Source organism: Breoghania sp. (genome assembly GCF_030066895.1).
Taxonomy (GTDB): Bacteria; Pseudomonadota; Alphaproteobacteria; order Rhizobiales; family Stappiaceae; genus Breoghania.
On the sequence record NZ_JASJAV010000007.1, the window covers coordinates 56,485 to 114,155 of the forward strand.

At 62.2% G+C, this 57,671-nt stretch carries 50 protein-coding genes, 1 tRNA gene and 10 pseudogenes (2 of these 61 only partly in view); 23 read left to right on the forward strand and 38 right to left on the reverse strand.

Annotation, left to right across the window (positions count from 1 at the left end):
- A pseudogene (locus tag QNJ43_RS09425) lies at nt 1-402 on the reverse strand (gluconate 2-dehydrogenase subunit 3 family protein) (it extends 332 nt beyond the left edge of the window).
- Nucleotides 403-903: 501 nt separating this feature from the next.
- Between QNJ43_RS09425 and QNJ43_RS09430 the strand changes: the two are divergent.
- Nucleotides 904-1,134 carry a helix-turn-helix domain-containing protein gene (locus tag QNJ43_RS09430; protein ID WP_300469395.1) on the forward strand — a complete coding sequence of 77 codons (231 nt, stop codon included), beginning with the start codon at nt 904-906 and terminating at the stop codon, nt 1,132-1,134.
- A 12-nt stretch (nt 1,135-1,146) separates the two neighbouring features.
- The gene (locus tag QNJ43_RS09435) at nt 1,147-1,860 is read left to right on the forward strand and encodes a substrate-binding domain-containing protein (protein ID WP_300469397.1); all 714 of its coding nucleotides are present in this window, start codon (nt 1,147-1,149) and stop codon (nt 1,858-1,860) included.
- A 317-nt stretch (nt 1,861-2,177) separates the two neighbouring features.
- Here the strand turns inward: QNJ43_RS09435 and QNJ43_RS09440 are convergent.
- Nucleotides 2,178-2,253: transfer RNA gene (locus QNJ43_RS09440), tRNA-Ala, on the reverse strand.
- Nucleotides 2,254-2,471: 218 nt separating this feature from the next.
- Nucleotides 2,472-2,870 (reverse strand): TIGR02300 family protein, encoded by a 399-nt coding sequence (locus tag QNJ43_RS09445; RefSeq protein ID WP_300469399.1) that lies wholly within the window; start codon nt 2,868-2,870, stop codon nt 2,472-2,474.
- Nucleotides 2,871-3,170: 300 nt separating this feature from the next.
- Between QNJ43_RS09445 and aroA the strand changes: the two genes are divergently transcribed.
- The 8 genes and pseudogenes from aroA (at nt 3,171) to QNJ43_RS26945 (ending at nt 10,336) form a co-directional block, all read left to right on the forward strand.
- Nucleotides 3,171-4,520, forward strand: coding sequence for a 3-phosphoshikimate 1-carboxyvinyltransferase (gene aroA, locus QNJ43_RS09450; RefSeq protein ID WP_300469402.1), 1,350 nt, complete (start codon nt 3,171-3,173; stop codon nt 4,518-4,520).
- Entirely contained in the window at nt 4,517-5,134 is a 618-nt protein-coding gene (gene cmk, locus QNJ43_RS09455) for a (d)CMP kinase (RefSeq protein ID WP_300469404.1), read from the forward strand. The genes aroA and cmk overlap by 4 nt, the downstream gene beginning before the upstream one ends.
- 384 nt (nt 5,135-5,518) lie before the next feature.
- Nucleotides 5,519-7,225 (forward strand): 30S ribosomal protein S1, encoded by a 1,707-nt coding sequence (rpsA, locus tag QNJ43_RS09460; RefSeq protein WP_300469406.1) that lies wholly within the window; start codon nt 5,519-5,521, stop codon nt 7,223-7,225.
- A gap of 294 nt (nt 7,226-7,519) precedes the next feature.
- Nucleotides 7,520-8,368, forward strand: a complete 849-nt coding sequence (gene sppA / locus QNJ43_RS09465; RefSeq protein WP_300469602.1) for a signal peptide peptidase SppA — start codon at nt 7,520-7,522, stop codon at nt 8,366-8,368.
- The gene (locus tag QNJ43_RS09470) at nt 8,365-8,664 is read left to right on the forward strand and encodes an integration host factor subunit beta (RefSeq protein ID WP_300469408.1); all 300 of its coding nucleotides are present in this window, start codon (nt 8,365-8,367) and stop codon (nt 8,662-8,664) included. The genes sppA and QNJ43_RS09470 overlap by 4 nt, the downstream gene beginning before the upstream one ends.
- Before the next feature lie 265 nt (nt 8,665-8,929).
- Nucleotides 8,930-9,337: a lipopolysaccharide assembly protein LapA domain-containing protein gene (locus tag QNJ43_RS09475; protein WP_300469410.1), complete on the forward strand. Its 408-nt coding sequence runs from the start codon at nt 8,930-8,932 to the stop codon at nt 9,335-9,337.
- A gap of 35 nt (nt 9,338-9,372) precedes the next feature.
- Nucleotides 9,373-9,702: pseudogene (locus QNJ43_RS26940) on the forward strand (ornithine cyclodeaminase family protein); the annotation flags it as partial.
- Between the two features lie 100 nt (nt 9,703-9,802).
- Entirely contained in the window at nt 9,803-10,336 is a 534-nt protein-coding gene (locus QNJ43_RS26945) for a hypothetical protein (protein WP_346432921.1), read from the forward strand.
- A gap of 506 nt (nt 10,337-10,842) precedes the next feature.
- Here the strand turns inward: QNJ43_RS26945 and QNJ43_RS09485 are convergent.
- From QNJ43_RS09485 to QNJ43_RS09550, 15 genes and pseudogenes are all read right to left on the reverse strand, one after another.
- Complete coding sequence (locus QNJ43_RS09485) at nt 10,843-11,139, reverse strand: TRIC cation channel family protein (RefSeq protein WP_300469412.1); 297 nt, start codon at nt 11,137-11,139, stop codon at nt 10,843-10,845.
- 148 nt (nt 11,140-11,287) lie between these two features.
- Nucleotides 11,288-11,389, reverse strand: a pseudogene (locus QNJ43_RS26950) (TRIC cation channel family protein); the annotation flags it as partial.
- A 154-nt stretch (nt 11,390-11,543) separates the two neighbouring features.
- Entirely contained in the window at nt 11,544-12,203 is a 660-nt protein-coding gene (gene grpE / locus QNJ43_RS09490) for a nucleotide exchange factor GrpE (RefSeq protein WP_300469414.1), read from the reverse strand.
- A 226-nt stretch (nt 12,204-12,429) separates the two neighbouring features.
- Nucleotides 12,430-12,750, reverse strand: a complete 321-nt coding sequence (gene trxA / locus QNJ43_RS09495) for a thioredoxin (protein ID WP_300469416.1) — start codon at nt 12,748-12,750, stop codon at nt 12,430-12,432.
- A gap of 89 nt (nt 12,751-12,839) precedes the next feature.
- The gene (gene addA / locus QNJ43_RS09500; protein WP_300469418.1) at nt 12,840-16,325 is read right to left on the reverse strand and encodes a double-strand break repair helicase AddA; all 3,486 of its coding nucleotides are present in this window, start codon (nt 16,323-16,325) and stop codon (nt 12,840-12,842) included.
- Entirely contained in the window at nt 16,325-19,435 is a 3,111-nt protein-coding gene (addB, locus tag QNJ43_RS09505; protein WP_300469420.1) for a double-strand break repair protein AddB, read from the reverse strand. Before addB ends, addA begins: the two co-directional genes overlap by 1 nt.
- A gap of 87 nt (nt 19,436-19,522) precedes the next feature.
- The gene (locus QNJ43_RS09510) at nt 19,523-20,257 is read right to left on the reverse strand and encodes a nucleotidyltransferase family protein (protein ID WP_300469422.1); all 735 of its coding nucleotides are present in this window, start codon (nt 20,255-20,257) and stop codon (nt 19,523-19,525) included.
- 41 nt (nt 20,258-20,298) lie between these two features.
- Nucleotides 20,299-21,807, reverse strand: a complete 1,509-nt coding sequence (gene tsaE, locus QNJ43_RS09515) for a tRNA (adenosine(37)-N6)-threonylcarbamoyltransferase complex ATPase subunit type 1 TsaE (protein WP_300469424.1) — start codon at nt 21,805-21,807, stop codon at nt 20,299-20,301.
- Nucleotides 21,808-21,961: 154 nt separating this feature from the next.
- The gene (locus QNJ43_RS09520; protein WP_300469426.1) at nt 21,962-24,469 is read right to left on the reverse strand and encodes a PAS domain-containing sensor histidine kinase; all 2,508 of its coding nucleotides are present in this window, start codon (nt 24,467-24,469) and stop codon (nt 21,962-21,964) included.
- A gap of 374 nt (nt 24,470-24,843) precedes the next feature.
- On the reverse strand, nt 24,844-26,241 hold the full coding sequence (gene ahcY / locus QNJ43_RS09525; protein ID WP_300469428.1) for an adenosylhomocysteinase: 1,398 nt from the start codon (nt 26,239-26,241) through the stop codon (nt 24,844-24,846).
- Nucleotides 26,242-26,644: 403 nt separating this feature from the next.
- Nucleotides 26,645-26,911, reverse strand: coding sequence for an HPr family phosphocarrier protein (locus tag QNJ43_RS09530; RefSeq protein WP_300469604.1), 267 nt, complete (start codon nt 26,909-26,911; stop codon nt 26,645-26,647).
- A gap of 127 nt (nt 26,912-27,038) precedes the next feature.
- A complete protein-coding gene (locus QNJ43_RS09535) occupies nt 27,039-27,440 on the reverse strand; it encodes a PTS sugar transporter subunit IIA (RefSeq protein ID WP_300469430.1) in 402 nt (133 codons plus the stop codon).
- 395 nt (nt 27,441-27,835) lie between these two features.
- A complete protein-coding gene (locus tag QNJ43_RS09540; RefSeq protein WP_300469432.1) occupies nt 27,836-28,285 on the reverse strand; it encodes an HPr kinase/phosphatase C-terminal domain-containing protein in 450 nt (149 codons plus the stop codon).
- Nucleotides 28,282-30,090: a stimulus-sensing domain-containing protein gene (locus QNJ43_RS09545; protein ID WP_300469434.1), complete on the reverse strand. Its 1,809-nt coding sequence runs from the start codon at nt 30,088-30,090 to the stop codon at nt 28,282-28,284. Before QNJ43_RS09545 ends, QNJ43_RS09540 begins: the two co-directional genes overlap by 4 nt.
- A gap of 177 nt (nt 30,091-30,267) precedes the next feature.
- Nucleotides 30,268-30,966, reverse strand: coding sequence for a response regulator transcription factor (locus QNJ43_RS09550; RefSeq protein WP_300469436.1), 699 nt, complete (start codon nt 30,964-30,966; stop codon nt 30,268-30,270).
- A 303-nt stretch (nt 30,967-31,269) separates the two neighbouring features.
- Between QNJ43_RS09550 and QNJ43_RS09555 the strand changes: the two genes are divergently transcribed.
- The 4 genes and pseudogenes from QNJ43_RS09555 to QNJ43_RS09570 form a co-directional block, all read left to right on the forward strand.
- Complete coding sequence (locus QNJ43_RS09555) at nt 31,270-32,025, forward strand: DUF2470 domain-containing protein (RefSeq protein ID WP_300469438.1); 756 nt, start codon at nt 31,270-31,272, stop codon at nt 32,023-32,025.
- Nucleotides 32,026-32,425: 400 nt separating this feature from the next.
- Nucleotides 32,426-34,042: a phosphoenolpyruvate carboxykinase gene (locus tag QNJ43_RS09560; RefSeq protein ID WP_300469440.1), complete on the forward strand. Its 1,617-nt coding sequence runs from the start codon at nt 32,426-32,428 to the stop codon at nt 34,040-34,042.
- A gap of 185 nt (nt 34,043-34,227) precedes the next feature.
- Nucleotides 34,228-34,743, forward strand: a complete 516-nt coding sequence (locus QNJ43_RS09565; protein WP_300469442.1) for a hypothetical protein — start codon at nt 34,228-34,230, stop codon at nt 34,741-34,743.
- 396 nt (nt 34,744-35,139) lie between these two features.
- A pseudogene (locus QNJ43_RS09570) lies at nt 35,140-35,409 on the forward strand (XdhC family protein); the annotation flags it as partial.
- A 177-nt stretch (nt 35,410-35,586) separates the two neighbouring features.
- On the opposite strand, the gene QNJ43_RS09575 reads toward QNJ43_RS09570, so the two are convergent.
- Nucleotides 35,587-35,718, reverse strand: coding sequence for a hypothetical protein (locus QNJ43_RS09575; RefSeq protein WP_300469617.1), 132 nt, complete (start codon nt 35,716-35,718; stop codon nt 35,587-35,589).
- Here QNJ43_RS09575 and QNJ43_RS09580 point away from each other — a divergent pair.
- The 3 genes and pseudogenes from QNJ43_RS09580 to QNJ43_RS09590 all read left to right on the forward strand — a co-directional run.
- Nucleotides 35,686-36,183 (forward strand): annotated as a pseudogene (locus QNJ43_RS09580) (XdhC family protein); the annotation flags it as partial. The gene QNJ43_RS09575 and the pseudogene QNJ43_RS09580 sit on opposite strands and share 33 nt — an antisense overlap.
- A pseudogene (locus QNJ43_RS09585) lies at nt 36,180-37,811 on the forward strand (molybdopterin-binding/glycosyltransferase family 2 protein). The pseudogenes QNJ43_RS09580 and QNJ43_RS09585, both read left to right, overlap by 4 nt.
- 666 nt (nt 37,812-38,477) lie before the next feature.
- Nucleotides 38,478-38,681: a hypothetical protein gene (locus QNJ43_RS09590; RefSeq protein ID WP_300469444.1), complete on the forward strand. Its 204-nt coding sequence runs from the start codon at nt 38,478-38,480 to the stop codon at nt 38,679-38,681.
- Nucleotides 38,682-38,735: 54 nt separating this feature from the next.
- Here the strand turns inward: QNJ43_RS09590 and QNJ43_RS09595 are convergent, their stop codons facing one another.
- Nucleotides 38,736-39,215 (reverse strand): NADPH-dependent FMN reductase, encoded by a 480-nt coding sequence (locus QNJ43_RS09595; protein ID WP_300469446.1) that lies wholly within the window; start codon nt 39,213-39,215, stop codon nt 38,736-38,738.
- A 396-nt stretch (nt 39,216-39,611) separates the two neighbouring features.
- Here QNJ43_RS09595 and QNJ43_RS09600 point away from each other — a divergent pair.
- A pseudogene (locus tag QNJ43_RS09600) lies at nt 39,612-40,557 on the forward strand (VOC family protein); the annotation flags it as partial.
- Nucleotides 40,558-40,712: 155 nt separating this feature from the next.
- On the opposite strand, the pseudogene QNJ43_RS09605 reads toward QNJ43_RS09600, so the two are convergent.
- The 5 genes and pseudogenes from QNJ43_RS09605 to QNJ43_RS09625 form a co-directional block, all read right to left on the reverse strand.
- Nucleotides 40,713-41,753, reverse strand: a pseudogene (locus tag QNJ43_RS09605) (CaiB/BaiF CoA-transferase family protein).
- 149 nt (nt 41,754-41,902) lie between these two features.
- A pseudogene (locus tag QNJ43_RS09610) lies at nt 41,903-43,100 on the reverse strand (glycerate kinase).
- A gap of 132 nt (nt 43,101-43,232) precedes the next feature.
- Nucleotides 43,233-44,111, reverse strand: a complete 879-nt coding sequence (locus QNJ43_RS09615) for an NlpC/P60 family protein (protein ID WP_300469448.1) — start codon at nt 44,109-44,111, stop codon at nt 43,233-43,235.
- Complete coding sequence (locus QNJ43_RS09620; RefSeq protein WP_300469450.1) at nt 44,108-44,458, reverse strand: MarR family transcriptional regulator; 351 nt, start codon at nt 44,456-44,458, stop codon at nt 44,108-44,110. Before QNJ43_RS09620 ends, QNJ43_RS09615 begins: the two co-directional genes overlap by 4 nt.
- Before the next feature lie 128 nt (nt 44,459-44,586).
- Nucleotides 44,587-45,921 carry a leucyl aminopeptidase family protein gene (locus QNJ43_RS09625; RefSeq protein ID WP_300469607.1) on the reverse strand — a complete coding sequence of 445 codons (1,335 nt, stop codon included), beginning with the start codon at nt 45,919-45,921 and terminating at the stop codon, nt 44,587-44,589.
- 313 nt (nt 45,922-46,234) lie between these two features.
- Between QNJ43_RS09625 and QNJ43_RS09630 the strand changes: the two genes are divergently transcribed.
- From QNJ43_RS09630 to QNJ43_RS09645, 4 genes are all read left to right on the forward strand, one after another.
- Nucleotides 46,235-46,630, forward strand: coding sequence for a tetratricopeptide repeat protein (locus tag QNJ43_RS09630; protein ID WP_300469451.1), 396 nt, complete (start codon nt 46,235-46,237; stop codon nt 46,628-46,630).
- An 18-nt stretch (nt 46,631-46,648) separates the two neighbouring features.
- A complete protein-coding gene (locus QNJ43_RS09635) occupies nt 46,649-46,933 on the forward strand; it encodes a tetratricopeptide repeat protein (protein ID WP_300469452.1) in 285 nt (94 codons plus the stop codon).
- A 234-nt stretch (nt 46,934-47,167) separates the two neighbouring features.
- On the forward strand, nt 47,168-48,946 hold the full coding sequence (locus QNJ43_RS09640; protein ID WP_300469453.1) for an ABC transporter ATP-binding protein: 1,779 nt from the start codon (nt 47,168-47,170) through the stop codon (nt 48,944-48,946).
- A 91-nt stretch (nt 48,947-49,037) separates the two neighbouring features.
- A complete protein-coding gene (locus tag QNJ43_RS09645; RefSeq protein ID WP_300469455.1) occupies nt 49,038-49,337 on the forward strand; it encodes a hypothetical protein in 300 nt (99 codons plus the stop codon).
- A 114-nt stretch (nt 49,338-49,451) separates the two neighbouring features.
- Here QNJ43_RS09645 and QNJ43_RS09650 read toward each other — a convergent pair.
- Nucleotides 49,452-50,252 (reverse strand): annotated as a pseudogene (locus tag QNJ43_RS09650) (response regulator).
- Nucleotides 50,253-50,385: 133 nt separating this feature from the next.
- On the opposite strand from QNJ43_RS09650, the gene QNJ43_RS09655 reads away from it, so the two are divergent.
- Nucleotides 50,386-50,598: a NepR family anti-sigma factor gene (locus QNJ43_RS09655; protein ID WP_300469457.1), complete on the forward strand. Its 213-nt coding sequence runs from the start codon at nt 50,386-50,388 to the stop codon at nt 50,596-50,598.
- Between the two features lie 150 nt (nt 50,599-50,748).
- On the opposite strand, the gene QNJ43_RS09660 is transcribed toward QNJ43_RS09655, so the two are convergent.
- The 12 genes from QNJ43_RS09660 to QNJ43_RS09715 form a co-directional block, all read right to left on the reverse strand.
- Complete coding sequence (locus QNJ43_RS09660; RefSeq protein WP_300469459.1) at nt 50,749-50,985, reverse strand: hypothetical protein; 237 nt, start codon at nt 50,983-50,985, stop codon at nt 50,749-50,751.
- A 22-nt stretch (nt 50,986-51,007) separates the two neighbouring features.
- Nucleotides 51,008-51,247, reverse strand: a complete 240-nt coding sequence (locus tag QNJ43_RS09665; RefSeq protein ID WP_300469462.1) for a hypothetical protein — start codon at nt 51,245-51,247, stop codon at nt 51,008-51,010.
- A gap of 93 nt (nt 51,248-51,340) precedes the next feature.
- Nucleotides 51,341-51,751 carry a hypothetical protein gene (locus QNJ43_RS09670; protein WP_300469464.1) on the reverse strand — a complete coding sequence of 137 codons (411 nt, stop codon included), beginning with the start codon at nt 51,749-51,751 and terminating at the stop codon, nt 51,341-51,343.
- A gap of 551 nt (nt 51,752-52,302) precedes the next feature.
- Nucleotides 52,303-52,740: a PRC-barrel domain-containing protein gene (locus tag QNJ43_RS09675; RefSeq protein WP_300469466.1), complete on the reverse strand. Its 438-nt coding sequence runs from the start codon at nt 52,738-52,740 to the stop codon at nt 52,303-52,305.
- Nucleotides 52,741-53,015: 275 nt separating this feature from the next.
- Nucleotides 53,016-53,180 carry a hypothetical protein gene (locus QNJ43_RS09680; RefSeq protein WP_300469468.1) on the reverse strand — a complete coding sequence of 55 codons (165 nt, stop codon included), beginning with the start codon at nt 53,178-53,180 and terminating at the stop codon, nt 53,016-53,018.
- A complete protein-coding gene (locus QNJ43_RS09685) occupies nt 53,177-53,536 on the reverse strand; it encodes a hypothetical protein (protein WP_300469470.1) in 360 nt (119 codons plus the stop codon). The genes QNJ43_RS09680 and QNJ43_RS09685 overlap by 4 nt, the downstream gene beginning before the upstream one ends.
- Before the next feature lie 41 nt (nt 53,537-53,577).
- Complete coding sequence (locus QNJ43_RS09690; protein WP_300469472.1) at nt 53,578-54,612, reverse strand: histidine kinase dimerization/phosphoacceptor domain -containing protein; 1,035 nt, start codon at nt 54,610-54,612, stop codon at nt 53,578-53,580.
- A gap of 61 nt (nt 54,613-54,673) precedes the next feature.
- The gene (locus QNJ43_RS09695; protein ID WP_300469474.1) at nt 54,674-55,231 is read right to left on the reverse strand and encodes a sigma-70 family RNA polymerase sigma factor; all 558 of its coding nucleotides are present in this window, start codon (nt 55,229-55,231) and stop codon (nt 54,674-54,676) included.
- A gap of 23 nt (nt 55,232-55,254) precedes the next feature.
- On the reverse strand, nt 55,255-55,368 hold the full coding sequence (locus tag QNJ43_RS09700) for a NepR family anti-sigma factor (RefSeq protein ID WP_300469476.1): 114 nt from the start codon (nt 55,366-55,368) through the stop codon (nt 55,255-55,257).
- Between the two features lie 344 nt (nt 55,369-55,712).
- Nucleotides 55,713-56,147 carry a hypothetical protein gene (locus tag QNJ43_RS09705; protein ID WP_300469478.1) on the reverse strand — a complete coding sequence of 145 codons (435 nt, stop codon included), beginning with the start codon at nt 56,145-56,147 and terminating at the stop codon, nt 55,713-55,715.
- Nucleotides 56,144-56,998 carry an MFS transporter gene (locus tag QNJ43_RS09710; protein WP_300469480.1) on the reverse strand — a complete coding sequence of 285 codons (855 nt, stop codon included), beginning with the start codon at nt 56,996-56,998 and terminating at the stop codon, nt 56,144-56,146. The genes QNJ43_RS09705 and QNJ43_RS09710 overlap by 4 nt, the downstream gene beginning before the upstream one ends.
- A 274-nt stretch (nt 56,999-57,272) precedes the next feature.
- Nucleotides 57,273-57,671 carry the 3' portion of a hypothetical protein gene (locus QNJ43_RS09715; protein WP_300469482.1) on the reverse strand. Its footprint extends 270 nt past the window's final position, so the window shows 399 of its 669 coding nt (coding positions 271-669); its start codon lies beyond the right edge, outside the window — the gene reads right to left on this strand; its stop codon occupies nt 57,273-57,275.

Below are 57,671 nucleotides of genomic sequence, written 5' to 3' on the forward strand. Positions count from 1 at the left end.
CTCGTAACGCTCGCGCGGCGTTGCGATGAACTGCGGCGAGCCCATGATCTCTTCCTCGTTTTCCGGCTTGAGCGGTTCCTTGAGGTAGAGGGCATCGCTGGAACCGTATGCGGTCGCCAGCTGGTCATCGATGAATTCCAGGCAACTGGCTTCGCTTGCCGAGGGGCCGTGGTCATCGGAGGGAATGAGCCGGTCGATGATGGCCGTTAGGGTCTTGCGATCGATCTCGTCCTTGAAGACCCGCAATTCGCCGCCGACGCGAACGTGTCGCGGAACACTGTCTTCGCTCAAGGTTATTTCGACCGGAAATCCGCGGATCTCCTTGGCCTCTACCGACTTGGCGATGGCCGGAACGCCGGCGATGAAAGCGCCCATCGAGAAGAGAGCTTCTCTTCTGTTCATCTCGTATCCTCTCCCTTGGACAAAAGGATTGGATGCCGAAAGACAAGAATGATTCTTGCCTTTGCCGGAACATGGTCGGGCAAAGCATCCATCAATCAGTCGAGAATTTCCGGGTGTGCGGAGGTCAGGACGGCGGATCTCTCTCACAAGGGCGGATCTCTCTCACAAGGGAGAGGACTCAAGTTCAGCCAGTTTCGTCTCTTTCAGGGGCGTTTCGGCTGGTTGAGAAACCATCCGGGGTCAGCCTCAGCAAATTCCTTTTGGTAGAGGCTACGATAATCTGTCGCGCAGACTCAGAAAATATGCCACATCTTCAATAGAAGACGATATATGCATTTGCATTATTTCTGAGAATTCAATATGAAATGAATCCTCTCAAAATGAATTGATAAAACCTATGTATTATATTCAAGTATTTACGAATCATTGACATTTATCGCATGTTGATAGAAATCCTGAAGGATCCAACCCCCGTTCCCGCTACGAAATTTGCATAACGACATGACGAAACGGAAGACCATCACTGATCTGGCGCGGAAAGCACAAGTCAGCATCTCAACCATCGATCGCATCCTGAACGGTCGCAACCCCGTCAAGCAGGCCACCGTCGAGCATGTGCTGGAAGCGGCGGAACGGATCGGTTTTTACGCTGTGAGCACGATCCGCGACCGGCTGGGCTCGGGGATACCTGAAAAGACATTCGGCTTCCTGCTCAACAGCAAGAAACGCTAGCTCTATTCCAGGATGGCCGACCTTCTAGTCGAGCACACGACCCACGTGCCGTCGGTCAAGAGCCGTGCCGTCATCCGTCATCTCGATACGCTCGAACCGGAAGCCGCGGCCGACGAACTGCTGGCGCTGGGGAAAATCTGCGATGCAGTGGCTTGCGTGTGCATAGACCACCCCTTGATCAACTATGCGGTCGATCAGCTTTCCAATCAGGGCATCCCGGTGGTGCCCATGGTTTCCGGGCTCTCTACCACCGATTATTCCGTCTATCTGGGCTCCAACGACTGGCAGCTCGGCCGGGACCGCCGGCTGGTTCATGAAAAAGCTCTGCCCGCAGGGCGACAAGGTCGCCCCATGCTGACCGGATCCGAACACTACGTCTGCCAGCAGGCTCACGAGGCAAGCTTTCGGATGTACTTGCGCTCGAATGCTCCGGACCTTGAGCTTCTGGAAACAGAAATGACCGGTGAAACTGACGAGCTCGCTAAAGAGATGGTTTCACTCATTTTGAAACGTCATCCGGATCTCGTCGGCATCCTTGCGGCCGCGGGCGGGCTGGAAGGGGGCGCCGACCTGCTTCAGCCGCTGGGGGAAAGGCGACCAGCACTCATCGGGACCGAACTCACCGACCGGACACGGGCACACCTGATGCAGGGCAATATCGATGTCGTGCTATCCACCCGGTTTTCCAGATCGCGGAGCAGGCGATACAGACCATGGTCGACCTGACTACCCAGAACACAGAACAGAAGCAGGTCCAGCAGATCATTCCCTTTCGGGTCCTGATCAGTGAAAATTGCTGAGCATTATCCTGGTGCTCTCGCCCGTTTTGAGTGCTCACGCCTGATTTGAGGATTTCTGCCTTGCCGACCGCGGCTCTGAGAGTCGTCCGGCACCCGGAGACTCGCAGCCAGATTATGTTGTCGCGCTATTGCAGATTGTGCGTTCGTCCTGGCACGGGCTTACGAGCCCTTGCGCACCACAAGAGCGAAGAAACCTTCGAAACCAAAGGCTTCTTTGCGATATTGACGCTGTAGGGGGGAAGATGGTGGAGCCAATCGGGATCGAACCGACGACCTCTTGAATGCCATTCAAGCGCTCTCCCAACTGAGCTATGGCCCCACTTATCTACCGGGTGTTGGGAATGGCCTCGGTGCCGTTCTGGGGGCGGAAAATAGCCACGTCCGCAGCGATGTCAAGCGGAAGATAGAGGAGTTTTCAACTTTTTGCCGTTTCCGGCCGTAAAACGTTGATCTTCGCTTGGGGAAAACAACGCGGACCACGTGCCATCGCACGGGTCCGGCGTTCTCAAGACACATACAGCAGGGCTGCAGCGAGTCCTATTCGTCTTCGCCGCGCTCTACCACAATGCCCGGGACGTTGTCGTCGTCGTCGTCATCCGGCAGGAAGGCGTCATCGTCGGCGTCCGTGTCGTCGATATCCTTGATTTCATCGTCATCGAGATCGACTTCGGTCTTGCCCGTTGCAGATGCCTCTTCGTCCGCATCCTCCAGGGACATGACTTCCGCGCCCTTTGCCTTAAGCTTCTCATCGTCGTCCCCGTCGACGGGCGCCGCAGCCTTCGAGGGCTTGTTAGTCTTGGAAGGTCTCGGACGCGTTGCCGCGGGGCTCAGGATGGTGCCGCATTTCGGGCAGGTGATCGGAGACCTGTTGAGATCGAAGAATTTCGTTCCGCAACTGGGGCACAGCTGCTTTGTCCCAAGATCCGGTTTCGCCACGATTTCAAACCCTGTGTAATGTGCAAATTTCATGCTGATCTGGCTCCCCATAACCATCGAAACGCTCGCCTGTCAAAGCGTAAAATGAGCCTTACGCGAATTACCGAATGCCGAGATGACGAAGTCCGGCCGGCATGCTAGGAAATCGGGCCGTCGCGTCGGGGGATTGTTTGCACCGCTTTACAGGCGAAAGAGACACCGCGACGCACGTCGTGTCGCCGGCAGGATCGCGGATTTGCAAGCGCCCGCCCGCCTTTTCACTCTAATAGCTTGCAGATGATGAGGATGATGAACCCGCCCATGAGCCATGCGACGAAGCCGATGATCACGCGCGCGAGCTCCCCGCTTACCGGTACGATTCGCGTGCCGGGCGACAAGTCGATTTCCCACCGGTCCCTAATGTTCGGCACGCTCGCAATCGGTGAAACCCGGATCGAAGGCCTTTTGGAATCAGAAGACGTGCTGGCGACTACTTCGGCCATGAAGGCGCTTGGCGCCAATGTGCGCCAACTCGGTCCCGGCTCCTGGAGCGTGGAAGGCGTCGGCGTCGGCGGTCTGTGCGAGCCGGAAACGGCGCTCGATTTCGGCAATGCCGGAACCGGCGTGCGCCTGACCATGGGCCTGGTGGCAAGCCATGCGGTGACGGCGGCATTCATCGGTGATGCTTCGCTGTCGTGCCGCCCGATGGGGCGTGTGCTCGATCCGTTGCGCGAAATGGGGGCGGAGGTGCTCGCGCGCTCCGGCGATCGTTTGCCGCTGACCGTCCGCGGTCCGGAAACCGCGTTGCCGATCACCTATCGCGTGCCAGTGCCCTCCGCCCAGGTCAAATCGGCGGTGCTGCTGGCCGGATTGAATGCGCCGGGACGAACCACAGTCATCGAACCCATCCCGACACGCGATCATACCGAGCGCATGCTGCTGGGCTTCGGGGCGGAACTCGATATCGAAGAGAATGCGGACGGCGAACGCGTCCTGCGCCTGACAGGCCAGCCGGAACTGAAGCCCCAGGCGATCACGGTGCCGAGCGACCCATCATCCGCCGCCTTCATGATCGTTGCCGCGCTGATCGTGCCGGGTTCCGAGGTGACGGTTCAGGATGTGCTTCTCAACCCGCACCGCACGGGACTTATCAAGACGCTTGAGGAGATGGACGCCGATATCAGCATCGAGAACGTGCGCGAGACCGGCGGAAAGAAGCTCGGCGACATACGCGCCCGCCATTCGCGGTTGACGGGCACCACCGTCCCGGCGGAGCGCGCACCTTCGATGATCGACGAATACCCGATCCTTGCCGTGGCGGCCGCCTTTGCCGAAGGCGAGACGCGAATGCTGGGCCTGCACGAACTCACCGTGAAGGAGAGCAACCGGCTGGCGGCCGTGTCCGCCGGGCTCGCCGTCAACGGCGTGCCGCATGAAAAGGGCGAGGACTGGCTGAGCGTGACGGGCGGCGAAACCGTCAAAGGCGGCGGCACGGTCGTCACCCATCTCGACCACCGCATCGCCATGAGCTTTCTCATGCTGGGCCTTGCCAGCGACGCTCCTGTCGCCGTGGATGACGGGGTACCGATCGCCACCAGCTTCCCCGACTTCGCCGATCTCGTCACCCAGCTCGGCGGCCGGATAGAACTTGCGGCGGGTGAAAAGGCATGATCATCGCGATCGACGGACCGGCAGCCTCCGGCAAGGGAACGCTGGCGCGCAGGCTCGCCTCCCATTTCAGCCTTCGCCACCTCGATACCGGGCTTACCTACCGTGCGGCGGCGGCAGCCATACTGAAGCAGGGCGTCAGTCTCGAAGATGAGGCGGCGGCGACAGACGTTGCCTCGAAGGTTGATTTCGCGGCACTCGATCGCGCGGCCCTGTCTCTGCACGAGATCGGCGAGGCGGCATCGAAAATCGCGGTCATGCCGTCGGTCCGCCGCGTTCTGGTGGAGGGCCAGCGTCGCTTTGCCAAAACGTCGCCGGGCGCGGTTCTCGACGGACGCGACATCGGCACGATCGTCTGCCCCGACGCGGACGTGAAGCTCTATGTCACCGCCTCACCGCAAGTGCGCGCGCGGCGAAGGACGGACGAGTTGAACAGCAGCGGCATCACGGCCGACCGTGATGCCATTCACGCCGATTTGGTCCGCCGCGACGAACGCGATTCGACGCGCAGCGACTCTCCGTTAAGGCCGGCGGACGATGCGCACTTGCTCGACACCTCGAAAATGGATATAGAGACCGCGGTCCGTAAGGCTGTGGGAATCGTCGACAGCCTGTGAGGGCGGAACTGCGAAGGGGACTCCTCGGGGAGTGCCCTCTTTTGGCATGTCGGGCCATGTGCCCGTTCGGCATTCTCGGGTCGCAGACCCGATCGGGAGGTGATCTTCATCCGGCAGCGCCGGCTCGATTCGTCCTTGTTCCCGCCAGAACCAGCGTCAGCCCTCGCGCGATTGCCTTGAGCCGTCGCGCGGCTGTTCACGGCCTCCCCCGCCTTCCGGACACCACTGAAGTCAAATACAGACTGCCGGCAATCCAGGCGCCAGCGCCAGCTGCTTCGCATATCCGCGGAGGGGATGTCTCCAAGACAAGGGGACCGGCTGGATCCTGCGGACAAACACAACACGAACCATCGGCGCATGCCAGTAATGGCTAATGGAGTTTCAATGACCGCTTTGAATCCCTCTACCGAGGATTTTTCTGCCCTGCTCGACGAGACTTACGGCGGCTCGGAAATGCAGGAAGGCACCGTCGTCAAGGGGACGGTTATCGCCTTTGAAAAGGACCTTGCCGTCATCGACGTCGGACTCAAGGTCGAAGGCCGTGTGCCGATGAAAGAATTCGGCGCAAAGGCACGCGACGGCGAGATGAAGATCGGCGACGTGGTCGAGGTCTACCTGGAGCGCGTGGAAAATGCGCTCGGTGAGGCCGTCCTGTCGCGCGACAAGGCTCGCCGCGAAGAAAGCTGGATCCGTCTGGAAGCATCCTTCGAGAAGGGCGAAAAGGTTACGGGCCAGATCTTCAACCAGGTCAAGGGCGGCTTCACCGTCGATCTCGACGGTGCCGTGGCCTTCCTGCCGCGCTCCCAGGTGGACATCCGCCCGGTGCGCGACGTCGGCCCGCTGATGCACACCCCGCAGCCTTTCCAGATCCTGAAGATGGACAAGCGTCGCGGCAACATCGTCGTCTCGCGTCGTGTCGTCCTCGAAGAGACCCGTGCCGAACAGCGCTCCGAGCTCGTGCAGAGCCTGGAAGAGGGTCAGGTCGTGGAAGGCGTGGTCAAGAACATCACCGACTACGGTGCGTTCGTCGACCTCGGCGGCATCGACGGTCTGCTGCACGTCACGGATATTGCGTGGCGCCGCATCAACCATCCGTCCGAGGTTCTGTCCATCGGTCAGACGGTCAAGGTGCAGATCGTCCGCGTCAACCGGGAAACCCATCGTATCTCGCTCGGCATGAAGCAGCTCGAGGCGGATCCGTGGGAAAGCATCGAAGCCAAGTATCCGGTCAACGCGCGCTTCACCGGTCGCGTCACCAACATCACCGACTACGGCGCCTTCGTGGAGCTGGAGCCGGGGATCGAGGGCCTGATCCACGTCTCCGAGATGAGCTGGACCAAGAAGAACATCCATCCGGGCAAGATCGTCGCCACCTCTCAGGAGGTCGAGATCATGGTGCTCGAGGTGGACCCGGTCAAACGCCGCATCTCGCTGGGCCTCAAGCAGACCCTGCAGAACCCCTGGGAAGCCTTCGCCGAGAAGTTCCCGACCGGCACGGCCATGGAAGGCGAGGTCAAGAACAAGACCGAGTTCGGTCTGTTCATCGGTCTCGAGGGCGATGTCGACGGCATGGTGCACCTCTCCGACCTCGACTGGAACCGTCCGGGCGAAGTTGTCATCGAGGAGTTCAAGAAGGGCGACATGGTCAAGGCCGTGGTGCTCGACGTGGACGTCGACAAGGAGCGCATCTCGCTCGGCATCAAGCAGCTTGAAGGCGATCCCTTCGACACCGCCGCTTCCGGCGATGTCCGCAAGGGTGCCGTCGTCACCTGCGAGATCCTCGAGGTGAAGGATACCGGTCTGGAAGTGAAGCTGGCCGATAGCGACCTGACGGCGTTCATCCGCCGTGCCGATCTGTCGCGCGATCGCTTCGAGCAGCGCCCCGAGCGTTTCTCGGTCGGCGAGAAAGTCGATGCCCGCATCACCCAGTTCGAGAAGAAGACCCGTCGCATCTCCCTCTCCATCAAGGCGCTGGAAATCGCCGAGGAGAAGGAAGCCGTGGCGCAGTACGGTTCGACGGATGCCGGCGCCTCACTCGGCGACATCCTCGGTGCCGCGCTGAAGGCACAGCAGGAGCACGACGAGGAGTAAGTCACTCCCCGTTCGGCAGAATTGAGGACTCGCGCGGTTGACGCGCGGGCCCTTTTCTTTTGAACTACGTCAACTCGCGGCCGGAATGCCGCAAGGGGCTGTCCGGTTTTGATGCAACCGGATGCCCGGGATGAGCGATCATCCGGAGAATCGGTTTATGAGGAAACGTGACGGACACTGTCATCAGACCCCTTGCGACGACACGGACGTCGAGGGGTCGGCGTCGCTGCGGCGATCATCGTCGGGGATGCCTATACTTACGGCTTCGGAGGCGGGGCAAAGAGATGGCCTCATATCGCCCGGCTGGAGATTTCCGGCCTGATCACCGATAACCGAGATCGGCTGAAGCTGATCGACAAGCTCACGAAATCCAAGGCGGTGAAGGGCGTCATCCTGGAGGTCAACAGTCCCGGCGGATCGACCACCGGCGGCGAGGGGATCGTGGAGGCGCTTGCAAAACTGCGCGCCAAGAAGCCCGTAGTTGCGCACATCGGCACGGTCGGGGCCTCGGCTGGATACATGATCGCAATTGCCGCCGACCACGTGGTGGCGCGGCGCAACTCGATCACCGGCTCCATCGGCGTGCTGTTTCAGTTAGGCAATGCCAAGAAACGTCTCGATACGATCGGCGTCAAGATGGACGCCGTCAAAAGCGCGCCGCTGAAGGCGGAACCGGATTTCTATTCCGATACGAGCCCGGAAGCGCGGGCCATGCTCGCCTCTGTGGTGCGCGACAGTTACGACTGGTTCGTCGACTTCGTCGCCGAGCATCGGGGCCTGTACGAGGCGACGGCGCGCGGACTTGCCGATGGGCGCATCCTGACAGGTAATCAGGCACTTAGCGCCAAGCTGATCGACGCTGTCGGCAGCGAGGACGATGCCCGGCAATGGCTGGTGAGCGAAAAGAAGCTCGACGCGAACCTGCCGGTGATCGATTGGCGCAAGGAAGACAACGAGCCCGGGCTCAGCTTCATCGGGAAAATTGCCCAGATGTTCGGCAAAGGAGCGGCCGCAGCGGTATTCGGTTATAGCCCGATCCGTAAAATTGTCCTGCCGGAGGCACTTATGCTTGACGGTCTGGTGTCTGTTTGGCAGGTTCCTGCGATCGCCGAGACAGAAAATCCTGGAGGGGCGAAACAATGATAAAGTCGGAACTCGTTCAGCGTATCGCGGAGCAAAACCCGCACCTCTACCAGCGCGACGTCGAAAACATCGTCAACGCCATCCTGGATGAAGTTGTCGATGCCCTGAAAGGAGGCGATCGGGTCGAACTGCGCGGTTTCGGCGCCTTTTCGATCAAGAACCGCCCGGCGCGCGTCGGACGCAATCCTCGCACCGGCCAGAAGGTCGAGGTGATGGAGAAATACGTGCCCTTCTTCAAGACAGGCAAGGAAATGCGCAAACGTCTAAACGGCGGCGACGCTGGCGACGACGACTGAGTTCGACGGATCCACTTCCTGATCAGGCTTCAATCCCGTTCGGCCCTGGGCCAAACCGGCTTGAGTCCTTCAGGATTTGCCCGAGCCCGGTCTTCGTTGCCCACCGTTCCCGGCCCTGTTCGTTGCGTGCGGCGGCATGCAGCATGTCATGAGCATGTCCCCCACTTGCCGATGCCCACCCATTCGCGGCATCATGGGGGTAGTTTGCGTTGCTTCGCATGTCCGGCTCCCGGACCGAAGCCCACCAGCATGAGGTTCCCCCGCCGTGCTTAGACGAATCGCCAAGACCATCCTCCTTCTGCCGGTCATCATTTTCGCCGTTCTGGTCATTCTTCTTGCCGTGGCCAACAGGCATGAGACGATGTTGTCGCTTGATCCGCTGTCGCCGGGTCAGCCTGCATTCTCGATCAGCGTTCCGCTTTTCTGGCTGCTCTTCGGCGCCCTAGGCATCGGTATCGTGCTCGGCGGTATCGGCGCATGGGCCAAGCAGGGCAAATGGCGCAAGCAGGCGCGCTACAAGCGTCGCGAGGCGGACACGCTTCGCCACGAGGCTGACCGCCTGAAGGAAGAAGTGCAGGCCGCCAATCCCCGGCATCCCGGCCTTCCCGCCGCCGGTAACAAGCGCGCCGCCTGCCACGTCTCCCCGGCTCGCCCTTCCGCCGCCGCTCCTTGAGACGGCAGATCGACATTGCAAGCCCTGGATAGATCATGCGCGTCATCACCGCTGCAGAAATCGACGGCGCCCTCACCTTCCGCGATCTTGTGGAGACGCTAAGAAGCGCCTTTCGCGCGGATATAGAGACGCCGGTCCGTCATCACCACACGATCGCACGTCCCGACGGCGCGGATGCGACGCTGCTGCTGATGCCCGCATGGAACGATTTCGCCGCCCAGGGCCATTCCCAGCGCGGCTATATCGGCGTGAAGATCCTTTCTGTCTTTCCCGACAACGGCAGGATCTCCAAACCGTCGATCATGGGCACCTACATGCTCATGTCCGGCCAGAGCGGTGGGCCGCTGGCCGTTCTCGACGGTCCGGCCATCACGCTGTGGCGTACGGCGGCAGCCTCCGCTCTTGCAGCAAGCTATCTGGCACGCGAAGACAGCAAGCGCCACCCTGATGGTGGGAGCGGGCACCATGTCGCCCTATCTCATCCGCGCCCATGCCGCGGTTCGTCCCATTTCGGAAGTGCTGGTTTGGAACCGCACGCAGGCCACAGCCGAACGACTTGCCCGAGCCCTCGATGGCAAAGGCGGACTGAGCGTGCGCGCAACGGATGATCTTGAGGGCGGCATGCGCGGTGCGGACGTCGTTTCCTGCGCGACCGTCTCCGACAAACCGCTGGTTCTGGGCGAATGGCTGACGCCCGGCCCCCATCTCGACCTCGTCGGGGCCTTCCGGCCGGAACTTCGCGAAAGCAACGATGAAGCGGTGCGCAAGGCCCGATTTTTCGTCGACACGCGCGGCGGAACCCTCTCGGAAGCCGGCGACATGGTCCAGCCCATCGAGGCCGGGATCATCAGCGCGGACGACGTCGCCGCAGATCTTTTCGAGCTTTGCCGCGGTGAAAAAGCGGGGCGGCGCTTCTACGATCAGATCACCCTGTTCAAGTCGACAGGCACCGCGATCGAGGATCTGGCGACCGCCATTCACATCTTCCGCAAGACGTAACCGACTGGCGAAACAAATTTTTTCCATCTGCGTCAGAACGTATCGATTGGGTTGCGTAGTATTGCTCTGTCGCGTCGCATCCCCATGTCTGAGTATGGACCTAGCTGGTTCGGCCCAGCCGAACGAAAGAAAAAGATGGAGGTGCAAATGCGTTGCCGTATAGCCCGCACGGATCGACGATACGTTCGACACGGTCCTTCAACGCACGAAAGCCATGCTCAAGGCCGAAGGACTGGACGTCGTGTCCGAGCTCGACCTGCAGAGCGTTCCCTCGGGAGAAACGGAAGGGAAGCAGCTCGCCCGCCGGCCGAGGATGGCGCAGGCGTCTTGTTGCCGTGCAATGTCGTCGTCCGACAGACGGACAAGGGCGTCGAAGTCTCCGCCATTGATCCGGAAGAGGAGATCGACGTCGTCAGGAGCGGACCGGACGGACCGCGGAACTCGCACAACCGGTCCGCGACAAGCTCCAATCCGTCTTCGCGGCTCTCTACTAGCCCATCTCGGGTCTACTTGCTTCCCGGCGGCCCTATAGCCGGGAAGCGACCATCCGTACTGAATGGCGCCTGCGCGCAAGATGAACGCGATGAGACCTGCGACGATTGCCGCGGGCCATGGCGGGATCGCGACCTCCACCATCCCCCGACATAGGTGACGGCACCGGCGAACACCTCCGTCAGATAGATCTCGCGGTTGATGATGACGCTCGTCTGATTGGCAAACGTGTCGCGAATGACCCCGCCGAAAGCGGCGGTCGCAACGTCCATCAGAATCGCCACCACGGGCCTGTCGATGATCGTCAGCACCTTCGCCGCTCCCATCACCGAGAGTATAGCTTGCCATTCCCACCGCATCGGCCCAGCGCAGTGGCTTTCCGAGCGCCTCGCCCAGATGCGCAAGGAACCAGGTGGCGCTACCGGCGGCGAAACAGACGAGCAGATAGGATTGATCGCTCACCCAGAAGACAGGCACGCCGAGCAGGAGATCCCGCAGCGCGCCACCGCCGATGCCGGTAAAGGTCGCTAGCAGGATGAAGGCGAGAATATCGAGCTTCAGGCGCTAGGCGACGATACCGCCGGAAACCGCAAAGATCGCGACACCGATGAAATCGAGTATCTGGAGAAGGAACGTCATGGGTCAGGTCCATCAGGTCAGGAAGGCGACGGACCTCGCCCCGGCGGCCGTGAAGCGCTCCTGAGAGCACTCTTCGCTATGCCGTCTTGTCGATCGTCTGGCCCGCCTCGCCCGTAGTACCTTCCGGCTTGGGCTGAGCTTTCGGCCCACCGCGTGCGACACCGACCATGGCCGGGCGCAGCACGCGCTCGCCGATGACGTAGCCGGTCTGGACGACCTGTACGACCGTGCCGTTCGGCACCTGGTCGTTGGCAACCTCGAACATCGCCTGATGGAAATTCGGATCGAATTTCTCGCCCGCCGGGTCGATCTGCTTCACACCGTTCTTTTCGAGCTGGTTGAGCATCTCGCGCTCGGTCATTTCCACGCCTTCCAGCAGCGACTTCAGACCGTCATCCGCATTGGCGCGCATCTCTTCCGGAACGGCGTTCAAGGCGCGACGCAGATTGTCGCTGACATTGAGCAGATCACGGGCAAAGTTGGCGATCGCATAGACCTTGGCGTCGGAAATTTCGCGCTCGGTCCTGCGGCGCAGGTTTTCCATCTCGGCCAGGGTGCGCAGCGTGCGCTCCTTCAGCTCGGCATTCTCCGCAGCCAGAGCCTCAACGTCCGTCACACCCTCGTCGTTGGCCGGATCCGTCGCTTCCGCTCCCTGAGCCCCGACGTCTACCCGCGCCTTTTCCTCCGCGGGATCCGTTGCGGCTTCGTTTTCCATGTTCTTGGCTTCGTCGCTCATCGTGTCCCCGTCATAGAAACGGCAGAAGTTAAACCGATTGTGGCTCGTATTTGAGGGTTCCGGCCGAGAAAATCAAGCCCGAAGCCCGTGTGACGGCCGTACCAGCCGCAAATGCCTTGCCAAACCAAAAGTCCGGCAAAACTACCAGTCCGATAAAACGAAAACCCCGGCGCATGCGGCGCCGAGGCCTTTCAGGCTCAATTCGCCATTGGTGCGAGCCAAGCGATCAGATGGACTTGCTGATCCAGTTCGCAAGTTGGCTCTTCGGGAGGACGCCGACCTGGCTGGCGGCAAGCTCTCCGTCCTTGAAAATGAGCAGCGTCGGAATGGAGCGCACGCCGTACTTGATCGCCGTATTCTGATTCTCTTCGACGTTCAGCTCGGCAATCTTGACCTTGCCCTGCATCTCCGCCGAAATCTCTTCCAGCGCGGGCGCGATCTGCTTGCACGGACCGCACCATTCCGCCCAGAAATCGACAAGGACGGGTTCGGAGGAATTCAGTACGTCGGTCTCGAAGGACGCATCGGTGACTTTTTCAGTCGCCATGGGGAACCTCTTCGGTTTGAGGGTCGCGCAAATACGACCCGCGTTGGTTCAAAAGTAGGAAGGCGGGCACAGGGCGTCAAGTGACGTACTCAGGAGGTGACAGTCAGTCCGTCGACCGCCCGATCGAGGACGTCCTGCGGGATCTCCATCAGTTGCGGCGTTTCCGTCCACAGAAGGCTCGCGCGCACCCGCTTTGCGAGATAAAGCGCGGACACCAGCAGACGATAGACGCCAAGCTGGGCGATATAGTCCTCCGGCACGGTTTCAAGCGTCTCGGGAGGCTTCGCGTTGGCCTTGTAGTCGGTGATAAGCACCTCGCCGTCGGCCACCGTCAACCGGTCGATCTGGCCCGAAACCGCGTATGCCTCGCCCTGCCCGTTCACTAGCGTCCCAACGATCGGCACTTCCGCACGGCTCGAAGGCGTGAAAACCTCGGCAAAGCCCGGATCATCGAGAACGGCGAAAATCTCCTCGAGAAGGGCCTCGCGACGCGACGCAAACTGCTCATCCAGCGCGGTATCGAGGTAGCTCTGGGCCCGAAACCGACGCTCTGCGGGCTCGATATCGGGCAGGGACTGCAACAATCTGTGGACGATCTGTCCGCGCACCAGTCCCCAGTGGTTCGGATCAAGGGCGGCCTCCAGCGCATGGCGCGGTTCCGGCTCCTCGATGGAATCAGCCATCAGGTCGGCGGCGCGCGACGGAGCCAGTCGCCGGGGCTGCTGGTGCGCCGGAGCGGGGTCTGAAATCCAGCCGGGCAACGGGACACCGTCCTCAGACACCTCTGCCTCTTCGCTCCCCGAAGCCTGCACCTTCTGCTCCTGAGAGGCCCCACCGTCGGGGCGCGGCCTTTGCCAGCATCGTGCGATGACGTCTCCGGCCGGATCCTTGATCTCGCGGGCTTCCGGCGACAGAGCGTGCTCCACGAGGTTGTGCCAGCAGCCTTCGGCGCCGCCCTGCCTGCCCGCAAAGCCACAGACAACCAGACGGTCGCGCGCCCGCGTCATCGCCACATAGAGAAGTCGGCGATATTCCTCCGCCGCCGCCTCGCGCACACCTGCAATCGCGTCCGCGTGCCAAGTCGTCTGATCGGCGGAAGACGGCTTCCAGACCAGTGCGGGCGCGGCAACGAGATCATCGGAAATCGGACGGGCGAGCACATCGGGATCGTGGCCGTGATGGGCGGGCTTGCCGCCGGAATCGACCAGAAACACGATCGGCGCTTCCAGGCCCTTGGCGCCGTGCACGGTCATGATGCGTACTGCGCCTCCGGCCCCTTCCATCTCGCGCTTGATTTCCGTGGGCGCGGCGGTGAGCCAGGCGAGGAAGCCTTCAAGCCCCGGCACGCCGGTCCGCTCGTAGTCGAGCGCAAGGTTCAGGAATTCGTCGAGCACATCGTCGACTTCCTGGCCGAGACGTTCGCGCATGCGCCGCCGTCCGCCGTCGGCACCCAGAATGCGGGCGTAGAATTCGTAAGGCGGCACGAAATCGGCCCGCGCGCGCCAGTCCTCGAGGGTTTCCAACGCGAGTTTCCAGGTGGGCTTTCCATCGGCGCGCACGCGCAGCGCCTGCCACAAGGTGCGCTCTCCGCGCTCATGGGCGAGCCGGAAAAGATCGTCGTCATCGAGCCCAAAAAGCGGGCTCTTGAGCAGGGCGGCGAGCGACAGGTCATCTTCGGCCAACAGCACGAAACGGCCCAAGGCGACGAGATCCTGCACCGCGATGTGCTCGCTCAAGACAAGCCGGTCGGCACCGGCCACCGCCACGCCCGCCATTTTCAGCGCACGGTTGAGCGCGGCGACGAAAGCTCCGCGCTTCCGTACCAGAACGAGCACATCGCCCGCGCGCGCCGTGCCCTCGCGCTGCCAGCCGGCGACGGTCTCCGCGATCCGGTCGGCGACGCGGATCATCGAGCTGCCGGGCCCGGCATGATCGAGCGGCAAACGCCAGTCATCGGGCGGGTCGGTCTTTTCCTCCGCCAGCATCGGCCAGATCTCGACCTCCCCCGGATCATTGCGTCTGACGGCCTCGTGTACCGGAGCTTCTCCGTCGCGCGACAGGCCCTTGCGCACGGCCTCATCGGCGAAAACGAGATCGACAGCGCCAAGCACATCCGAGGTGGAGCGGAAGGAAAGCGTCAACCGCACATCGTGGAAAAGGCCCCCGCCTTCGGTCGCGCGGCGCTGGAAGTAGCGCCGCATTTCCGCGAAATAGGCGGGAACGGCACCCTGGAACGAGTAGATCGACTGCTTTTCATCGCCCACGGCGAAAAGCGTGCGGGTGACGGGCCGCGCACCTTCACCGGCGAAGAATTCTTCCGCCAACGCGCGGATCACCTCCCATTGGCGCGGGCTGGTGTCCTGAGCCTCATCGACCAGAATGTGATCGAGACCCTGATCAAGCTTATATTGGACCCAGGCCGCAGCCTCACGGCTGGAGAGCAGGTTGGCGGTCTTGACCACCAGATCCTCGAAATCGAGCAGTCCGCGCTGGCGCTTGTCGTGCTCGTAGCTCTGGAGAACAGCATCGGCCAGCCGCATGAGCGCCGCGGTTCCCTCCATGGTGACGACGGCGCGGCGGCGTTCAAAAAGCGCGACGAGGCGTTCCGCCTCCTGCTCCATGCGCTCGGCCACATTGGGATAATCGCGCGCCACTCCGGCGGTCACCGTCGAGGCATAGGGAGTGCCCTCCTTGGTGAGGAAAACCGAGATATAGGCGTTTCGGCACTCCTCCGACGAAATCGCACTGAGCGATGCCTCCAGAGCATCCGCCTTCTTGTTGTCGGTCTTGCCGCCTGTCCGCAAAGCCTCCGCGATCACCTTGCGCCGCTCCGACTCGATGGCCTCATTCAGAACCTCAGCATCGCAGTCGGCCACAGTCGCACCGGGCTCAACACCGAAGGTGTGCGAAAGCGCCGTGAGGCCGTCTTCCAGCGTTCCGGCTTCCACGATCCAGCACCGCAGGTCATCGCGTCGTGCGATCACCGCATCGACCACGTCGACGACCTTACCGTCGGACATCAGAGATATCAGGCTCGCGAGCGCCCGGCCCAAGGGACCGTCCTCGTCTTGCGAGGCGTGATGTAGCACTTCTGCCCGAGCATCGAAGAGCAGCTCATTCTGAACGCGCTCATCAAGCACCGTGAAATGCCCGGCGACATTGGCCTCCAGCGGAAACTGGTGCAGCAACGACTCGCAAAAGGCGTGGATGGTCTGGATCTTCAGACCGCCGGGCGTTTCCAGCGCGGTGGCAAAAAGCCTGCGGGCACGGGCGAGCTTAGCCGCATCGGGAACGGCTTCCCCCATGTCGACAATGGCGGCAGCAAGCGCCGCGTCATCGAGCGAAATCCATGTCGCCAGCGTGTCGAAGACACGCGAGGCCATTTCCGCGGCCGCGGCCTTGGTGAAGGTGAGGCAGAGAAGGCGGGAGGGATCGGTGCCGTTCAGCAGCAGGCGCACGACGCGGCGGGCAAGTACGAAAGTCTTGCCCGCCCCCGCATTGGCACTCAACCAGGCGGAGGCCTGCGGTTCAGAGGCGTTTTGCTGATTTTGCAGCGTGAGGGCGGGGATATCCATCAGCTTTCGTCCTCCTCGCCCACCGACCATTCGCGCACGCGCGCCAGATGATCGTAATCGCCGTCCATACGCGCCTCGTATTTCGGCCGCGCCCGCGACAGATACCCCGTCTCAGGACGGTCATAGGCCCCGATCAGACCGCCGAGGCGCTCAAAGGAATCCTCGGCCAGATCGGTGATATCGACATCCTTCGTCCGCACGGATTTGTATTGGCCGGGCTCGGTTCCGCCCGACAACCGGATATAGGCGATCTCGGAGACGGTCTTGCCTTCCGCGATATCCCTGAATCCACCCCGCGTCGCCATGGCGGCTTCGAGCGGCAATTGCGGGGCGAAGAGGCTCGCCACTTCCTTGGTCGAGGGCGGGGTGCCGGTCTTGTAGTCGAGCAGCACGAGCGAGTCGTCGTCGGCGATGTCGATCCGGTCGGCCCGTCCGGTGAGGTGGAAGGGGCCCGCGGGTCTCGTGAGTTCAACCCGACCGCCGACCTCCGCATGACGGGCGGCGATATCCGACCGTCCGGCCTCGAACTCCAGCACGAACCACTGCGCGATACGCTCGAACCGCGGCCACCACAGGGCGTGGATTTCCGGAAATGCAGAAAGCGGGGCGAAGCGCTCACGCCCCATCTCGACAAGTTGGTCCAGCGCGGCCTGATCGAACAGACCTGCCCATTCGCTCAGAAAATCGGCCAGCACGTCGTGGATGAGCGTTCCGCGTTCCGCCGCTCCCGGCACGCCGCCCAAGGGGTCGACAGGATCTAGCTTCAGGATATCGCGGGCAAAGAGCGCGTAAGGATCGCGGATCCAGGTCTCAACGGCCGTGACGGAGATTCGGCGCGGGCGGGCCTCGACGGGCGGTTTGGGATAGGGGCGCACCGCAGGACGGACAGGACCGCTCGGCGCATCGAGCGCGCGGGCCCAGTCGAGAAAGCGTTTTCCGCGCGCCTGCATTTCCCTTGCCGGTTCAGGGCCCGCAAGTGTGAGAACCCGTTGAAGCCAGCGCGAAGCCACGGTCGGGGCGGAACCGGCGCGGGCAGCGCGCGACAGCACCACATGGGCCGCCCCCAGCCCTTGCACGAAGTCGTGCGCGGCAAGGCCGATGCGGCGTTCGGGCGGCTCCAGTTCGACATCGCGTTTCATCAGCCGGTTGAGCCAGGGATCGTTGCGGGTGGTGGCAGGCCACGTCCCCTCGTTCAACCCGGCGAGCACCAGCGTGTCAGGCCAATGAAGGCGCGCTTCCAGCGGCCCCCAAATGTGAATGCGCGGATCGACCGGCCCACGACGGTGAACGGGGATACCGGCGATCAGAGCGTCGAAGACGCCCGGCCAGCCGGCAGCGGGAATGGCGAGGCCCACAGATCCGGCTTCCACGATACCGGTGAGCGCACCGGCCAAGGCCTCACCCGCATCGCCGGAGAAAAGGGCAAGGTCCGATCCCGTCTCATCCGCAGCAAGGGCCTTCAGACAGGCGATGCTGCGCTCGGCCAGATCTTCGACCGGCACCACCGGCCCACGCCATTCGAAAAGCTCCTCCAGCGGCGCGAGAGCGGCACTCAGGCGCGTGCAGAGATCGCGCGCGGCCGTCCATTCCGCTTCAGACAAACGGCGCCAGCGCGGCAGGCGCGTATCGACGGCCGCTTCCGCCTCAGCCGCATCGAGCGCCTTCAGCAGCCCTTGCGAGCCGCGACGGGCACGCGGTCCGCGCAGGATGGCACGCTCCAAGGCACGGGTGACATCGCGGATGACCGCTGCAGGAAGGCCCAGTCGGCACAACGGGTGTTTCAGCAAGGCGAGCAGGGTGACGGGTTCCAGCCCGTCGAGCGCGGCTTCGGCGGCAAGCCTTGCAAGGGTTGCCGGCGGAGACTGATCGAACGGCTGGCCAGCGCTGTCATCGACGGGGAGATCCCAGCGCCGCAACTCCCCGGCGACCCGGCGCGCGAGCATCCGATCGGGGGTGACGAGTGCCGCCTGACGGCCATCCGCCACAGCCTCGCGAAGCGCGAGCGCCAGCGCCAGCGCCTCTTCCGCCTCGTTGCGCGCGACAACCAGCGAGACATCCGCGAAGGCCTCCGAGGCCCGCTCCAGAACGGGTTCAGAGAGAAAGGCGCGCCAGGCATCCGTGGTCTCCGCCGGACGTAGTGCCTCGCCGACGATCACACCGCGATCGGCCAATACAGGCGATGCAGGCTCCGCAAGATTGACGACCTGATCGCGATCGGCCCCCAGATGCATCAGCAGTTTTTTCAGGCCGTATTGCGGGTGAGAAGGCACGGTGTCAGGCCCCTCCGACAAGGCGCGCCACACCGTCTCGTCCATGCCCCGGTCAAGACCGGGCAGAACCACGGCTCCCTTTTCCAGATGCACCACCACCTTGATCAGATCGGCGGTGGCGGGCACCGAACCGGTGGACCCTGCGACGATCACCGGCCCCTTGGGCGGGTTTTGCGCAAGCCTTTCCGCTTCGCGCCGGATCAGGGCGGAACGGCGGGCATTTGGATCGAGCAGGCCGTTTTCCTTCAAAAGAGCGGGCCAGGCCTGCGTTGCGATCTTCAGGAATTCCAGCGTGATCTGCCAATACTCGGCATAGTTGTCGGGAACGAGCACCGCGATCGTCTGCCAGTCGGCCTCTTCCGTCTCGATCTGATCCATCAGCGAGAGGAGATCGGAGGCAAGCCAGGCGGCATCGGCGGGGGAGGCCGGAATGGTGATTGCCTCGCCCGGCTTCAGCTTCAGGATTTCGGGACGGACCTTGGTCGCCCAGGCGAGGATCAGCCGCGTCATGACGATACGCCGCTCCATGTCGCTCATGGCGGGCGGCAACGGTTCGAGATCGGGGGAGGTGTGCAGTACCAGTTCGCTCTCGTCGACACCGCCGAGCGGCCGGATCGTCGGCAGGAACGCCACGTGTCCGCCGAACGCGCGCTGGAAAGCCTCGCGGATCGTGCGGGCCGCATGCTGGGTCGGCAGGTAGATCGTAGCATCGGCCAGGGCGAGAGGATCGCGACCGGGCGCGAAACCGGGCACCAGCGAGCCGTCGATCAGCCGGTCGACCAACGTGTCCAGAAACGGTGCGCTCGGCGGGATCGTGTAAAGGCGCGGCTCGGCCGACATCAAAGCCCCCAGGATGGAATCAACCCGGCAAGCTTAGGCCAATTCGCATGTCGACCGAAACGATCGGATGAGCGAAACCGAGTGATCTCAGGCCGCGCTTTCACGCACCTTCGCTTCCGCCTTGGCGATGGCATCAGGCGTGCCCACATGGATCCACAGCCCTTCCATGCGCACGCCGTAAAGCCGCCCCTGCTCGATCGCCTTGTCGAAAAGTTCGTTCAGGGAAAAGGGCTCTTCCGGGGCGCCGTCGAAGAGACGGGGATGAAGCAGTGCCGTGCCCGCATAGGCGAAAGGCGCCACCTTGCGTTCCTCGCGCCGCGACAGCAGGCCGTCGCGATCCATGACGAAATCGCCCAGTCCCGGATAGCCGACCGTCTCCACGGTGGAGGCGAGCATCAGCAGCGCATCCATGCAGCTGTCGTCCCAGGCCTCGAACATAACGTTCAGGTTGGGGCGGGCGCCCTCGATCCAGAAGCTGTCGGAATTGAACAGCAGGAACGGGTCGGGGCCCAGCGTGTCGAGCGCGTGGACGATACCGCCGCCCGTCTCCAAAAGCGCGTCGCGCTCGTCGGAAATCTCGATCTTCGGGGCGGAGCGACGGGCAAGATGAACTTCCACCAGATCGGCGAGCCAATGGACATTGACCACGGCGGTTTCGACACCGGCCTCGACCATTCGATCAAGGCTGCGATCGATCAGCGCCTTGCCAGCGACCTCCACGAGGGGCTTGGGGGTCGTCGCGGTCAGGGGCCGCATGCGCTTGCCGAGACCGGCGGCCAGGATCATCGCCTTGTGCGGGCGGAACGTCTTCTTGTCTGTCATTTCTTCAATCTCGAGGGCCGTTCATCGGCCTCATCCGTCTTCTATCGTGGCGCGAATCGATCGTACCAGAGCTTTATGTCGGAAAGCTCAGGATGCGAAAGAGAGCGTTCCAGGTAGGTAAAGAGCCGCGGCATGTGTGCAAGATAGCCGGGCTTGCCGTCGCGCCGGGCAAGGCGCGTGAAAATGCCGATGATCTTCGTCACCCGATGGGCTGCAAGGATGGCATAATCGCGGCGCAATGCCTCTTCGTCGAAATCCGGATCGCGCGCGCGGCGGATATCGACATAAGCCGCAACGAGCGCCTCTTCCAGTTCTGCGGGAACGGTGACGCGGGCGTCCTGTGCAAGGGATGCCAGGTCATAGGCCTCCGGCCCCAGCACCGCATCCTGAAAATCGATCAGTCCCAGCCGGTCATTGCCCGTCTCGCCATCGCGCCAGATCAGGTTCGGCGAATGGAAGTCGCGCAGGATCCAGGTCTTGCGCGAACTCTCCAGCATGGTGATGAGCCGGTCCCAGATCCGGTGGAATGCGACCGACGCCTCCTCGGAAGCCGGCGCGCCCGTCACATCAGGGACGTACCAGTCGAGATAGAGATCGGCCTCGATCATCAAAGCGTCGCGATCATAGGCCGGCAGCCGATAGGCGGTGCCATGTTCAAGCGCCACCTCGGCGGGCCAGTCACGGGCATGGAAATCGGCCAGAAGCTCCACCGCGGCCTCATAGCGCTCGGCAATCGGCGCCCCGTCGGCAACGATCGCCCCGCGGCCCAGATCCTCGATCAGCAGAAAGCCAACCTCGAGATCGGCGGCATAGATCTCAGGTGCGCAGAAGCCCGCCTCTCGCAACGCGCTGTCCACGGCCACGAACGGACGGACATCTTCCGCCAGATGGGCGATGCGGCTGTAGGGCTTGCCGAGACACACGGGCGGGCCATCGGGGCGCGCAGGCGCGTTCATAGCGATGGCGTGGCGCTCGGTAGTGTCGACGGTCTCGTAGCGACGTGCGAAGGCATCGCCCTGCAGGAAACGCCGGGCGGCGCCGTTCCAGCCGGAGCGCTCCAGAAACGCGCGCAGCATAAGGCTGCGGGGAAGCCGTTCCGCCCAGTCGCCCGTATCCGCCGCAAAGGTCGCGACGCGGGCATCAGGGGTCTCGCCCTGCTCCAGAAGCAGCCACAGCGTGTCGGCGGGGAGCAACCCTTCCACCCTCCCCGGCCATTCGATCAGCGCCACACCGTCGGTCAGCATGTCGTCGAGCCCCAGTTCCTCGACTTCCTCGGGATCCTCTGTGCGATAGAGATCGAGGTGAGCAACGGAAAAGCGGGGAAAATCGTAAGGCTGGACGAGCGTGAAGGTGGGGCTTGGAACCTCAAGCTCCGCGTCGTCGGCCAGCGCACGCAGAAGAGCGCGGACGAGCGTCGTCTTTCCCGCGCCGAGATCGCCCTGCAGCGCCACCGTATCGCCGATGCACAGGATCATGGCGAGATCCTCCGCCAGAGATCGCGCGGCGGCTTCGTCGGCGAGATCGATGCGCAAGGGTCGTAAGGCGGACACGGGCGTGCTTCTCGAACGTTGTTGCAAGCGTGCGGCTTATAGCGCATGTCGGGGCCTGTGGTGAAGGAAAAGCGGCGACATAGCCCCGTGTCTTTTAAGCCGTCCCCGACGCACGCCTCTGCATCGAAATAAACTCAAATGCCTAGGATCGGGCCTACTCCGCCGCGTCGCACTCGCGCACCTTCGGCTTTTGCGGGAACTTGGCGATCACCGTGGTGCCGACATTTTCCTCGGACTGGATCTCCACCGAACCGCCGTGCAGTTCCACGAAGCTTCTGACGATCGCCAGTCCCAGCCCGGCTCCGCGACGGCGCGACCCGGAGGTGTGGCCGACGAAACGCGAAAACACCGTATCGATGTTTTCCTTGGCGATGCCGCAGCCGTGATCGCGCACGACGAAACGAATCTCGCTGCCGGTGCGCGTGCAGGCCAGTTCCACCACGCCGCCCTCGTCGGAATAGCGGATCGCATTGGAAATCAGATTGAACAGCACCTGGCGAAGCCGCCGCTCGTCGGCAACGAAGGTTCCGATATCCTTCGGCACGTCGACGCGCAGATCGATATGGGTGTCGACCAGCCGGTCCTTGAGCCCTTCGATCGCGCCGGTGACCACATCCGCGATCTCCACCTCGCCGAGATCCAGCTCCATGATGCCCGCATCGATGGTCGCAAGATCGAGAATGTCGTTAATGATCGCAAGAAGCGCGGAAGACGACGACATGATGTAGTCGGTGTATTCCGACTGCTTTTCCGTCAGCGTGCCGAACTTGGGATCGGAGAGGAGCTGGGCAAAGCCGATGATGTTGGTCAGCGGCGAGCGCAACTCGTAGGACACGTGCTGGACGAAGGTGTTCTTGAGCTGATCGGCCTCGCGCAAGGCTTCGTTTTTGTCCATCAGCGCGCGCTCGACATTGACCGAGTCCGTCACGTTGACGAAGCCGACCAGCGTGCCGCCATCCGGCAGAGGCACGGTGGTGTAGTCGAGCACGTTGCCGTCGGGGCGCTGCATGCGGCCGGAAGCGCGCGCGCGGTTGTCGGCAAGGCCGGTGATGGTCGTCGTCAGCCCCTTCCAGGCTTGCGGGTCGGAGAAGAGACGCGCGCAGGTGCCGAAGATCGTGGAGACGTGCGGGCTTTCGCTGAGATCCTCCTCCTGGAGCTGCCAGAAGGAGGTGAAGGCCGGATTCCACAGACGCAGGCGTCCGTCGGAGCCGAACACGGCAACGGCCTCGGTCAGGTGATCCAGCGTCTCGCCCTGAACGCGGATCAGCGCGTTGTAGCGGCTCTCCAGCTCGATGCGCTCGGTGACGTTCTCGTAGATGTAGGTCACGCCGCCCTTGGCGTGCGGATTGGCGATGACACGCAGCGTCTGGCCGTCGGGAAGATGCCACCACACCTCGCGTGGCTCCAGCGACTGATAGCTTTCCAGGTGCTTTCTCTGCCACTGCCGGTAGTCGGCCTGCTCGGGCAGCTTGCGCGCCGCGCGCATGGCATCGAGCACCGCGCCATCCTCCGGCCCGCCTTCCAGGAAGGCCGTGTCGAGACCGAACAGGGTCTGGAAGGCCGCGTTGTGGAACTGCAGGCGACGGTCAGGACCGAAGATCGCAACGGCCGTGGCGAGCTGATCGAGCGTGCGGGCGTGGAACTCCAAGGTGCGCTTCAGCTCTGCGCGCATCTGCTCAAGTTCGCTGGTATCGAGCGCCAACCCGGCGCTGCCGGACGACTGCGTGACGTCGATGACGTCGAACACATGCCGACGACCGGCCGCGACCACGGGTAGACGCGCCTTGAACTGGCCGTCGTCGTCACGCTCCTCGGTCATGGCGCGGCGCCCGGCGGCATCGAGCAATTCGATATCCTGCTCCACCGCGCTTTCGGCATCGGCCTCCACGGCGGCGGCATAGGCGCGGTTGACCCAAGATATGTGCCCTTCCGAATCGCGCAGCCAGACGGGACCGTCGAGCGTATCGAGCAGGGCCTTGAGCGTCGTCATGTCGGAATTGAGACGCGCGTGATCGTGCGTCAGATCGGCATGACGGGCGCGCTCGCCGGTCAGGTCGCGCAGACGCAACACCGCCCAGCCTCCGGCGGTGCGTCCCGAGGCTTCGATGAAGCCGCCTTCGCGGGCCTGAAGCGTCAAGGTGAAGGCGGCGCCGTTTTCGCGCAGCATCTCCAGCAGGCCTTCAAGCCGCACGGCGCTGTCGGGCTGCAACCACGTTCCGAAGGCCAGCAGGGCATTGGGACTGCGCGGCGCACCACTCGCCCCGTTGAGACCGCCGAGAACAATCGGCTCGGCCGAGCGCGACGGCCACACGACCAGACGCTGATCATCGGTATCGAGCACGCCTTCCAACCGGTCGAGACGCAGCTTGAGATCGCCGTTTTCAGTAATCAGCCTTTCCAGACGGGCCTGAGTCCGGCGGCGAATGCGTACTATGCCGATCGCACTGGCCACACCGAAGGCGACGGCGCCGACGAATGCGGCGAACCAGATCACTTCCAGGGAATTGAGGGGACCGGCAAGAAGCGACATGTCAGGCAGAGCTGCCTCGGCGGGCGAAAGAGCGGCGCCAAGAAAGGGAAGAACGGCAACAAGGCTCGTCGTGCCCAGCAGCGAGAATGCAATGGAACGGCGTCGCTTGCGGGCCCGGGATTTCGGCTCCACGTATTGGAAGCCCGGATCGGCGCCCCGCGCATCGCTCTCAGAACCGTCACATGGAATCCACCCGTGTCGCGCCGCGTTGACACGGGCACGGAGTCTGCCGCAGTCCGGCATGAAAACCGTCCCCTCTGCCGCTGGAGGCGTGAATGAAACCCCGAATCCCGTCGCCGTCTGCCTCATGCGGCGTGCGATTCGCTTTACCATAACGTGTTTGGGAATCAGGCAGAAGAGTACCAACCCCTAAAACAGAAAACGAAGCGCGCCTATGACGCACTCCGCGAGTCAATCCCGGGGTTTGGTTCGGGCCGGAGCGGTGGAAAACCTTTGGACATCGACGCCAGATGACGTCGATGCCGTTCCGCCCGGCCCGATCCGGATCAGTACTTGTAGTGCTCACTCTTGTAAGGACCGGCCTTGTCGATGTCGAGATAGGCGGCCTGTTCGTCGGAAAGCACCGTCAGCTTCGCGCCGAGTTTGTCGAGATGCAGGCGAGCAACCTTTTCGTCGAGGTGCTTGGGCAGCACGTAGACTTGGTTCTTGTACTGGTCGCCCTTGGTGAAGAGCTCGATCTGAGCCAGCACCTGGTTGGTGAAGGAGGCGGACATCACGTAGCTCGGGTGACCCGTGGCGTTGCCGAGGTTCACCAGACGGCCCTCGGAGAGCAGGATCATGCGCTTGCCTTCGGGGAACTCGATGAGATCCACCTGCGGCTTCACATTGGTCCACTTGTAGTTCTTCAGGCTGGCGACCTGAATCTCGTTGTCGAAGTGGCCGATGTTGCACACGATCGCCATGTCCTTCATGGCGCGCATGTGGTCGAGCGTGATGGTGTCCTTGTTGCCCGTGGCGGTGACGAAGATGTCAGCCGTCGGAGCAACCTCTTCCAGCGTACGAACCTCGTAGCCGTCCATAGCCGCCTGCAGGGCGCAGATCGGGTCGATCTCGGTGACGACGACGCGCGCGCCGGCACCCGACAGGGAGTGGGCCGAGCCCTTGCCGACATCGCCGTAGCCACATACGACGGCGACCTTGCCAGCCATCATCACGTCGGTACCGCGGCGGATGCCGTCGACGAGCGATTCACGGCAACCGTAGCGGTTGTCGAACTTCGACTTGGTGACGCTGTCGTTGACGTTGATCGCCGGGAAGGGCAGCTCGCCGCGATGCTCCATCTGGTAGAGCCGCATGACGCCCGTGGTCGTCTCTTCCGACACACCCTTGATGCTGTCGCGAATAGCGGAATACCAACCCGGGTTCTTGGCGAGGCGCTTCTTGATGGTGGTGAAAAGCGCTTCCTCTTCCTCGTTCGACGGATTGTCGAGGACGCTCGGGTCCTTCTCCGCCTTGGCACCGAGCAGCACCAGCATGGTGGCGTCGCCGCCGTCGTCGAGGATCATGTTGGCGGTCTGGCCGTCGCCGAACTCGAAGATCTTGTCAGCGTATTCCCAGTACTCTTCCAGCGTCTCGCCCTTGACGGCGAAGATCGGAACGCCCGTCTTGGCGATTGCCGCAGCGGCCTGGTCCTGGGTAGAGAAGATGTTGCACGAGGCCCAGCGGACACCGGCGCCCAGCCCAACCAGCGTCTCGATGAGAACGGCGGTCTGGATCGTCATGTGAAGCGAGCCGGCGATGCGTGCGCCCTTCAGCGGTTTGGAGGAACCGAATTCCTCACGGGCTGCCATCAAACCCGGCATCTCGGTCTCGGCGATGTCGATCTCGGTGCGCCCCCAATCGGCAAGGGCAATGTCTTTGACGATATAGTCAGTCGCGGTCATGAGAATTCCTGTGGCTGCGTGAACCGTAAATGCGATGATTCGGGGTGGAGCCCCTCAACGTCCCGCGGCCGTAAGCCGGCCGAAACGATCGGCCGCGTTATAACGCCGATAGGGAAATGCGGCAATAAGGATATAAAGATTTCTTTATATTGAAGATCAAGACGTTAATCGACCGTCGGCAGAATCGCGCCAAGCGGCTTTGCCGGAAAGATGCACATTCGGCCGATGCAATCGCACTGCACCCGCACAGCCAACGCGCGACGAAGCCTACCGGATACCGGCGAAGAAACTGATCGGGTTCACAATTTCGGAGCGGCCGTCTATCGGTTCATTCTTCGAACGGAAACGGGAAATGCGGAGGCCGGGGCCCAATGCCGCCGGGACCAAGGATCGAGACTGACACTCAATCCATCTCACCGAAGCTCTGCTCGACGAGATCGACGATGGCATTCATCGCCGCTTCGGCTTCGCGCCCCGCGGTTGCGACGCGGATACAGCAGCCGGGGCTGGCGGCCAGCATCATCAGCCCCATGATCGAGGTACCGCCGACGGTCTGACCGTCACGCGAGACTTCCACCTGGGCGTCGAACTGCTCGACCAGCTTGACGAGGCGGGCGGACGCGCGCGCATGCAATCCGCGCCGATTGACGATCTTGAGATCCCGTTCCATGGCGGGCGTCTCGATCCGCTCATATCGATGAGCGTCGTCCGCGTCCACCTCTTCGGCGAGCGCGGCCTGTTGTTTTTCGGGACTGTGCGGACGATCGTTCTGGATCACGATGCGCTCTCCTTACTGCTTACTGCCCCGACAAAACCTGACTGGCGACGGAGATGTACTTCCGTCCCGCCTTGCGCGCCTGCTCGACCGCGTCGGCGAGCGAGCCGTCGGCCCGCACACTTGCCAACTTGATCAGCATCGGCAGGTTCACGCCGGCGACCACTTCCACGTTCTTGCCTTCCATCACGGAGATGGCGAGGTTCGAGGGAGTGCCGCCGAACATGTCGGTCAAGAGCACGACACCGGCTCCCTCATTCACCCGCTCCACGGCCGCCAGGATGTCCTGACGACGTTGTTCCATATCATCGTCGGGACCGATGGAGATGGTGGCTACCCGCTCTTGCGGACCGACCACATGCTCCAGCGCCAACTTGAATTCCTCTGCCAAACGTCCATGCGTGACGAGGACGAGACCTATCATCTCTGACCCGCTAATATGCTTGTCACCTGCGTGCCAGTTTGTTCGGGACAACAGTCCCTCCCGACACATCCATCAGCTTTGCCGCGCACCCGATGTCTCGAACACCTTGCCCGGTTCAACACCAGATCCCCCAACGCCCTGCCTCTTAACGCCCCGCGCGTCGGTGCCGTTTCCGAGAGGGAACCAACCTGTCCCGACACCCGCCGGCTTATTTTCAGAACGCTCATCTTGGCGCTGCTTCGCCGCAGTGCAAGAAAAATCGCCAGATGACCGGTTAAATTTCGCGCGAATGCGACTCTTCCGCCAACACCATGGCCGAAAATGCCTATAGGGAAACACGGTGTCGCGAAATACCCGCATCTTTCATCAGTTGCGAACGCAACCATGCCTCAATCTCAGGCAAGATGCTGCAATGCAGCCAGGCTCAGCGCCAGGGCCTGTCCGACATCGCATTCGGGCACCGGCTGGCGCGGTAGACGAATGCCGTTGACCTCGATGCTCAGCGCATCTTCCTCCGGCATGCGGGGCAGCACCTTGGTCGGCACGAGATCGACGACAAGCCGCACGACCGCGGACGGCAGATAGGGCATCGCGCGAACGCCGCGCCCGCGCTGTTCGATCAAACCGGCGATCGACGGCGGCACGCGCGCAAGCAATCGTCCGCTCGCAACCTCCAGCGCCACGCGGTCATCCCCGACCAGCGCCGCGAAATGCCCGGCCCCTTGCGCGTGTTCGACCAGTGCAAGGCCCAGGGCCGACTTGCCCGAGCCGGACGGGCCGCGGATCATCACGCCGTTCGTCGCAATGACGACGCATGTGGCGTAGGTGGTTGCCGAGATGCTCATGCCGTCCCAGCTCCTTTGGATACACGGTGAGCGGGAAGCCGCACTGTGAAGCGGGCCCCGCGGATCCTGTCGGTTCCCTCCTCATCCGTCTCCACCCGGTTCCCGGCTGAAATGGTGCCGCGATGGGCCTCCACAATCTGCCGCGAGATCGACAGGCCGAGGCCGGAGTTGTTGCCGAACTCCTCGCCTTCCGGCCGATCCGTATAAAAGCGCTCGAAGATGCGCTCGGCGACATCGGGGCGGATACCGGGACCGTCGTCATCCACCGTGATGACGATGTCATGGCCCTCGCGCTCGACGCGCAACACGACACGCCCGTCAGCGGGCGAGAAGGAGCGCGCATTGTCGAGCAGGTTGTTGAACACCTGCCCCAGTCGCGAGCCGTTGCCCTGTACCTTGAAGGCATGCGCCTCGCGCGGCTTGACGAGATCGAGCAGCACTTCCGGGTCGCCGTCGCGCCGCACCTGCTGCGCCGCATGGACGACCCCTTTCAGAAGTTCCGCGATATCGAGCGGCTCGGAATTGGAGCGCGCCAGCTCCGCATCGAGCCGCGAGGCATCGGAAATGTCGGAGATCAGGCGATCGAGCCTGCGCACGTCATGCAGGATCACATGGAGCAGCCGCTCGCGCGATTCCTCGTTGCGCGCCAAAGGCAGGGTCTCCACCGCGCTTCGCAGCGAGGTCAGCAGATTCTTCAACTCATGCGCCACATCGGCGGCGAACCGTTCGATCGCGTCGATACGATTGTAGAGCGCATTGGTCATGTCGCGCAGATTCCGCGCCAGATTGCCGATCTCATCCTGGCGACCGGCGAATTCTGGGATTTCCTGACGCGAATCGACGCCGCGCCGCACCCGTTCGGCCGCAGCCGCCAAGCGGCGCACGGGGCCTGCGATGGTGCCCGCCACCATCACGGCCAGAACCGTGGTGACGATGGCCGCAACAAGAAAGACGCGCAGGATCGCCCAGCGTTCGGCGGCGACGATATCGTCGATGTCGCCGCCTTGCGTCGACAACAGCAGAGCGCCCAGCACCGCACGGAACCGCTGAACAGGCACAGCGACGGAGACGATCAGTTCGCCCTTTGCCGACACCCGCACGATGGAAACCGGAAAGCCGCCCATCGCAGCGACGATTTCCGGATATTTCTTGCCGTTGCCGCCAACGGCTTCCTCATAGAGCGGCAGATCTCCGCGGCGCATCCAGAGCTTGATCTTCTGCCAGATCTTTTCCAGCCAGCCGGTCGTGTCTTCTTTTGCAGACGGCAGGTCGTAGCGCAGGATCTGACCGCGGGCATAAAGGTGCCGGCTGTCGAGGATCAGCGTTCCGTCGGGATCGTAGATGCGCGCGCGCGTCTTGGTCGGCGAGATCAGCCGTCGCAGCACCGGAGCAACGCGCTCGGGATTGATCGGGAAATCGAGTGCCCGGGACTGGTCCTCATTGGGCGAGATGCTCTCACCCGCCTGCAGCTCCAGCAGTTTTTCCGGACCGACGGTGATGGCGTCGGTATCGACGGTGGCGGAAGCCGCGATCGCGCCGGCAATGATCTGGCCCTGGATCAGAAGGCTCTGGACGCGCGCATCGATCAGTCCGGCACGGAACTGGTTGAGATAGAGAATGCCGGAGGCCAGGGCCAGAAGGGCAACGAGATTGAGGACGACGATGCGTCGAGTGAGGCTGGAAAAGACATAGGTCGAGAGCAGGGCGCCCGCGCGCACCAACAGCCGCCGCCGCACCCTGCGGCGTCCAACGCGACGCTTGTCGCCGGCATTCGCGGCTTCCGTGCGCGTATCGATGATCGTCACTCCGGATCTACACCGTCACCCCGCGCGGCACTTTCATCTGTCGGGCGGATGACCTGGCCGGTTTTGCAGCCTCGACGTCGGACAAGTCAATCGCGCGGCACTACCATGCACACGATATCATGTACGCCGAGGCCACGTCCGCTCCCGGCGGCGCGGCGCCGAAGGGGGGCTCCTGCGCTAGCCTTCGCGGAAACGATAGCCGACGCCGTAAAGCGTCTCGATCATGTCGAATTCCTTGTCGACCACCTTGAACTTCTTGCGAAGCCGCTTGATGTGGCTATCGATGGTGCGATCGTCGACATAGACCTGATCCTCATAGGCCGCGTCCATCAGGGCGTTGCGGCTCTTGACCACTCCGGGACGCTGGGCGAGCGAATAGAGGATCAGGAATTCGGTCACGGTCAGCGTCACCTGACGTCCCTGCCAGGTGCAGGTGTGACGCTCCTGATCCATAACGAGCTGACCGCGCTCCAGAGTGCGCGCATCCTCGCCCTTGGGCGCGGAGGCATCGCGCGGCTGCGACCGGCGCAGGACCGAGCGCACGCGCTCCACCAGCAGACGCTGGGAGAAAGGTTTGCGGATGAAGTCGTCGGCGCCCATCTTCAGGCCGAACAACTCATCGATCTCATCGTCCTTGGAGGTGAGAAAGATGACCGGCATGTCGGAGCGCTGACGCAGGCGGCGCAGCAGCTCCATGCCGTCCATACGCGGCATTTTGATGTCGAGGATGGCGAGATCGACCGGATCACCGCTCAATCCGTCCAGCGCGGAGGCGCCGTCCGTATAGGTCTGCACCCTGTAGCCCTCGGACTCCAAAGCGATAGAGACGGACGTGAGAATGTTGCGGTCATCGTCCACAAGAGCAATCGTGGGCATGAGGCGAGCCTGTTTTCCTGTTCTTTCAAGAATACCGTCATCCGGTTGCGTTTGGCGACTAAAATACGAACAAATTAAGGTAACCGCGAAGTCAACCGTCCAAGCGCTTTCTGCACTTATGTTATAAGATACTGGAATTAATACAAAAATCCAATTTGAAGCGAAATAGCCGCACAGACAGTTCGCTCAAAGCCCGAAGCCCTGGCGTCAACTCACGAACGCCGTCCCTGTGGACACGGAACCGGCACTTGGCAATCCTGACGCTCCACCTGTCTCCCGCAAGAAGAAGCCCCCGGTATTGCCATGAACGAGACCGACGACTTCCACCCGCTCACCGCCACCCGCAAGATCCTGCGAAGCGTCGCCACGGGGGCGCTCGCCACACTCGAGCCGGAAGGCGGGGCACCGTATGGCTCGCTCGTCACGGTGGCGACCGATTTCGACGGGGCGCCGATCCTGCTTCTGTCCGACCTCGCGCTTCATACGCGCAATCTGAAGGTGGACGGGCGCGTAGGGCTTTTGCTGGAGGAGCACAATCCGTTCGAACCGCTTCAGGGGGCTCGGCTGTCGCTGAACGGCACGATCGAGCGCACAGAAAACGCGGATGCGCGCCGCCGTTTTCTCGCGCGCCACGACGATGCCCGCGGCTTTGCGGATTTCGCGGACTTTTCGTTATACAGGCTGACACCCGGACGCGGACATCTGGTCGCCGACTTCGGCCGGATCAACGACCTCTCAGGTTCCGACCTGCTCATCGACACAAGCGCGGCCGCCTCACTGACGGACAGCGAAGAGGGCATTGTCGCCCACATGAACGAGGATCACCGCGATGCTCTTGCCCTTTACGCCACGCGCCTCGTCGCGATGCCGGGGATCTGCGATCAGACCGCTCCCTTGCCGGACGGCTGGACGATGACCGGGTGCGATCCGCTTGGGATCGACCTGCGCAGCGATGACGGGCGGCACACAGCGCGACTTGATTTCGAGGAGGCGGTCACGGACGCCATGGAGATGTGCGCGACACTGGTTGCGCTGGCGAAGAAGGCGCGCCTGAAATGAAAAACGAAGCCGGCAATAGACTTTCGTAGCGGCACACCTTACCGCCTGTGATAATTTAATCGATTTAGGCATCTGATAATGTTGGGCATGAACCTTGTCCCGGAACAATCGATCAACTAACGTCGCGCAACTTGCCGAGCCCCTACGGCCGGCAAGCAGGTTCCGGGCCCGATCACAAGAAAAATACGCCGGATCCTTTTTGTAACGCAGTCGGCTTGCGTTTCATGACGCGACTTGCCCTGCGGCACACAGGACGGAACGTCCCAACGGGAAGCGGCATCAAGCCGACAACAACAAGAAAAACGGCCATTGGCCGCATCAGTGGTCTTAGGTGCGTCAGAACCGGAACAAAAGACTCATCCGGGCAGGAAAGCACGATCCAATCAGGGTGTCTTCGAAGATGAGAGAAACAGGACTTCGCAACCCAGCCAAGGGCGCTTACCTCGTCGGTCTGACCAGAGCCGCCGGAGTGCACTGGAACCTGCTGGAACCGAAGCTCTACGAGGAAGCCATCCGGCGTGGCGAAGGCGAAATGGTCGCGGGAGGGGCCTTCGTCGCCGATACCGGACAGCACACGGGCCGCTCACCGAAAGACAAGTTCATCGTCGAGGATGATCTCACCCGCAACACCGTGTGGTGGGACAACAACCGGCGCATGTCGGGCGAGCATTTCGACCGGCTGTTCGACGATTTCCGCGCCCATGTGGCCGGACGCGATCTGTTTGCGCAGGATCTCTACGGCGGCGCCGACCCGGCGCACCGCATCGCCACGCGCGTCTATTCTGAATATGCCTGGCACAACATCTTCATCCGCAACCTGCTGCGCCGTCCCGAGCGCAGCGAGCTTGCCGATTTCGATCCCGAATTCACGCTGATCGACCTACCGAGCTTCCGCGCAGATCCCGAGCGTCACGGCTGCCGTTCGGAAACGATCATCGCGTGCAACTTCTCAAAGAAGGTGATCCTGATCGGCGGCACGGAATACGCGGGCGAGATCAAGAAATCTGTCTTCACCATTCTCAACTTCCTGCTGCCGTCCAAGGGCGTGATGCCGATGCACTGCTCGGCCAATGTGGGCAACAAGGAAGACACCGCCGTCTTCTTCGGCCTGTCCGGCACGGGCAAGACGACGCTTTCCGCCGATCCCAAACGCACGTTGGTCGGCGATGACGAGCACGGCTGGTCGGAAACGGGCGTCTTCAATTTCGAAGGCGGCTGCTACGCCAAGACGATCAATCTCTCGGCCGAAGCAGAGCCGGAGATTTTTGCGACGACGGGGCGTTTCGGTACGATCCTGGAAAACGTGGTCATCGATCCCGATACGCGGCAGCCGGACTTCGACGACAGCTCGAAGACCGAGAACACCCGCTGCGCCTATCCGATCCACTACATTCCCAATGCGAGCCTCTCCGGCCAGGCTCCGCAGCCCAAGAACATCATCATGCTGACGGCGGACGCCTTCGGGGTGATGTCGCCCATCGCGAAGCTGACGCCCGCACAGGCCATGTACACGTTCCTGTCCGGCTACACCGCCAAGGTGGCCGGGACCGAGCGCGACGTGACCGAACCGCAGGCGACGTTCTCGACCTGCTTCGGCGCGCCCTTCCTGCCGCGTCACCCCTCAGAATACGGCAACCTGCTGCGCGATCTCATCGCGAAATACGGTGTCGATTGCTGGCTGGTGAACACGGGCTGGACCGGCGGGGCCTACGGCGTGGGCGCGCGCATGCCGATCAAGGCGACCCGCGCGCTCCTCTCCGCGGCGCTTGACGGTTCGCTGAAGGACGTCGAATTCCGCATCGATCCGAATTTCGGTTTCCAGGTGCCGGTGGAAGTGCCAGGCGTGGACGGGTCCATTCTCGATCCGCGCTCCACGTGGTCCGACAAGGTGGCCTTCGACACCCAGGCACGCAAACTGGTGCAGATGTTCATCGACAACTTCACCCAGTTCGAAGCCCATGTGGATGCCGATGTACGCAACGCCGCACCGACGGGCCGCAAGGCGGCTGCCGGATAGGATCGATAGATCTGCAATTCGACAAAAGGCGTCCGGAGCGATCCGGGCACTTTGTTCGTTGCGGAAGGGCCGCCACGAAAGTCCGGCCGGGGGCTCCCACCTAAACCGGACATTTAAGTTTCACTGCTAAAACAACAGATCAGAGCCGTTCGATCCGAGCTCGAAACCTTGTTTGGCAGGACCTGATGTTCTGGACACTTCTTCGCCGTTCCATGGGCACGCTTCAAGATCACGCAGGCCCCATCATGTTCAGGTCCGTGTCCAAAGGCTACTGGCTCGCCCTTTTCTTCGTCACCTTCGGCGCGTGGATCAATCCGGGGCTCGGCCTTCTCACTGGTCTCGCGGCGCCCTTGATCATCATGGCGATCGGGGCCCCGCTCTGGCACCGAATGGCCCTCACGAACTGGTCGTCAGAGACGCCCCCCGATGCATCCCTCGGTCTTGCCTACGGGTTCACGATGCTGGTTCTGGGGATTTGCACGTTCGGGAGCTGGTTTCTCGCCTCGTTCATCCTGTTCCTCTTCATCGGCACCGCAGCGTTTCCTCTGACCTTCATGCTTGTCGTTGCAACAGCGCCGTTCTTCTTCCGCCTGTCGCTCGTGCTGCCCGCGACCGCGCTGGACGAGAAATTCAGCTTTCCGGATGCGCGACCGTCAGCAAGAAGATGGGGCGCCCCATGTTTCTCACCCAACTCGTGCTGACCTCTCCTCGTCGCAGGCATATTCGGTCTGATCGCCGCTTCCATGATCAGCAGGTCGCTCGGCGACGTCACCTTCCATGCCCTGACGTGACCGCTTCTCATAACCCTCTGCGTCTTTACCGCCCTGATCAACGTCACGATCACATCGACTGCCTATCAGGTCGCGAAAGAGCGCTGGTTCGCAGGCCCTGCGGAGAGCTCGGATCAATTGGGATAAGGTTCTCCGAACCTCCCTTTTCCTCCCGTAACGTGCGTTCCTGTATGCCTTGATCCAATGCCAAGGACACAAGTGCCGGGAGAACACCAGAATGATCCGTTTCGCCAATCATCAAGCACTGGAAGCCGTTCCGGACACGCTCGACGTGCTGGCCGTTGCCGAGAAGGCTGGCGAAACTCCGGGCGCGACGTGGCGCTCGCCACGATCGTGGAAACCTGCGGCTCGGCGCCGCGCCCCGTCGGCAGTCATCTGATCATCGACAGCGACGGCAATTTCGAGGGCTCGGTATCCGGCGGATGCGTTGAAGGCGCCGTCGTCGGCGAGGCGCAGGACGTCTTGGAAAACGGCAAGCCGCGCATGCTGGAATTCGGCGTCGCCGATGAGACCGCCTGGCACGTCGGCCTGTCCTGCGGCGGCCGCATCCGCGTCTATGTGGAGAAGGTCGCATGACCGTACCGACCGTCACCGCCCGCGCCGTTCGCATGGCAAGGAGCTGATCCCATGGACCTCTCCCTTCTGAAGGCTCTCAACCGCGAACGGCGCCGCCCGGCGCGGCTGCATTCTCGTGACCGAGATCGAGACCGGCGCCCAGCGGCTCGTGCTCGAAGCCGACGGTTTTTCCGCCGATCAACTCGCTCCCGAATTCATCTCCCAGCTGCGGTCGGGCAAATCCGGCATGGTGAGCGATGCCGCGGGCGCACAGCTCTTTCTCAATGTCAGCGTGCGCCGCCGCGCCTCGTCGTCATCGGCACGGTTCATATCGCGCAGGCGCTTGCCCCGATTGCCACGATCGCCTGTTTCGACATGGAAATCATCGACCCGCGCACGGCCTTTGCCAGCCCGGAACGTTTTCCCGACGTGCCGCTTCATGCGGAATGGCCGGAAGACGTGATCCCGGCCAAGGTCGCGCTCGATCGCTACACGGCCCTTGCCGCCGTTACCCACGATCCCAAGATCGACGACTATCCGCTCGCGAAGGCTCTGGAGGTCGGTTGCTTCTATGTCGGCGCACTCGGCAGCCGGAAGACGCATGCCGCCCGCGTCGAGCGCTTGACCAAGATCGGGGCGAGCGCTGCCGACATTGCCCGCATCCAGGCGCCCATCGGGCTCGATATCGGGGCGGCAAGCCCGGCGAAAATCGCCGTCGCCATCATGGCGGAAATCATCGAGAGCCTGCGCAAGGGCGAACGCGTGACCTCTGCAGCCAACGAGGCGGCGGCGTGATCTTCGCCACGCTGCCTCTGGAGGACTGCGAGGGGGCAGTTCTAGCCCATTCGCTGAAGGTGCCGGATTTCGTCCTCAAAAAGGGCACGGACCTCACCGCCGGTCACATCGCACGACTTCGCGCCGCCGGGGTCAAGGAGTCACGGTTGCGCGGCTCGAAGACACGGACGTCAGGGAGGATCGGGCGACCGCGCTCATTGCCGAAGGCGTCGCCGGACCGGGCGTGCGGATGGAGCGGGCTTTTACCGGGCGCGCCAATATCTTTGCCGAGGCGCCGGGCGTTCTCGTCGTGGAACGCGAGGCCGTCGACCGACTGAACCGTATCGATCCCGCCATCACGCTCGCCACGCTCGACGAATATGCGCCGGTGGAGGCGGGGCGCATGGTGGCGACCGTCAAGATCATTCCCTACGCGGTAGCCGGAGATCTGGTGGCGCGCGCATATCCGCCCACGGGCCGGAAGGTATCCTGCGGCTTGCGCCCTACCGGGCAATGAAGGTCGCGCTCATCTCCACGCGACTGCCCGCGATCAAGGAACGGACCATCGACAAGACGGTGGCCGTGACGCGCACGCGGCTTGTGAACCGGCGGGCGTGGAACTCGTTGCCGATATCCGCATCCCGCACGATGCAGCGGCCCTTGAAACGGCGCTTGGCGAGGCGCGCGGGGCGGGGGCAGACCTCATCATCGTCTTTGCGGCTTCCGCCAATGTCGATCGCGGCGACGTGGTGCCTCAAGCAATCGAGATTGCCGGCGGACGGATCGAGCATTTTGGCATGCCGATCGATCCGGGCAATCTGCTGGTGCTTGCGAAGCTCGGCGAAATTCTGGTCATCGGGGCGCCCGGCTGTGCGCGCAGCTCCAGCGAAAACGGCTTCGACTGGGTGCTGAGGCGTATCCTGGTGGGTCTCGAGGTGGCCGCACATGACCTCACAGGGCTGGGCGTCGGCGGGCTCCTGATGGAAATCGTCTCGCGCCCGCAACCGCGCGAGGCGGAACCGCAGGACATGCATCCCGCATACGCCCCGCGGATCGGCATTCTCGTTCTCGCCGCCGGTCGCGCCACCCGCATGGGCGGCCCCAACAAGCTGCTGGCAATGCTCGATGACGAGTCGCTGGCGCGCATTGCCGCGCGTCATGCACTCGATGCGGAGCCCGCGTCCGTTACCGTTGTCACCGGACATATGGCGCAGGAGGTCGGCGCCGCGCTGTCCGGGCTCGACGTTTCCATCGTGCACAATCCGGATTATGCGGAGGGGCTTTCCACCTCGCTCAAGGCAGGGATCGTGGCTCTTCCGGCCGATACCGACGCCGCGCTCGTCATGCTCGCGGACATGCCGCATGTCACGCCAGAGATCCTCCAGCGCCTGATCGAGGCCTATGACCCCGCCTCGGGACATCTCATCATCGTGCCCACCGTCGACGGCAAGCAGGGCAATCCCGTTCTCTGGTCAAAGAGCTATTTCCCCGATCTGACGGCAATCCGGGGTGATGTCGGAGCGCGCCACCTGATCGACTCCAACGGGGAAAGCGTCGTGGAAGTGGAGATCGGCGCGGCGGCCCGGCTCAACGTGGATACGCCGGAGGCACTGGCAGCGGCAAGGGGCCGAATCTCGCCTTCGAAATAAAACCCGCGCCTTTTCTTCGCCACATCGTCAGCTGTCCCGGCATAGGCATTTCACGCGACTCATGAGGACGGCTAAGACCTATGCCCGATGTGTCGTTACGTAGGAACGACACAAGTGGAATGGAATCGCTCCCGATTGAAACGATTCATTCAACTCTCGTTTACCTCTGCGGCAACTGCATGGCGCGTATGCGAACCATGCGATTGTGCAGAGGTTCGCCGGCACATACTCTTATGGTCGGTGAACCGGATTTGTAGCACATGTCGATCCGCAATCGATCGATGCATGTAACCCTACTCCGGAATGCGCATCTTATGCGCCGACGCTGTCGCCCCCGGCGCATCCACGGGACGATGGCGAGGTCGGGCTTTCCACGAAAGCTCTGCTGGCTGGTTCAGAAGTCATGACAGCACCACGACGTAAACGGAGTGCCTCCAGGGTGCGCCGTTTTCCTTGGGCTCGAAGCAAACCGCAGGTCCGATGCACTGTGCACGGTCCTTGGAGAAAGCGACGACCGGGCGGGATCTCCTCGGCAGGACTGCCGGAGCCCGCCCGAACCGAACGCAGGGCACACTTGGCCCGCGTTGGTAAAACGTCAAACGGCTGAGTTTACGATGGAAGGCACCGGGACTGATGGTCCCGGAAAACAAAAAGAAGGCAAGAAAAATGGACGATCTCAGACTTCCCCGCACCGGTCAGTGCAAATGGGCCGAAGGTACCGGTGGCGACTATATCTTTCCCTGCAAGAACCGCGCGGAGCCGGGCGTCTCCTACTGTGCGGAGCATCACGCGCTTGTTTACATTTCAGCGGAAGAGCGCCGTCGCAACCGCGAGTCCCGTCAGCAGATCGGCTCGCACGCCGCAGCCTGAGTCAGGAACGCCGCTGCGCTTTCCGGTTGGTCCGGTGCAGCGGCTTCTCGAAAATCATGCGGAGACGCGGCCGATATAGTCCACAAAGACCGCAAGCTGCTTGCCCACGACTTCGCGCGTCGGACCGTCGGTCAGCGCCAGCGTATCGGCATCGAACTTCTGGTGCCCCGCACCGATGAAGACTTCGGGCACGGTGAAGACATCGGCGCCCAGGAACACCATCACCTGACCCAGGTGATACTGCATCCGCGCCCCGCCGAGCTGCCCCATGGAAACCGACTGCAGGCAGACAGGCTTGTTCTTGAAGGGCTGATCCTCGGTGCGCGACACCCAATCCAGTGCGTTCTTCAAAACACCCAGCATGGAGCAATTGTATTCCGGCGAGGCGATGATGACCACATCGGCGGCATGGATCGCCTCCGCAAGCGCTGTCACGTCCGCGGGAACCCCATCGCTGCCCTGCACATCCGAATTGTAAGGCGGGATCGAGCCGATGCCCGGAGCTTCGGTGATGGTCCATGCGCTCGGGCGCAAGCTCGGGCAGGACCCGCAACAAGGCATGGTTGTAGGACCCTTTGCGTAGGCTGCCGCAAAGGCCGACTACGTTCAATGTGTCTTTCCTCGCCATTTAAAAACAGGCACTCCGTTTTGAAAATCGGTGCCGACACTTAAGTCCCAGCGACCTCACCCTAATAGCGTATGGCTGACCGGAAGATTCTCCCACTGGTTGAAATTTGAACCGGCTGAACATTCGCAGGTTGCGGACCGTTTATTTCCGACCTTTTCCATACCTCTTCATCCATAGCGAAAATCAATCGCACACGGCACCATTTTCCGTTGCCTAACGATACGGAATAGGGCGAGAAACGCCGAAAGGGCTCGGCCAGAGCCGATCGACCCGGAAACAACAAAGGGAGGCGCCCCATGTCCATGCCGGAACCCTGTTACGACATCGCCCATCTCGGCCACGTGGAAATGTTCACCAACAAGCCTGAGGCGAGCCTCGATTTCTTCGTCAACATCCTCGGCCTCACCGCCTCCGGCACCGAGGGCGACAGCGTCTATCTGAGAGCCTGGGACGATCACAAGTTCCATACGCTGAAGCTGACGGCCTCGAACACGACGGGCGTCGGCCATTGGGCTATCGCGCGTCCAGCGCTCAGGCACTGGAGCACTGGGTCAAGGCCATCGAGGCGATGGGTGCGGGCCTCGGCTGGAGCGAGGGAGATCTCGGCCACGGCGCCGCCTACCGCTTCCGGGATCCGGACGGGCACATTTTCGAGATCTATTACGACACCACTCGCTAAGTGCCGCCGGAATCGGAAAAGCCGGCCCTGAAGAACCAGGCGTAGCGCTATCACGGGCGCGGGGTCTGCGTGCGTCGGATCGACCATCAGAACCTTCTGGCGAGCGATGTCGATGCGATTGCCGATTTCATGCCGCGCGCGCTCGGCAGCCGCATCACCGAACGCATCATGCTGGACACTGGCCATCTCGGCGGTTGCTGGTTCACGGTCAACAACAAGAGCTACGACATCGCCTATACGGGCGATCACACCGGCTCGCATGGGCGCTTCCACCATGTCACCTATGCGCTCGACCAGCGGGAGTACATTTTGCAGGCGGCCGACATCTTTCTGGAAAACGGCGTCTATATCGAGACCTGCCCGCACAAGCACGCGGTGCAGCAGACCTTCTTCCTCTATGTTTACGAGCCCGCCGGAAACCGGGTCGAGGTCGCCAATGCGGGCGCCCGGCTGATCCTTGCGCCCGACTGGGAAAGTCGTCACCTGGACGGAAGGGGAGCGCAAGAAGGGGCAGGCCTGGGGCCTGAAGACAATCGAGTCCTTCCACACCCAACGGCACGCCGCCGGTCGGAGGCAGCAAGAGCGGGTGCGCCTGCCGCGCCCGCACCTTGCCTTGTCACACTCCTCGCACTTTCCTCCGTCATCCCCGGCTTGACCGGGGATGACGGAGGAAAGATCTCGCCAATCCGCCCCCACCGAGGTCGGAAGGCCCCTCCCATCCCGCTCAATCCCTGCCGACGAGAGCCTCCGCGACCTCTCCATCCAGCCCCCAGCCTGACAGCACGGTTCCACGCTCGCCCGGCGCATGCTTGATCGCTCCCGGCATACGTCCAAAGCGCGGGGCGGCGGTGGGCTGGACCACACCGGAAATTTCGGCAAACGTGCCGCGCGCGGCATTGTGAGGGTGATCGCCCACCTCCTCCATCGCCAAAACCGGTGCAATGCAGTGATTGAAACCCTCAAAGGCAGCGACCCAGTCGTCTCGATCCCGCGTGAGGAAAATCTCCTGCAAGGCTTCTCGACGCTGAGGCCACAGGGTCGGATCGTATTGATCCGGTCCGAACGCCTCCACGCCCATTACCCTGGCGAAAGCCTCGTGGAACTGCGGTCCGATCGGCCGGACGGCCAGATGGCGGCCATCGCGACACCGGTAGGTGGTGTAGAAATGGGCCGCCCCGTCGAGCATGTTCGTCTCGCGCGCATCCTGCCATTGCCCCATCGCCTTCAGGCTGTAGACGAAGGCCATGAGCAGAGACGATCCGTCGGTCATGGCGGCATCAACCACCTGACCACGACCCGATTGCGCACGTTCGAACAGCGCCGAAAGCAGTCCGACCAGCGCCAGCATGCCACCACCGCCATAGTCACCCACGAGATTGAGCGGCGGCACACAGGCCGGTCGGCGGGGCCGATGGCGTGCAGCGCCCCGGAGAGCTCGATATTAAGTGAGATCGTGCCCGGCGCGCGGCACAAGCGGTCCCTCCTGGCCCCACCCAGTCACCCGGGTGACGATCAGGCCGGGATTGTCCGCCATCAGATCGTCCGGAGCGAGACCGAGCCGTTCCAGCACGCCCGGCCGAAAACCTTCCAGCACCACATCTGCCTTGGCAACGAGCGCGCGGGCCAGAGCCGCGTCGTCCGCATTCTTCAGATCGAGCCCCACGCGCGCGGAGCGCCCGCGGCACGTGATGTCACGCGGATCAGTTTGCGTCGCACCGGGCCGGTCGATGCGCACGATTTCGGCCTCCAGATCCGACAGAACCATCGTGGCAAACGGGACAGGCCCAATCGCTGCGAACTCAACCACCTTGAGACCGGCCAGCGGTCCTCCCCCGTTTACGCCGCTCACGCCGTTCCTTTCCCGATTGTCACTGTGTTTTCCTCCCCTCGTCGGTTTTTCCGCCGACGCCCTCCTCAAACCTCGCTATCGATCAGGATCGCTCTGAAATCATTGACGTTCGTGCCCGTCGGCCCTGGCGAGAAAAGATCGTCCAGAGCCGAGAATGCCGACCATGCGTCGTTGTCGGCCAACAGGGCGGTGACATCGAGCCCGGCAGCCGCCAGCCGGGCAGCCATTTCGCTGTCGGCAAAGGTTCCGGCATTCTCCTCGGTGCCATCGATGCCGTCCGTGTCGACCGCAAGAGCGGTGATGGTATGCGCACTGGCAATGCGCGAGGCAAAGGAAAGCAGGCATTTGGTATTCCTCCCGCCCTTGCCGTTGCCGCGCACCGTCACGGTCATCTCGCCGCCGGACAGGAGAAGGACGGGCGTGAAGAAGGGATGATCGTTGCGCGCCACTTCGAGCGCGAGCGCTGCGTGGAACAGCCCCGCCTCGCGCGCGTCTCCCTCGATCGCATCGGACAGGACTGCCGTATCGATCCCGACTTCGTAAGCCGCGGAAGCAATGATGTGGGTCTCGTTGCAAGCAAAGCGCGGATCATTCGCCGTGGGCGCGCCGGATGCAGTTTCCAGATGACGACGGATCGCATCGGGCAGCGCGATGGCGTAGTTCCGCGCGGCCTCGATGGCATCGGCGGGCGTGGCCATGTCGGACGCGATCAGGCTCACCATACGGGCCGGATTATGCGGCGACAGCCAAACGTCCGCCCTTGATGCGCGAGAACTGCTTGCGGATGGTGTTCATCGCCGAAATCGGCGCGCCGGAGGCAAGCAGAATCTCGTTGAGCGCGATCTCGTCGGCAAGCGAGAACCCGTCCAGCGGGGCAGGCAGCAAGGCCGATCCGCCACCGCATATGAGCGCGACGACGAGATCGTCCTCGCTCAAGCCTTCAACCCGCTCCAGCAACCGCTTCGAGCCTGCAAGCCCGGCCTCGTCGGGCACCGGATGGGCGGCCTCCAGAACCTCGATCCGCTCGCAGGGCACGGCATAGCCGTATCGGATGACGACCGTTCCCTTCTAGAGCGGGGCCCGTCCACAGCCGTTCCGCGCACGGACCATTTGAGCAGCGCCCTTACCGGCGCCGACGACAATGGTGCGGCCCTTTGGGACGGGCGGAAGGTGATCGGCAATGGATCCTTCGGGCTGCGCGGCCACCACCGCGGCCGTAAACAGATGCTCAAGGAAACGCCGCGCTTCTGCCGCCGACTTCACCTGCAAACTCCCTTTCATCGATTCCTGAAAGGTAGCATTGTCGAGTTCGTCTGCGATGCCAAGGGGTCTAAGGGCGAAGAAAACGAACGGCAGATCCAAACGACTCGCATAGCTCTGCGGACGCGCTGCGCGTCAGGCTGCGCCGTCCAGTCGCCGAACCGCGGTGACAGCTCCGTATTCAGCCGCAGCGATGCGGGCGACGGCCCCAGCGAGCGGTTCGCTTGACGTCGTCATGGTGTAACCGTTGGCATGCAGCAGCGTCTCACCATCCCGCATGATCCCGACATGGCCCTTCGAGAAGACAAGATCGCCGCGCCACAAGGGCGGCAGGCCTTCGGAAATATCGAGGGCATGGCCCAGATCACGCGCCTGCATGTCACTGTCACGCGGGCAGGCGATGCCCGCCGCATCGAGCGCCAGTTGCACGAGCGCGGAACAATCGAGCCCGATGCTTGAGCGCCCTCCCCACAGATAGGGGGTGCCGAGAAAACGCTCGGCCACTGCAACCCAATCCTCAGCGTGGGTTCCGATCGGCACCAGGTGGCGTGCGATCACGGCAGATCCGTCCGGCAGAAGCGCATAACGCGTGCCGCGGGTTTCCGCCTCGCCGACAACGGTGAGATGAGAGCCGATGGAGAGGCATTCGAGCGCGGGAGCGCGCAGTTCCGGGCCCGGATAGCGGAAGCTGCGAAGCTCCGCCAGTCGGTGGGTGGGACGAGGGTCGATCGGTGCAAGAGCACTTTCGGCAATCCAGCCAACATAGTCGTCGGCCGCATTCTGCACCCAGGCCCAACCCTCGTGCCGCTCGTAGACCGTCACCGCCTCGCCGAAGAGAAGTTCGGTATCGAGCGACCTGTCGTCCGGCGACGGTTCCGGCCTCATCGGCGCGATGGCAACCGCGATGCGGGCCGGGGTGCCGTTCGTATAGCGCTCCGCCTCATGGACACCCTTCAGATACGCGGATGCAAGATCCGGGCGCCACGGCGTCGTGCGGCGGTCGGGCGTCGTCATGAGCGGATCTCCGCGGCCTTCTCGACGACCACGTCGGCCAGCCGCTCCAGATAGAGTGCACCGTCGACCGTGCGCAGGATGACCACGTTGCGCCGGTCGGTCTCGTCGCGCTTGCGATCGACGAGCTTCATCCGGCCCATCGTATCAAGCGCACGGGTAATGGCGGGCTTGGTGACGCCAAGCTTCTGGGCGAGCCCACGCACCGTGTGCGGGGGCAGCTCCAGATAGACCGTCAGCAGGATCGCCATCTGGCGGGCGGTCAGGTCCTGCTCGCCGAAATGCACCAGGTCCAGCGTGACATTATGCCAGAGTTTCAGAGCCTGGCTTGCGCGGATCTCGATCGCCATGGTGCGGATGCTCGCCTTCGAAGCACCGGAACATCGTGTGATGTGCCGACCCGGCGCATCTTGTGGCGCCGGGCATAAATCATTTCGGTTCCGGTATAGAATCCGATGCCGATCGCATTAAGCGCGCGTCATGCCGTATAGCGCTTCTTCAGCGCGGCAAAGAACGCGCGGATGGCCTGCGCCTCACCGCCTTCCGGATGACCGGGGCGGGTCGAAGGGTTCCAGCCGAAGATATCGAAATGCGCCCAGGTCTCGGCGTTTTCCACGAAACGGGACAGGAACAGCGCGGTCGTGATCGAGCCCGCGAAGCCGCCGGTCGAGATGTGGTTTATATCGGCGACCTTGGAATCGGGCATCTTGGAATATGGCTTCCAGAGCGGCATGCGCCACAGCGGATCGGCCACCGTTTCGGCCTCCTCCGCCAGCGCTCCGGCGAATGCGTCGCTGTCGGTGTAGAACCGCATGACCTCGGGGCCGAGGGCGATGCGGGCGGCTCCCGTCAGCGTCGCCATGTCGACGATGAGATCCGGGCTCTGCTCGTCGGCTAAAGCCAACGCATCGGCCAGCACCAAACGTCCCTCGGCATCCGTGTTGCCGATCTCCACCGAAATGCCCCTTCGACTGGGCAGGATGTCGCCGGGCCGGAAGGCATTGCCGGAGATGGAATTTTCCACCGCCGGGATCAGAACACGCAGGTTCACCGGCAGGTTGGACGCCATGATCATGAAGGCAAGGCCCAGCACGTTGGCCGCGCCGCCCATGTCCTTCTTCATCAGCAGCATGGAGCTGGGCGGCTTTATGTCGAGGCCGCCGGTATCGAAGCACACGCCCTTGCCGACCAGCGTGACACGCGGATTGGAGAGATCGCCCCAGGAGAAATCGATGAGCCGCAGCGCGCGGGTGCTCGCCTTGCCGACGGCGTGGATCATCGGAAAATTGCGCTCCAGAAGGTCCTCTCCGACGATCACGGAAAATTCCGCGCCGAAGCGCTCCGCGATCCGGCAAGCGGCATCCGCGAGTTCTTCGGGTCCGAAATCGTTGGCGGGCGTGTTGATCAGATCGCGAACAAGCGCGACCGCCTCCAGCTCGATCCGGGCTGAGGAGAGGGCGAACCCGGCGGGCACGACGAGGCGCGGATGGGCTTCATCCGCTCCCTTGTTCGACTTGTAGGTGCGGTACGTGTAGGAGCCGAGCGCAAAGGCAAGGCAGGCCATATGCGGCTCGGAGAAACCTTCCAGACGGTAGGTGCCGGCTGGCAGCGCACCGGGCAGGCCGCCTGCCCCGTGCGGGGCGCTTTCCGCGGCCTCACCGAACAGAATTCTCACCACACCGCCCTCGCTGTCGGGCACGATCAGCACCGATCCGAGCGATCCCTCGTAACCGTTGGCCTTGGCCCAGCGCCCGGCCTCGGGCGGCAAATGGGCGAGGACGCTTTCCAGCGTGTCGGCATTGACGGCATGGATCGCAACGGAGGTTTCGGCGGAAGCCACAAGGGAATCGAACACGGCAACAAGGCTCCGAAAAGGGGGAAGGACGAATGGCCGGAAGAGTACGGAGCGGGCATATACAAAGCAACGGCGCCAATCGGTTTAACCAACCATTAGGGTGAATGAATTATTACCGGATTGGATTTGCGATCCCCCGCGTCGGCAACCGGAGTACCCTCATGCCAGCCCGCACAAGCTCGAAAGCGCCCTCGCACATGCCCCGTATTCGCCTGAGCCTTGCTCTTGTCGCAGCCCTCTCACGCTGGCGGGTTGCGTGACGGACGGCTCCATGTCAGCGCATACGCGCGGACAATCGAGCGCTCCGGCGCCGGGCACTGCCGATACGATCAAGGCCGTGGGCTACTGGGAAAAGCGCTACGAGACCGAGCCGGAGGAAAAGGCGAACATTCTCGGCTATGCGGGAGCCTTGCGGCGCAACGACCAGCTCGATCAGGCGCTCGAGGTTCTGCGCCGGGGGCTGATCAAGCACCGTGAAGATCGCGAGATCGCCGCCGCCTACGGCAAAATCCTGGCGCAGAAGGGACGCTTCAAGGAGGCGCTCAACGTCATCCAGGAAGCCCAGCCCCCGACCCAGCCCGACTGTAAGCTGATGTCGGCAGAAGCGGCCATTCACGACCAGCTCGGCGATCACCCCGCGCGCGCCACCTCTACAAGGAAGCGTTGAAGATTCTACAAGGAAGCGTTGAAGATCGTTCCGGGAGAGCCGTCCGTCCTCAACAATCTGGCGATGAGCCACGTTCTGGAAAATGATCTGACGAGCGCGGAGAAGATCCTGCGCAGCGCCATGGCGAGCAGCACCAAGGACACGCGCATCCGCCAGAACCTGGCACTGGTGCTCAGCCTTCAGGGGCGCTTTGCGGAAGCCGAGCAGGTTGCCAGTACCGACTTGCCGCCGGAACAGGTGAAGGCCAACATGGCCTATCTGAAGCGCATGCTCGCACGCAGCGGCAAGAACCGGGCAAGCTGAAACGGCGCCTCTTTCCCTTCAACGCAAACGTTTTTCCGCATCCCTCGTCAGGGATACCGACACTATTCCTCGGATTGATTGTAGTGTCGAAATGTGCTCTTAAGCATCGCGTGTTCGCGCTCAAAAATGCGGCGCGTCGCGACAACTGACGGGCCCGCGATATCTGCCTTCCCGCCAATGGCGGCAGTAACCGGGCATTGCCAGCCTCATATTGACAAAGCCCGCGAGGCCTTGGTGCCCCTTCTTCGCCTTCTCACCCAGTGGTTATTAAAAGACCCTGAAAGCTCGATGTCGCTGATCCGGCGCCTGCTTGCGGAAAACGCGCGCCGCTATGTCTGGCAATACGTCATAGCCTTTTCGCTGATGGGTCTCGTCGCCGCCGCCACCGCGGGCAGCGCGTGGATCATGCGCGACATCATAAACGAGATCTTCATCGAGAAGCGCGAGAACATGGTCTATGTGATCGCGGCATTCGTCGTGACGCTCTATATCGTGAAGGGCGCCGCGACCTACGGCCAGAACGTGATCATGGCGCGCATCGGCAACAATATCGTTGCCACCAACCAGCGCCGCCTGTTCGAGCACGTGCTGGTGCAGGGGATGGATTTCATTGACCGCCACGCGCTCGGCGACCTGTCCACCCGCATGTCTCACAACGCCTCCGCCGCACGGAACGTGATCGACCTGATCGTGGTCTCGCTCGGGCGGGATCTGCTCTCGCTGATCAGCCTTCTCTTCGTCGTGATCTACATGGATCAGGCCATGGCGAGCCTCGCCCTGCTCGTGAGCGGACCGGCGATCATCGGCGTGTCCGCGCTTATCCGAAAGACGCGCAAAGTCGCCAAGGCACAGTTCATCTCGATCACGCAGATCGTCTCCACCATGCAGGAGACCGTTCTGGGTGCGCGCGTCGTCAAGGCGTTCACTGCCGAAAATCTCATGCGCAAGCGCATGCACAAGACTATCAAGGATGTCGAACGGCAGTCCAACCGGATGGGCCTGCTGCGGGCACGCACGAGCCCCTTGATGGAAACGCTGGGCGGTCTCGCCGTCGGTCTCGTCATTCTCTGGGGCGGATATTCGGTTATTGAGCGCGGGTCCGATCCCGGCGCCTTCTTCGCCTTTCTCACCGCCCTGTTGATGGCCTATGAACCGGCCAAGCGGCTGGCGCGCATGAACGTGCAGCTCGAAAAGGGCATGGTCGGCGTCAAGATCATGTACGACCTGCTCGACATGGATCTGACGATCCGGGAGAAGGAAGACGCAAAGCCGCTGGACGCATCGAAGGGTGAAGTGCGCTTCGACCACGTCTTCTTCGGCTATGGGGACGATCAGAAGGCGCTCGACGATCTGGATTTCGTCGCCGAAGCCGGTGAAACCACGGCGCTGGTCGGCGCTTCGGGAACAGGCAAATCCACCGTTCTCGCGCTGCTCGAACGGTTCTACGACGTCAATGACGGCGCCATTCTGATCGACGGCCAGGACATTCGCGACGTCACGATCGAATCCCTACGCAAGAACATTGCGCTCGTCACCCAGGACACGTTCCTTTTCGACGGCACGGTGCGCGAGAACATCCGGCACGGACGTCCGGATGCCAGCGACGAGGAAATCATTCAGGCCGCCCGTGACGCCAATGCGGAAAAGTTCATTCTGGACCTCGCCAAGGGCTACGACGAGCCGATCGGAGAAAATGGCGGGCGGTTGTCGGGCGGACAGCGCCAGCGCATCGCCATCGCGCGCGCCATGGTGCGCAACTCCCCGATCCTCCTGCTCGACGAGGCGACCAGCGCCCTCGATGCGGAATCGGAAGCCAAGATCCAGGCGGCCCTGGAACGCCTGATGAAAAACCGCACAACCATCGTGATCGCCCATCGCCTCTCCACCGTGCGCAACGCCGACAAGATCATCGTGATGGATCACGGCCGCTGTGCGGAAGAAGGCAGCCACAAAGAACTGATGGAAAAGGGTGCCCTTTACCACCGCCTTCACGACCTTCAGTTCAAAGTATAATTCCAACCTCAACGCTACTGTCGGAATTGTTCCTGGTTAATTTCGGAACCATCGAGATCGCTCATGCATTGATTGGGTGGAGGTACTCGTTATGGAACGCTTCTCGACACATATCGGCATTGCCGTCGTTTTTTGCGCGGTGGTCATTACCCTTGCGCTAACCGCCTCGCGATTGGGCGGAGGATTTTCCGACGGAGCCCATGCCGAACCGGTTCTGAGCACCAACCAGGCCCCTGTCGTCACGAACATCGCGGAGAAAGGCGATCTTGCCGCACTGAACATGCTCGCGGCCAGATTGAGCGGCTTCAGCGAGAGCAACTGCATGACCCAGGGCACAACTACCGTGTGCAAGGCGACCTCTGCGGCGCAGCACATGACGCGGATCGACTGAGGACGCCTCTTCAGCCGGTCCTGATTGCAGGCCAACGAGATTCAAAAAGCCGGTGTGCGTGAAACGCGGCACCGGCTTTTTTTCATCATCGTTCGAATGGAAACGGACAATCCGTTAGTTCGCACTCGCCTCGACATTTTCATTGAAGAACAGCGCCTGATTGATCAGCGCCTTCACCATGTCCGGGTTGAACGGCTTGGTGATGAGGAAGGTCGGCTCCGGACGTTCGCCGGTCAGCAGACGCTCCGGGAAGGCGGTGATGAAGATCAACGGCAGCGAGTTATCCTTCAAGATGTCGTTGACCGCATCGATGCCGGACGACCCGTCAGCGAGCTGGATGTCGGCCAGGATCAGCTTGGGCGAGGTCTTGCCGAAAGTTCCACGGCCTGGGTGCGGGTACGCGCCACGCCGACGACCTTGTGACCCAGTTCCTCCACGACGTACTCCAGGTTCATCGCGATCAACGGCTCGTCCTCGATGATCATGATATCGGTGGCGATGCGCTGCGACAGTTCGCGCCCGGCCTCGGTCAGAAGGTCGCCGATACGCGCCTCCTCCACACCGAGAATCTCGGCGGCTTCCGCAGAGGTGAAACCTTCGACGGAAATCAGCAGGAACGCCTGGCAGGCGAGCGGAGAAATGGCCTGCAGATTGGACGAGGCCTTGCGCTCCCAGGCGAAGGGCGAATCGACTTCAGGCACATCGATCCGCGTGGAACCGAAAATGCCAGTGAAGAAGTCTGTACAGGGAAACGCGATCGCTGGAGGTTTCCGGAAAAGCCGAGACATCGGCGATCAACGCTTCGAGAACGATGGCGACATACGCATCGCCAGAGCTTTGAGAACCGGTGATAGCCCGCGCATAATAGCGCCGCAGGTACGGCAGGTGAGAGGCCACCCGGGTGGACAGCGACATGAGAAACTCCCCGATTGCAGGCAAGTGTGATCTTTGACAGCATGCCAACACACGTACGCGGAAAATTTCCGCGGTTCGATTCATTTTCGATATCGCACAGCGGTGTAAAGGTTAAGGTCACGGACTATCTCACATGAGCAGCAAGAAGAAAAACCCTCTTCCTTCCAAAGGTTCAAATACCCCTAAGGCACATGCGGATGACGGCAAGGATGCCACACAGACGCAGATCTCGCAGCAATTGCGTTCGCTTTACCAGTCCGTTCAGGACGAAGGCATTCCAGAGCGTTTTCTCGACCTTCTGCAAAAACTTGACGAGGCCGAGAAGAACCAAATCGGGGGACGCTGAGGCCGGCGAAATACCGGGCGCGCTTGCGCCTAACGCGAACGGATCACCCGCCCGCACCAGAGTCCTTTTTCCGAACCCGATACGAATCGATCCGCACGGATGCTCTCCGCACGGGTCATCGATTCATCTCAGACTTTCAGCGCTTCGCGCTTACTCAGTGATGATGGCACGTAGCATCCACAATGCCTTTTCGTGGAACGTCAGGCGGGCTGTCAGCATGTCGCCGGTTACCAGATCACCGGCCTCGCGCATGGTCTTCACGACCGTTTCGTGATCGCTGATCAGATCCTTCACCATTTCGATCGCGGAACCATGATCCACGTCCGAGCCCTTGGGCGAGAAACCGGAAGTCTCGCCGACCGTGGCGGGTGCCAGGTGACCCAGCACGCGGATGCGCCCACCGATGACGTCAACAGCCTCGAACAGGTCGGTGTAGTGCTATTCGTTCGGTGAGCAAGTGCAGGGATCGGAACAGCGGGCCGACCACATTCCAGTGATAGATCTGGCTCTTGATCATCAACTGGTAGCTGGAAACCAGGATCTGCGACAGAAGCTCGGCCATTTCCCCGCGATACTTAGCATCAAGACCGGTATCGACTTCGACGTCATGGGCGACAGGCTTGAGAACAGAAGCAGCAGCATTTGCCATTTCATTACTCCTTTAGACTTCCGGAGACGGGCGGCGCCTCCAAACGGACCTTCAGGCGGCGAGACGCCGTCTCTTCGGTATGGACATCCCGGATCACTCTTGCGCAGGATCGGCACCGTCGCCCTCACCTGACAGCAGGCTTGAGACGGCGAAGGCGAGCCCTCCGGCGACGGCTGTCGCCATCAACAGCCGGGAGCGGACCACAACTGGCAGCAGGGAAAGCGCCAGGGTCACGGTTGTCGTTCGGGTTCGGTCGCTGGCAGCGGCACGGCGCCGGTCGATCCGGTTCGCGATCATTGCCACGGCAATCGTGAGAGCGGCCTCGAGCGCACCGTACGCCTCGGAAATCCAAATTCCCAGAGCAATCACGGCGGCCACATAGGCGGTCAGGGCGAAGAGCGCGCACAGGACGTATAGCGCCGCATTGCGCCGTGCGCGGCGCAATGCGGGAACGATATGAGCGAATACGCTCGACGCGACAATTGAGCCCAATTCCTGAGTCACCGGATCAACGCCACATCATCAGCGCCGCAAGGAAGCCGACCCCGATGGCGATGCCGAGCGTCTGAAGGAGATGACGGCGCACCTGCCCCTGCAGGCGATCTCCAACATCTCCCAACTCGCTCCGCACCCGATCGAGCGCCTACTGCGAGGCTGTCGCGATCTCGTCTCCCGCCTTGTGGAGGCGCGGGATTTGGCTTCATTCGTCTTGGAGCTTCCGAAGGACTGAAGCGACCGAGCCAGGGCAGCGATATCCTCGCGCACACGGGCCAGCTCCGCCTCGATGTCCTCCGTATTGGCTTCGGCAGAATTCACCGCAGCGGCTTCCTTTGCTGTAGCAGCAGACTTGGCAGCGGTTGCCATACCTCTCTCCTTGTGAACTGTCAGAATAACGCTCGGACACGCCAAACGTTCCTGATTCTTACAATAATTGTCGTGTGAAAGGCCTTTCGGCCAACGGCTTCGAACCGTTGGGGAGGCGCCTTCGAAAAGACCGCATCTCCCCCGGGACGAGGGGTGTCTTCGAAACGAAGACACCCTCCCGGATCAGCGCGTCAGCGCACCACGACCGCGTCGGAATTGGCCTCCAGGGCGGCCTGCGAATAGGCGGGGTAAGATTTCAGTTTGTCCTCGCTCAGCGAGGTCTTGATCTGCATCTCGCCGTCGGCGTTCTCGGTCAGCTTCAGCTTCGAGGCATCGAGAGCGACCGGCTTCTCGCCGATCCCCAGGAAACCGCCGACGTCGATGACATAGGCAACCAGATTGCCACGGGTGGAGAGAATCACGTCGTTGACCTCACTCAGCTCGGCGTCGTTCATGCCCAGCATCGGGGTTCCGATCACGTCGTCGGCACTCACGATGGTCGGCTTGCTGTTCGTCCCGGCGAGTTCACCGCCAGCCACCGACTCGGTCACTTTCAGGGAAGAAGATGCTTTGTCCTGAGCGGGGTCGGACGTCTTGGTCGCATCTCCGGCAAGAGCACCGCTCGTCACCAGAGCCGTCAGGGCAGTCGCCGCAATCAATGTACGGAAAATGATACATTCTCCCGGTATGTCTTATTGGCATACAGGTTGATTGAGAAATCATATTTCCTATTCGTTTTCCCGATACAACAAATGTAAAAAAATATAACGAGAGAGACATCCAGGTTCAAATTATTTTTTACGAAAAAAATTACACGATAGCCCAATGCAGGCATTGGATTTTGTGGAAAACTGATGGAAAATAGAATTCTAACTACTTTCCGAACGGAGTCGTTTTCAGTTTCTCAATTTCTGAAAGAGCTTGCGATCCAACTGCCGGGATCGACATACACTGCGCAGGTGGGCGGGGTCTCGTCGGAGACCGGAATGTGGAGGCGCGTCACAGTTCCCTCCACCTCGCAATAGGCAGAGAGCTGACCGAGATAGGCGCACATCAGGTGCGTGCTCACCGGGCCTTCGGGGCACTCGCCCATAACTTCCTCGTAGCCCGCCGGACCGGAGATCTCCAGTTGCGCCTGCTGCCGCCGGTGATGGCGATGGAAACGGCTTCGCCGGGCAACAGAACGTCAAAACGAGGCGGCAGCAGGTCGGCCAGGATGAAGGCCAGCGGTATCGCCTTGTCGAGCACGAGGGTCGTGCGGTCGGGATCGTTGACGGAGAAGCGGATGCGGCTCGAGGTCAGCTTGACGGGCTCGCGCAAGGCGTCCACCACCTCACGCACCAGATCCTCCAGCCCGACATCCGTTCCCTCGTTGGCCGCATAGGAAACGCGGAAGGCGGCAGAGATGCCCAGAACGCGCTCCAACGGCGCCGCGCAGGGCCGCCTTGTCGCTATCGAGCGTCGCCTCACGCCGGCTGCATGCCGAGAAGGCTGGCGATCATCTGCAGCGTGTTCTTGATGCGGTGGTGCAGCTCACGCGTTAGGCGCTGCTGCTCGGCCAGGGAGTTCTCCAGATCGCGCGTACGATAGGCGATACGGTCGGCCATCATGTCGAAGGTCATGCCGAGAAGCTGGATCTCGGCCGGGGCGCGCTCGAGGCGGCCGACGCGCGCGTCGGTGTCGCCGGCGCCGTATCGGCGGAAGGTCGCGTAGATGTGGCGCAAATACTGCAGCAGGAAGCGCTGCATGCCGAAACGCAGAACCACGAAAATGACGGCAAGCAGCAATGCGGGAATGAGTAGGGACTTGGCGATACCGAACCACGGTTCCCAGATGGTCTGTGATCGCAACAGGCCGATGACGATCCGGAAATTCGTCCCGGTGATCGGCACGACCGCCACAATCCATCCCTTTTCGGGACTTTGAACCGATGACGTCGTATCGCCGGAAAAATCGCGTTTCTTTACGAGCCTGAGGAAGCTGGCCTTCTCTTCCTTGCGGTCCGAATAGTCGGCCAGAATCTGCCCCTCCGGCGTCAGTAGCGCGAAGCTCGCGTGGCTCGACGTGGTCGCGGCAATGGGAGCGGTCAGCACCGCACGGGGCCGCAATCCGATGGAGACGATCACGTGATCGTCGACGGATTTGCGGGTGACGAGAATGGCCTCGGGCTCGCTAGCCTGAATATCCTCGAAAGCAGAAGAAACCTCATCGCCTTCGCGATGGCGCGTGCGCGCGCAGACCGGCAGTCCATCGACCGAGATCCGCAGGCTCATCGCCGGGCGCAGTTCGTCCTGCAAGGACTGGAAGACCGCATCACACGTGGCCGCGCCCGTGTTGACACGCGCCGTCAGTCCGGCCGCGAAGCCTTCCGCGCGCGCGATGATCTTCGCACTCGACTGCCCGATAAGCCGTGCGTAATCGATAAAATCGACCCGCGCCATATCCACCCGACGCACATGAGCCGCGTAGAAGAACGCGAAAGAGAGTACGGCAAGCGGCACCAGCGCACCCGCGACGTAACCGAACAGGTGACGGTCGATTTTTGGACTTGAGACGGGGAGCTTAGCCCATGGCACAACTTTTGGACGCCGCTACAGAGGTTACGGAAAGAACTGCCTGGGCGGAGCCGTCAGGTTCGAATTCGTCTGCCGAGGTAACACTCAGCATTTCCGCCAATTTTGCCCGGGCGCGATTGACGCGGCTTTTTACCGTACTGATCGCGCATCCGCAAATTTCCGCAGTCTCCTCATACGAAAAGCCGGATGCCCCCACGAGGATGAGCGCTTCGCGCTGGTCCTCGGGCAGCTTGTCGAGAGCGGCACGGAAATCGACGAAGTCGAGATGCCCCGGTTGCTCGGGATGCTCGGCCAGGTTGGCGGCGTAGGTTCCGTCGGAATCCTGTACCTCGCGCTTAACCTTGCGGCAGTTGGAATAAAAGGTGTTGCGGAGAATGGTGAAGAGCCAGGCGCGCATGTTCGTGCCCGCCGTGAAGGAGTGGAGATTGCCCCACGCCTTCATCAGCGCTTCCTGAACAAGATCGTCGGCACGGTCGCCCGCTCCAGTCAGCGACGCGGCGAAGGCACGCATGCTGGGAATGCAGGCGACGAACTCGTTGCGCAATTCGGGGGGTTACGTCCGCCATATCACTTGTGCCCCCAACCTTGGTCCGCGGAATCAGCTTCTTCGAGTTGCTCCAGCAACCGGGCTATGCGGTCGGGAACGGGCTCATCGAGAACATTGTCATAGATCGACTTCAACTAGCTGCCGATCTTGGCCTGGATGTCATCGTTGAAGCCGGCATGCGTATGCCGACCGTCACCCTCATCCGCCACGATGTCTCTTTTCATGGTTTACTCCCCTCGCCGGCCCTGGCACGGCTCGCCAGGACTGGCGCTACTCAACGGCCCCGATACGCTGGGCCGCCCACTGCCGCAGCACCTTGGCGGCAAGCGGTGTGTTGTCCGCATTTCATTGTGCGACCAGACGGTTAACTGATCTTCGTCATGCGGATTGTTCGACATACGTTACGAAAACAACGCCGAACCCGGCTACCGGTTCCATTGGGAGAGCAAAATTTCGAGCTTTCCTGAAGCCGCATCACTCAGCTCCGCTTTCGGACCCTCGATGAGCGGCCATGCCGTGTCAGCGGATCATTCCGCGGTGTCCGTCGCGGCATCGGTGTCGGCATCAACATCATCGCCGATCCCGATCCAGCGTGAGAGTATCCAGCACAGCGAGGCCGCCAGACCGGGCAGGAGATCCCAAGCCCCAGAGGTGCTGCCGTGTCGCCGACGATCGTACTGCAGGTAAAGGCGATCGCGAACTGAAGTGCGCCCAGCAGTGCGGAGCCCGCACCTCGGCGTTCGGGGTAGGCGCGCATGGCAAGCGACATGAGGTTTGCGCTGAGCGATCCCACCATCGCGATGGAGATCCACAAGGACGCGATCAAAAGCCAGAGATGGGGCGTGGAAGAGACAAGGAGAATTCCGACCGCGCCCGCCAGGAACAGCGGCAGCCCCCAGTTGACGAGCGTCACGACGCGGATCTTTTCGAGAAGGATCCCGTTGAGGCGCGACGCGATGATGAGACGACTGCCACCAGACCGAAGCAGAGCCCGTACTGAATGTTGGTCAGGCCGTAATGCCCGATGAAAATGGAGGAAGAGGAGATGATGTAGGAGAACACGGCCGCCTGAACAAAGGCGGCGCCGCCAGGCTCGGCAGAAGATAGGTTTTCTGCCCCAACAAACAACCCGGCATAGTCGCGAAAGGCGGCAGTAATGGGCGTGCGCGTGCGCCGGGAGACGGGCAACGTCTCGGGAATGATCCACCAGCTCAGCCCGAAGGCGGCCAGGTCGACGACCAGCATCATGACGAAGACCGACTGCCAGCCGACGAAGGTAACGAGAAGGCTGCCGAGAAAGGGCGCCGTTATCGAACTAAGGCTCATCAGGGTGACGAGCAAGGTCAGCATCTGGATGGCGCGGCGACCCGTGTACATGTCAGATATCACCGCGCGCCCGACGACCATGCCTCCGCATGCCCAGACCGCATGAACAAGGCGCAAGGCGATGAACGGGCCGACACTGTCGACGCAAAGCAGCAGGACGGTGGCGATGCAGAAGACCGCGATACCGAACAGAAGCGGCCCGCGCCGCCCCATGCGGTCGATCAGCGGCCCAACCATCAATTGTCCAATGCCCAGGCCCAGGAAGAACACGGACAGCGAAATTTCAAGCGAACCGTCGGGGACGTTGAAAGCGGCCTGGATATCGTTGAAGGCCGACAGATACATGTCGGTGGAGAGCGGCGGAAAGATCGCCAGCAGAGCCAACACGACCGCGACAAATCCTTCGGACTTGCGGCGCGACACCGACGCCTGAACCATAAAGCCACACCCTTTCGCTATCCCGTTAATCGACGGGCCCGACCCGAAGTATCCTCCGGCACCGAGCCCCTTACGGCTCCATAGAATGGACGTATTTCAGCTTTAAGTGAATTTATTATTCATTTCCAAATGTTTTTCGGAATAGTGCGGCAATTTCATTCTGGCTTTTTCAGGCGATAGATTTTTGAAGCTTCGCATCTGGATAGGATTTTTACGTATACGGAACTTCAAGTTTGTTTCCTCTGGAGCAGAAAACTCTTATCGACGACGGTCGTCAACGTCCCTGGGCCAGGGTCCAGTTCAGAAGTCGCCACCAGTCGGTCATGCGGATCGGGGTGCCGTGGGACCCGGTGGCGAAGACGGTCAGCCGGGTGGGGTAGCCCGCCGAATGGAGGCTTCTGAAAAAGGCGATCTGCTTTTCCGCCGGATAGACGGGATCATCGCCACCGTGGGTGAAATAGATCGGAAGGCGGCGACGGTAGGCGATGATGCGGGAAAAGTCCGGATTAGGAGCGCCGCCGAGAATGGCAAGGCCGGTCAATTGCGAGACCGCGTGCACATCCTTGGCCACGCCCCAGCAGATGAAGCTTCCCATGGAGGCACAGGCCAGAATGACCGGACGACCGTCGTTGCGCTTCGAGACCTCGCCGATCAACCGGAAGACGGCATCGAC

Excerpts from the sequence above, each read along its gene's own strand:
- QNJ43_RS09430 (WP_300469395.1), top strand. The coding sequence starts at position 904 with ATGACGAAACGGAAGACCATCACTGATCTGGCGCGGAAAGCACAAGTC.
- QNJ43_RS09435 (WP_300469397.1), top strand. The coding sequence starts at position 1,147 with ATGGCCGACCTTCTAGTCGAGCACACGACCCACGTGCCGTCGGTCAAG.
- aroA (WP_300469402.1), top strand. The coding sequence starts at position 3,171 with ATGAGCCATGCGACGAAGCCGATGATCACGCGCGCGAGCTCCCCGCTT.
- cmk (WP_300469404.1), top strand. The coding sequence starts at position 4,517 with ATGATCATCGCGATCGACGGACCGGCAGCCTCCGGCAAGGGAACGCTG.
- rpsA (WP_300469406.1), top strand. The coding sequence starts at position 5,519 with ATGACCGCTTTGAATCCCTCTACCGAGGATTTTTCTGCCCTGCTCGAC.
- QNJ43_RS09470 (WP_300469408.1), top strand. The coding sequence starts at position 8,365 with ATGATAAAGTCGGAACTCGTTCAGCGTATCGCGGAGCAAAACCCGCAC.
- QNJ43_RS26945 (WP_346432921.1), top strand. The coding sequence starts at position 9,803 with ATGTCGCCCTATCTCATCCGCGCCCATGCCGCGGTTCGTCCCATTTCG.
- grpE (WP_300469414.1), bottom strand. The coding sequence starts at position 12,203 with ATGAGCGACGAAGCCAAGAACATGGAAAACGAAGCCGCAACGGATCCC.
- trxA (WP_300469416.1), bottom strand. The coding sequence starts at position 12,750 with ATGGCGACTGAAAAAGTCACCGATGCGTCCTTCGAGACCGACGTACTG.
- addA (WP_300469418.1), bottom strand. The coding sequence starts at position 16,325 with ATGGATATCCCCGCCCTCACGCTGCAAAATCAGCAAAACGCCTCTGAA.
- addB (WP_300469420.1), bottom strand. The coding sequence starts at position 19,435 with ATGTCGGCCGAGCCGCGCCTTTACACGATCCCGCCGAGCGCACCGTTT.
- QNJ43_RS09510 (WP_300469422.1), bottom strand. The coding sequence starts at position 20,257 with ATGACAGACAAGAAGACGTTCCGCCCGCACAAGGCGATGATCCTGGCC.
- ahcY (WP_300469428.1), bottom strand. The coding sequence starts at position 26,241 with ATGACCGCGACTGACTATATCGTCAAAGACATTGCCCTTGCCGATTGG.
- QNJ43_RS09530 (WP_300469604.1), bottom strand. The coding sequence starts at position 26,911 with ATGGAACGGGATCTCAAGATCGTCAATCGGCGCGGATTGCATGCGCGC.
- QNJ43_RS09535 (WP_300469430.1), bottom strand. The coding sequence starts at position 27,440 with ATGATAGGTCTCGTCCTCGTCACGCATGGACGTTTGGCAGAGGAATTC.
- QNJ43_RS09540 (WP_300469432.1), bottom strand. The coding sequence starts at position 28,285 with ATGAGCATCTCGGCAACCACCTACGCCACATGCGTCGTCATTGCGACG.
- QNJ43_RS09550 (WP_300469436.1), bottom strand. The coding sequence starts at position 30,966 with ATGCCCACGATTGCTCTTGTGGACGATGACCGCAACATTCTCACGTCC.
- QNJ43_RS09555 (WP_300469438.1), top strand. The coding sequence starts at position 31,270 with ATGAACGAGACCGACGACTTCCACCCGCTCACCGCCACCCGCAAGATC.
- QNJ43_RS09560 (WP_300469440.1), top strand. The coding sequence starts at position 32,426 with ATGAGAGAAACAGGACTTCGCAACCCAGCCAAGGGCGCTTACCTCGTC.
- QNJ43_RS09565 (WP_300469442.1), top strand. The coding sequence starts at position 34,228 with ATGTTCTGGACACTTCTTCGCCGTTCCATGGGCACGCTTCAAGATCAC.
- QNJ43_RS09575 (WP_300469617.1), bottom strand. The coding sequence starts at position 35,718 with ATGAACCGTGCCGATGACGACGAGGCGCGGCGGCGCACGCTGACATTG.
- QNJ43_RS09590 (WP_300469444.1), top strand. The coding sequence starts at position 38,478 with ATGGACGATCTCAGACTTCCCCGCACCGGTCAGTGCAAATGGGCCGAA.
- QNJ43_RS09615 (WP_300469448.1), bottom strand. The coding sequence starts at position 44,111 with ATGACGACGCCCGACCGCCGCACGACGCCGTGGCGCCCGGATCTTGCA.
- QNJ43_RS09620 (WP_300469450.1), bottom strand. The coding sequence starts at position 44,458 with ATGGCGATCGAGATCCGCGCAAGCCAGGCTCTGAAACTCTGGCATAAT.
- QNJ43_RS09630 (WP_300469451.1), top strand. The coding sequence starts at position 46,235 with ATGTCAGCGCATACGCGCGGACAATCGAGCGCTCCGGCGCCGGGCACT.
- QNJ43_RS09645 (WP_300469455.1), top strand. The coding sequence starts at position 49,038 with ATGGAACGCTTCTCGACACATATCGGCATTGCCGTCGTTTTTTGCGCG.
- QNJ43_RS09655 (WP_300469457.1), top strand. The coding sequence starts at position 50,386 with ATGAGCAGCAAGAAGAAAAACCCTCTTCCTTCCAAAGGTTCAAATACC.
- QNJ43_RS09665 (WP_300469462.1), bottom strand. The coding sequence starts at position 51,247 with ATGGCAAATGCTGCTGCTTCTGTTCTCAAGCCTGTCGCCCATGACGTC.
- QNJ43_RS09710 (WP_300469480.1), bottom strand. The coding sequence starts at position 56,998 with ATGGTTCAGGCGTCGGTGTCGCGCCGCAAGTCCGAAGGATTTGTCGCG.